Consider the following 54,016-nt stretch of genomic DNA (forward strand, 5'->3'; position numbering starts at 1 on the left):
AAGCGAGATCCGGAGGAACGAGCGGTAGAGGTTCCGGGGCTCGATGGGCCGACCGCTCCGCGTGGTGAACACGAGGTCGCCGCGCTGCCAGTCCTTCCCGGCAGCCGCGCGCTGGTCCGCCTGCCGCAGACGCTGCCAGCGGAGCGGCGCCACACACATCAGCGGAATCGGGATCACGCGCGCCCGTCGGTTCTTCGTCGTGTCGAGGTACAGCAGCTTGCCGCCACGGTGCAGCGTGGTGCGGACGGTCAGCGTGCGCCGGTCAAGGTCCACGTCCTTCCACTGCAATCCCAGGATCTCGCCACGCCTCAGACCGAGCGCGACGGCGAGAACGAAGGCTGCATAGAGCGGGTCGGTCCGTGCTGCTTCCAGGAACGTCAGCGTCTCGTCCAGTGACCACGGGCGTAGCTCGCGCGGCTCTACTCGGGGAGCAGGAACCAACTGGACCACGTTGCGGCTGATCAGTTCCTCGCGGCACGCGGCGGCCATGGCAGTCCGTAGCACGCGGTGCGCTTCCTTCGCGGTCGCCGCAGACGACTGTTTGGTGACCTCCGAGAGCATCCGCCGGACGTTCGCCGTTGTCAGCGACTCCAGCCGTCGACTGCCGAGGAGCGGCGCCAGGTAGAGCCGCACGTGCATCTCGTACTTGATGTACGTCGTGCGCTTCCGGTTGGGCTTGATGTGCTCGTCCAGCCAGTACGGCAGCCACTCGGAGAGCTTCGCGGACCGGGACGGCGTCGGGATGCCCTGACGGTCGCGGCGCACGAGTTCCTGGCGCTTCTCGTCGCACTCCTCCCACGTGTTGCCGTACACCGTCTTGCGCTTGCGCGTGCCGTCGGGCTGGGGGACGTAGACGCGGGCCTCGAAGCGTCCGTCCTTCCGCTGCCAGATGCTGCCGGCGCCGTTGGGGTTCCTCTTTCGCTGAGCCATCAGGCTGCGTTCTCCTCAAGTCGGTTGTGCATGTAGTGGCGTACGGCGTCGACCGGGATGCGGCGGGCCCGGCCGGACGTGTAGCTCGGGAGCTGCTTGGAGCGAATGAGGTCGTAGACCTTGCTGCGGCTGAGCCGCAGAGCGGTCATGACCTCCGGGACGGTGAGTGCTTGGGGGTCGATGGCGACGACGGTCAGCACGGTGAGACCTCCGAGAGAGGGCGGGGCCTACGAAGGGGACTCGTTCAGGGGCTCGTCGGGAGCCCGCGTTTGTCCGAGGTGCGGATTTCTGCGTCACGGCGTCACCAGCGTCACTTGAGCTTCTGACCTGCGACTTTGTGTGACGCGCTGTCGAGAGGGTGCGTCATCGGCGCGTCACGGGCTGCGTCATCGCGTGACGCAGGTGACGCAGGATGACGCAGAGGATGCCGTCTGCGTCACGCCTGTTGCCGCAGGTCAGATGCCGTTTTTCAGCTTGTGTGACGCACGTGACGCAGCGTCTTCCTCTTAGGACAAAAGAGGGGGTGTCTGTTGTAGTGCGGTGGCGCCTTAAAGCGTGAAGAAGGAGCCGCTTCGCGGCGCGACCTTTGGGCGGCGGCGGTGCCGCCGGAAGAGCAGTGACGGGCCGCTGCGCGGCGCGTCCTTCGCGCGGCGCGTGGCGCCGAACAGCAAGAGGAGCACGCGGCGCCTGGTGCTCTTCTTGCTTGTCCGGGCGCGGGGCGCGGGTCAGAACGCCTGCTGCTCGTGTGGCGGTGGTGCGGCCGGGCGGGTGATTTCGAGGTAACGGCCCGTCCTGGTGCGGCCGGAGTCGATGAGCACGCCGCGTGCGGCCAGGGTCGGCTGGAGGCGCTTGAGCCGGTCGGAGAGCACCTTGCCAGTGGTCGGCCAGCCCTTGGGCAGGGGACGCGGCTCGTCGTTGCTGTAGAGGCCGCTGAGGAGGTGCAGCCACTCGGTGGACGTCATCCGCTGCGCGCCGCCCGGCTCGATGGTCTCGGCATGCCTGAGGACGGTCTGCGCCAGGAGGTCGCCCTCGATGACGTCGTCGTTGAGGTCGTCCAGGCTGGCCCGGTACGCGGGGAGCGCCCCGAGACCGGTCGCGGCATCGAGCTGCGCGCACAGGTGCGCGAAGTCCGCCATCCGCAGGTCGGTGGGAGTCTCCGCCTCTGACGCCCGGACCTTGACGGTGAGGTCGAGCAGGGACCCGAGCACGACGGGCAGCGCCTCCGCGTACTCCGCCCACAGTTCGGCCTCGGTACGCCGGACCTTGGGCCGCTCCAGCCGCAGCGGCAGGAGCCGTTCCGCGAGGTCGCCGCGAATGACGCCCACGTCGATGCCGGTCAGCAGCAGCGGGCGGCGGTAGCCAACGCGGAAGACGTCCCCGTCGGTGAACAGGGCGCGTTTGACGCTCTCGGCGCCGGTGACGACGCAGCACACGGCGTCGGACAGTTCCGGGGTGAGGTGGGAGAGGTTGTCCAGTGCGGTAACCCAGCCCGCCGCCACGGCCGCGATCAGGTTCTCCTCATCCCTGGGAGCCCGGCGCAGGTCCCCGCCCATGCCCTCGATGATCCGCACGAGCATCCGCCCGCCGGTGGACTTGCCCGCACCCTGCGGCCCGGTCAGGAACGGTGCCGGCACCGGAACGGACGGCCCGAGGCAGCCGACCAGCCACGCGATGGCCAGGCATTCGGTCTCGGCGGTGGCGAAGTTGCACAGCCGGAGCAACAGGTCGATGCCCTTGCCGTCGGTGTCCTTGACGGGCAGGGGCAGTTCCCCGGTGAGCTGTGTACGTCGCCAGCACACCTCACGCGGGTCCGGGGTGAGGATGTCCCAGCCGGTGGGGTGGATGCGGACGGACTGCCCGTCGCTGCGGCCCAGGTCCAGCCACGTCGCCCCGTCGAATCCCGGGGCCACGCGGATGTGCACGGGCTGTACGTCCTCGGACAGGGCGAGTGCTTCGATCAGGTCCAACGCCTCCTTGAGGGCGGTGCCGTTGAAGACGCCGCGTCCGTCCCTGAACAGGCCGACCATGAGTTCCTGGCGGTGGCTGCCGGTGGTGCCCTGGGAACGGATCGGGCGGGCCACGGGGTGGCCGTTCTTCTGTGCGTAGACAGTGCCGTCAGCGGTGCGGAAGTAGCGGAAGTGTTCTTGGGCGTAGGCGGCGATGACCTCGCGGGCCGGGGTCTTGTCGTCCTCGGACATGGTCACAGTCCCAACTTCGTACGGGCGTTGGTCCACGCGTCGGTGCAGTGCCGAGCCGTCTCGCCCTTGGCCTGCGCGGCGGCGAACAGCCGCGCGATGTACGCCTCGGTGAGGCAGCCGCACCGGCCGTGCGTGGACAGCACCGCGAGGAACGTGCGGTAGACGGTGGCGTGCACCGCGCTGCGGGCCTCGGTGATGCGCTGCTCCGCCATGGCGATGCCCCGGGCCAGGTAGGCGGGCGTGCGGTGCGGGCACGCCCCGCCCCCGCCCAAGGCGGGCACAATGACGGCCGCCGGCCGGGCGGCGGCAGGCGCCTTCACGGCCAGTGCGCGCACGGCGTCGGGCAGGGCGGTGAGGGTGCCGGTGCCGGGCCCGAGCCAGCGGGCGTAGGCCATGGTGGATTTGATGTCGACGCCGGGGCGGACGGCGTTGGCGGAGGGCATGACGCCCTGGTAGAGCCAGTGTTCGCCCCGGGTGGTGGGCACGGTCCGGGTGGTCGGCAGGGTCGCGCGGGCCCACGCGATGGCGTCGGCGTTGTCCAGGTCCACGACCGTCAGCCCGGCCCCGCCGGGGTGGTAGGCGACGGCTTCGGCGTGCCGCCAGGCGCGGCGCCAGGGGCCGGAGGTGAGGACGTGCGGGTCGGTGGTCGCGGCGGCCCACGCGTGGCAGGGCGCCGGGCAGGTGCACGGCCCCGGACTCTTCATGTTCGGCCGGCCGCCGCAGGCGTTGTCGGCGCAGCGGCGGCAGTTGCCGAACGGGACCTTCCCCGCCCGCAGGGGCAGGGCCGGGAGGCCGGATGCGGCCAGTTCAAGGGCGGTGCGCAGGTGCTCGCTCATGCAGCCACCCCCAGCGCGCGCGAGGTCAGGAAGGCGCGGCCGATGTGCTCGCTGTAGGCGGGCGGGATGGCCTCGGTCAGTTCCTCGCGTACGTGCGTCCAGTCGATGCCGAGAGCGGCTTGCAGCTCGGGCACGGACGGTTTGCCGCCGCCGTTGCCGTAGGCGGCCACGTACGGGCCGTCGTAGAAGCGGCCGTGCCGGTAGCCGCGTACGCGGCCCCGGTGGCGCACGTGGGCAGGCTGCGGGGCGCTCCAGCCGCTCACCTCGAAGTTGCGGTGGCGGATGACGTCGAGGCCGAACATCTCCCCGCACAGGGTGAGGTCTTTGCGGATCTCCGCGCGTCCGTTGGGCTGCTCGATGACGTACGGCAGCCCCGTCCGGTCCAGCAACGCGCGGGTGGGCGCGACCAGGTCTTGGTGGGTGCCGCCCCAGCCTTGCGAGGCGTTGGTGCCCACGGTCAGCGTGCACTTGTCCTGGCAGGGCGGGGAGGCGTGCACGAACGCGTACCGGCGGATCTCGCCGGTGGCGATGAGGTGGGCGAGGTAGGCCAACGCGTCGCCCCGCTGGTAGGGGAAGGGGTAGTGGGGCCGGTCGGCGAGGTCGCAGCCCTGGACGCGGAATCCGGCGCGGGCGTAGCCGACGGCGGCGCCGCCGGCGCAGGAGAACAGATCCAGCAGTAAGGGCCGGTGGTCGTCTCGCCGGATGTCGGTGGGTTGGGTCATGCTGGGAGACCTCCACAGGTCTGTTGAGGGCAGGTGGATTGGCGGCGGCCCCGGTCATTGGCGTGAGGGGGCCGCCGTTGTCGTGCTGCGAGTGGTCAAGCGCGGGTACTCAGGCCGCTTCCTTGCCGGGCAGGAGCATTCCGTCGTCGCTCTTGCGGAGGTCTCCCGTAGTGGTGAGCGCCTTGATTTCGCGGGAGACGGTGCCCTTGTTGATGCCGGTCCGGTCTGTGACGTCCCGCAGGGTGCGGGCCCCGTCGTGCACGGCCCGCAGCACCCGGTCCCGGTTCGTCTCCGGCACCGGCGTCGTGCTCACGTCCGGGGCGGTGGCCTGCTCCTTGACCAGCCGGAGCGTGCTTCCGGTCGGCTTGGACGAACCGCGGTGCCAGACGGGCCGGTCGGGCAGGGCGATGACGTCGGCCGGGGAGAACGCGCGGGTGCTGATCGGGTTCGGCTTGGCCTTCGGCCCCGAGCGCAGCATCGCCACGCCGGGCATGGGCAGTTCGTGCGCGTGCCAGCCCTTCTCGGTGGCGTCCTCACCGAATACCACCCGGGACTCCCCGGACGTGCTCAGGGCGAGCGCGGCCCGGTAGGTGATCTGCGCGCTGACCTGCGGGTCAATGCCACCGTTGCGGTCCATGGTTGGCTTCTGAGTGGCCCAGATCAGGATGATCTCGGCCGCGCGCGCCATGCGGGCCAGGGTCCGCAGGTTCTCCATGATCCGGCCCCAGTCCGGGTCACCCGGGTCGTCCTTCGTGGCACGGGCCCGGGGGGTTGCGGCCATGGAGATGACCTCCGCGCCTTCGTCCACGAAGACCGTGATGCGGGGCCGTTCGGGGCTGATGGAGATGACGTCCTGGCCGCGCGGGATGAGCGCCAGGCGCTCGTGCATCTCGGCAACCAGGTCGTCGGTGACCTCCAGCACCTCGTTCGGGGTGATGGCGGTGCGGGCGCGGTGCTGCCAGTTCATCGCCTCAACCCGCTTGGGGTCGATGACGACCAGGCGGTGATCCTCCGCCTCGGAGCCCTCCGCCAGCAGCGCGCGGGTGGACCAGGACTTGCCCGACCCGGAGGTGCCCGCGACCAGCATCCGGCGCCCGAGCGGCACCATGACCGGTTCGCCGGTGACGGTGTCGACGCCCCACGGGGCGCCGGGAGTCCAGCCGGTCAGGTCGATGCCGTCGGCCGCGCTGCGGGTCCGCAGCGTGATCGTGGCGCGGTCGCCGTGACTGCCGGAGGCGATCTCCATGCGCAGGTCGGTGCGCGCCCCGAGCAGGGCCCGGATCTCATCCGCCTTCACTCGGAACGTCTTCGGCGTCCACCGGCCGTCCAGCCGGACGTGGGAGACGAGACCGGCCGGGGTGAGCTTGGCCGGGGTGGGCACGGTGCCCGACAGACCGCGCGCGTCGGCATTGGTCACCCAGAACGACGGATCCAACCGCGCGGCCAGGCGCCGCTCCTCAGCGGTCATCCCGTCATCGAGGTGCACCGACGGCTGACGACGCCCCAGCCACAACCCGGCGACATTCAGGCCGATGAGTCCGGCGGAGATGGACGCCGGCCACAGCGTGAGCGCGTGCGTGGCCTCCGTCATCAGCCACGTTGCCAGCCCGCCCGGGACCGCGTGCGCCGCGTGCGTCTGCACCGCGCGGGCCGCGAGGGTGGCCGGGTAGTTCTTCCGCGCCTCCTTCAACACCGACCGTGCCTGGCTGTGATGCTGCCGGGCGGCCTTGTGAGCGGTGCGCGCGGCCCGACGGGTCGCAGACAGCGGGTTGTTCGACGCCTTGCGCGCCGCGCTGCGCTGATTGCGCGCCATCGCGTGTGTGGAGCGCGCAGAGTTGTGCTCGCGCTGCGCCGCCATGAGCGCCTTCAGATTCTCCGAGGTGCGGAGCTGCGCGCGTCGCTCCGCCTCGCGGTCCCACCGTGCCGCGAACGGCGCGCACATCGGCGCGAGCGCATCCAACGCGCTGTTGGTCGTAGCGGCGGTGGTCGACCATGCTTGTTTCCAGTCCACGAAAGGGTCCTCCAAGACCGTGGATGAGGGCCGGTGCGCCGTTGCGTGGCGTCACCGGCCCGCCCGATTTGGGATGGTTGGCGCTGCCGGTTGCGTCGGCAACGCCGGTTGAACCTCCGCAACCGCCCCTGACCTGCGGAGTTGCGGAGTTGCGCCGTTCCGGGGAGAGGGCCTCTACGCGCACGCGCGCGTAGAGGCTCGGAAAATGCGGTCACGCAGCGTCTTCGTGGGGGCGTGGGCGGCCGTTCACGGCCCGGGGGTCTTGCCCCCTCACGCGAGGGGGCTCGGGCGCCTCACGGGCCGTCTACGACTTCCGCCCGCTCCGGGCGAATTTGAAGGTGATGCCACCGGCCCCGATCGGTCCGGCGGTCTGCGTGATGACGGTGAAGGTGTGCGCGGCAGCGTCGAGCAGGGCGCACAGGGCGGCGACCAGTCCCCAGCAGCCCATGGCGGCGGCGCCCGCGATGACGAGCGGAACCAGGTAGTGACGCATCGGGCGTCCGGCCGGGTCGGTCGTGTGGACGACGATGACGACGGGATGTCCGGTGGCTTCCGCACGCCGGTAGGCGTCGGCGGGAATGTGCGGGGCGATGATCCCCGGCGGGTCACGGTGGTCCATCAGGGCTCTCCCTCCCGATCAGATGGGGCTCGCGCAGGGCACGCAGGCACCGAGCGCGGCGGGGATGACGTATCCGGCATCGCGCCGGCACGCGGGGCAGATGCGCCGCGCCCGGTTGGCGCGGGCGAGCGCGGCCCACCGACCCGGCGTCATCGGCCGGACGGGCTTGGCTGCCTCGATGCGGTAGAGGTAGGCGACCAGCGGGCCCCGCCGTCGGCGGGGACGCCGGAGTTCGGCGACCACGTCCTGACCCCCCGGGCGCAGTCCCATCGCGCGGAGCTGGCGGCGGGTGGCCAGCCCGTCGGGGGCGAGCCGCCACCGGTACACCGGCAGTGCGCCACCGGCCGGGGCGGTGGCCATCAGCGGGCCGTGCCCGTCAGGTCGACGGGCACGCCGTTGACCGGACCGCGCAGTTCGGCGTAGCGGGTGGACACCCACCCGACCGACCAGCCGCACAGCTCCGCCGCCTGCCGCACCGGCAGGCCCTCGGCATGCGCGGCGGCCACGACGGCGCGCGCGTCGTCCTCGGGCAGCTTGTCCGGGGCCGGACCGGCGGACAGCAGCGCGGCGCGTTCACGGCGCTCCTGCTCGGCACGCTCGCGCCGCTCGTGTTCGGTGCGTTCGGCGGCCTCGCGTTCACGGCGTTCACGCTCCCGCTCACGCTGTTCACGCTCACGCTCCAGGCGTTCACGCTCGGCCTGCTCAGCCCGCTCCCGGGCCTGCTCCCGCTCGCGTTCCTCGCGCCGCACGCGCTCTTCCCGCTCGGCCTGTTCACGGGCCATGCGGGCTTCGTGCTCACGCTGTTCACGCGCCAGCGCCGCCGCATGCTCGCGTTCCTCACGGGCCCGCCGCGCGGCCTCCTCGCGCCGCTCGATGACGGCGCGTTCACGGGCGTCCCGCTCGGCCTGCTGCCTGGCCTCCAGCTCCACCACAGCGGCGGTGATCGCACGCCGGTAGGCAAGGCCGGTCTCGGCAGTGACGATCAGCAGCAGCGGGGCGACCGCGTGCACCGCCACGCCCACCAGGTCATTCTTCAGTGCCGAGTCGGCCACGTTGAGGGCGAGCGTCATGCAGCCGGTCATCCACCGCAGCACGATCGGCCAGCGCCCGCCGTGCCCCCCGAGCCGGGCGAGCACCGCATCGAGGCGGACCACGATGACCACGGCCGCATCCACCACCAGCGGCAGGATAGGAGCCGTCCAGGCCCACCGGTCGGGGGTGTGCGCGGCGGCCAGCGGGGTGACGGTCAGGATCGAATACAGCATGGCGCCCGCCACGATCAGCCACGTGCCGGCCGACAGCGCGCGCTCGGCTGAACGGATCTGAACGGCGTTCACGCGCTCACCCCCGACCGTGAACGCACCCGCATCGCCGCGATCAGCACGACCGCAGAGGCGGGATCGTCGGGGTCCTCGCGGTCCTCGGTCCACGACCACTCGGCACCCGCAACCGGCTCGAACCCGAGCAGGTTGAGCGCGTTCACACGGTCCGTGAACGTCGGCACCGCACGGCCGAACCGGTACTCCGGCCACCGCTCGGTCGTGTCCAGCAGCACCACATACAGGCGCCAGCGGCCCGCACGCACGGACATCTGCGCGGTGAACTCCCGCGCGCTCGTCTGCCCGCTCACGCGGCGTCGCCCCGGGGTGCAGTCGCGGCCTGGTGCGCCAGCGCGGCCAGCAGCCGACGCCGGGCCCGGCGGATACGCCGGACGTCCAGCTCGCTGGGGGTGCGGTCCAGGGTGATGATCTGCGCGTCCAGCAGGTCGACGTCTGCCAGGATGACGGGCATCTCCCGCTCGATCGCGTCCAGCTCGGCGTTCGTCGGCTCCATGAAGTCGGCGAACGCGGTAACAGCGTCCTGAACAGTGACGATGTCTTCCATTGGGTCGTGTTCTCCCTCGCAGGTGGAACGGCCCGAACAGCGGCCCCGGAGTTGCACCTCCGGGGCCGCGCGCCGTTGAAATGGGATGGGATGCCGCTGCGCTGAGCGCGGCGGCGAACGCGGCCAAGATCGATGGGCCGCAGCGCCCCGGACCGGGCTCGAACCGGTCAGGCTGCCGTACGGGGCACGCCGGTCTTCTCCGCCTTGTTTCCGACCCCTTCGGGCAGGCGGACCACGGGTTACCGGCAGTTCCCTGTGTGAAGTTCTCAAGCTGCTTGCGCTGCCTTCGTACTCACCCCTGCGGGCTTTCCTCCGTGCGCTATCAGTCCAGGCAGGCGCACTTGCAGGTGTTGCACCTCCTGTTCAGCTTGTTGGTACAAGCTGATGCAGTGATGCTGCACCGGCGGACGGTGAGTCGTCAAGGGGGTTGGCCTACATGTACCAACAAGTTGCGCGAGTGCGTCATGATGAGGGCATGAACAAGCAACCGAAGTACCGGCAAGTCGCCGATGCCCTGCGCCGCGAGATCGACAACGGCACGTTCCCGCCGGGGTCGCGGCTGCCCTCCGAGAACGACCTACAGCAGCGATTCGACGCGTCTCGGAACACCGTCCGCAACGGGCTGAGCCTGCTGGTCAGCGAGGGACTGCTGACGTCCAGCCAGGGGCTCGGCTACGAGGTCAAGTCTCACGAGGTGTTCGAACTCAATGCGTCCCGGTTCGAGAACCTGAACTTCCCTCAGAACGGAGACTCGTACAACACCGACGTCACCAACGCGGGGCGACGGCCACACCAGACGTTCCGGGTTGAGATGCTGCAGGCGCCGGAGGAGATCGCTCGGCGGCTGAACATCATGACGGGTACGAAGGCGGTATTGCGGTTCTGCCATCGCTATGTGGACGACGTCCCTTGGTCGACGCAAGCGACCTACTACCCATCGTGGCTGGTCGAGGCGTCGCCGCGACTTGCCGAGCCCGAGGACATCGACGAGGGAACCACGCGGTATCTAGCGGCTCAAGGCATTGAGCAGATCGGGTACTTCGACGAGATCGCCGCGCGCATGCCGACGCCGGAGGAGGCGCGACTGTTGGAGATCAGCGCTGGCGTCCCGGTCCTTCTTTGGACGCGTACCGGCTACTCCGGGGACCGGCCCATCCGGTGCACCATCACCACGTTCCGGGGCGACCTCAACCGGATGAACTACGAGATCGGCGACCTGTCCGCCCGAAGCGAGAACGAGCCCAAGTGAGAATCGTCCCAGCTCAACCGCAGGATGTGTCCAAGCTGCTGGCCTTCCGTGAGGAGGCCGCAGCTTGGCTTTCCCGGCTTGGCACCGACCAATGGCAGCGCCCCTACCCGGCGGACAAGCTGCTGAAGACCGTTGAGGCGGGGACAGTCTTCATGGTCAAAGATGGCGGCGCCACGGCGGGAACTATCACCCTCACTCCCGAGGCGGAAGCCGGGCTCTGGACAGACGAGGAGCTGACGGAACCCTCACTGTTCATCAACAAGTTGACGGTGGCTCGTACTCACGCCGGTCAGAACCTCGGTGGACGCCTGCTCGATTGGGCCGGAGACCGGGCCTACCGAGCGGGCGCGAAGTGGCTACGCCTGGACGCGTGGACGACCAACGCCGGCTTGCAGGAGTACTACCTCCGTCACGGTTTCGAGTACGTCCGGACGGTCGTAGGGGGAGAGGCCGTGAACGGTGGTCCACGCGTCTCGGGGTGGCTCGCTCAGCGGCCTGCGCGGCCGACGGAGCATGGATTCGTGGACGAAACCCCAGATCCGAGCCCGATGGCGTAATGGCCTCGCAGCCTTCAGGATGCGTTGCTCCGGTGACGTTGGGGGAAAGGGGCACCGACCGGCCAATGCTCGGGCAGGCTGAGGGCGGTGTGGATGGGGTAAGCCGCTGGTTGGTATTCGACTTGGGTGTCGACCAACTGTGCGGTTCCCCAGGTAGGGAGGACGGGAGCTGCAAGCGACTCCGGGGCGGGGCTTTGCCACAGGACGGGGGTGTTCTTCGTCCAGGTCGAGGGCGCTGGGTTGTCGACGATGAGCACGCCGCTGACCCGGCTGTGGTCATGGTCGTAGGTGGCAGTCCAGTAGCCGTCGCGCTTTCGGTCGAACGTCGGTGTGCCGGCGTGGGCGTACTCGACCGTGGTCCCGTACAGCGCGGTCTCGGTGTCCTCATTTTCGGGGAAGTAGGGGGCGTGGCCAACCGCAATGATGAACGGCAGAGCTAGGTCGCCGTACTTTCGGCCCTTCCGTTTGACGGCTTCGAGCACGAGACTCGTGTTGTCGTCGAGCCATACCGAGGGGTAGACGCCGATTGTCCTGCTCGTTGGGTTGCCTCGCTTGCCGGGGCTGCGAGGGATCGCTTCAAACGTAATGCCCCACCCAGCCTCGTGCCAGGTGTGTCTGGGCAGCGGCATGTCGTTCTCGTGCTCGGCGATGACTTGGTCGGGGTCCAAGCTCGCCAGCCATCGTGTCAGTTCGGCTTTCAGCCGCTTCTGCGGGGGCGTTACCGTCCCGACGCTGTCCAGTTCGCATGACACGAAGAAGTTTGGGCTCGTCACACGATTGATGGCATCGCTCAGCTGAGGTGGGAGCGAGTTAGACGCGGTGTGGCCTGGGCGCTGGGCCGTCCAGATCGCCTCGACGACAAACTGCCTGCCATCGCGAGTGACCAGGAAGTCGGGCTTCTTGCCACCTGTGCCTATCTGATGCTCGATCTCCACGGTGCAACCGGAACCTAGCAGCATCTCGTGTAGGTACAACTCCCACAGTGCTGAGAAGACGTTCGTGTCGAGGTTCCGGTCCCGCAGCCGACTGCGCAGGCCGGGTTGAGCCTGGTCAGGGATGTGTGACCACCACTCGTTGATCACACCCCGGACCTGGTCCCAGAACGGACCGGCGACCCTGTCGAAGAACTCGGCATGCGGCTCCGCTGCAAGCTTCGGTGACGCATCGACCCGGTGCCAATTCCTGTATACGACCACGACCAACGATCGTAGAGCGCCCTGCCAACCGTGCCCACGCGTTTTCCGCTGCGTCGCAGAGTCCCCGAGGCTCAAACGCATCGTGGCCGAGCGCTGCCGTCCTGCCACTCGGGCCACGGTGGGGCGCTCGCCGACAGAGTGAACGGGCGAAACCGCAGCTCTAAGTGGGTGAGGTCTGACGGCACCCTTTGACGGCAACACCGGTACACATTGCGGTACTCGGACACCCCACCGTGCATCCCGTACGGCAGGCGGGGAGGCGGCGTCCCTGACTATTGGGCCGCTGGGGTGAACTTGTAAAGCGAAGGTCGTCGGTTCGAATCCGACAGGGGGCTCGGCAGACGGCAGGCCCGCCCCCTCGTGGGAGCGGGCCTGCCGTGCGTCGCGGTCATCCCACGAGTTCCCTCGGCGCGAACTCGCCGGCCCGCTGCTCGCGGGCCACGGTGACGATGACGTCCCTCAGCCGCTCGACGTACAGCCGCATGTTCTTGTACGCGGCGTCGGTGTCGGGGTAGCGGCAGGTGAACCACAGGCCCTCGTGGAGCCGGTTCAGCCAGACGCACACCTGGTCGCCGTAGGAGACCCGGACCAGCCCGTAGGCCGTCAGCTCGGCCCAGCGCTCCGAGCCGGGGATGCCTCGTGCGTCGACGAACGAGACGATCGAGTACAGGTCGGGCGAGGTCGGCCGGAAGTCCGTGCCGAGCAGACGCAGCACCCGGGCCAGCGGCATGCGCGCCAGCGACCGGTTGGCCTGCAGCTCGGCGCGCACCGTCTTGAGGGCGGTGCGGAAGTCGGGTGCCTGGTCGACGGCGACCTCGATGGGCGCTCCGCCGACGTACCAGCCCACGGAGTTGCTCCACTTGGACTTCACCCGCGTGTGGAACGGCACGACGGCGCGGTAGACGGGCCGGCCGCCGATCTCGTGGACGATGAGGCTCGTGGCGGCCAGGATGCCGACGAGGCTGCCGCCGAAGGGCCGGCAGTACGCCTCGAAGGCCGCAGCGGCGTCCGCGTCGACGAGCATCTCCCGCATGAGCTTCTGCGTGGGCAGCGGGCCGCCGGGCTCAAGTCCCAGGTCCACGGGGAAGTTGGGGAGCTTTCCGTCGCACCGCTGGATGAACTCCCGCCAGCGGCCGACGATCGCGTGGCCGCCCTCGAGGCGGTCCGCGTCCGCGCGCTCGATCTCGCAGAAGTCGACGTAGCTGCCGACCGGCGCCGCCCCCACGACGGGGCGGCCCTCCAGGGCGGCCGTGTAGAGCTCGTGGATCTCGGCGGGGATGCGCTGGATGGAATAGGCGTCGACATTGCTGTGGTCGAAGCCGACGTACACGCTGGTGCCGTCGTCCCTGACCACCGCCGCGTAGAGGAAGTTGGGCCAGCTCAGCGCGTTGGCGCCGTCGTCGAACCGGTCCTGGAGGTGCTGGACGAGCCGGTCCGCGTCCGGGAAGTCGCCGACCTCCTCGCGGTGCAGCGAGACGGCTTCGGGGGCGAGGGTGAAGCGGTGCATCTCGTCGCCCTCCCAGCGGAAGCCGCTGCGCAGCGTCTCGTGCCGCAGCGTCCAGCCGTGCAACGCCTCCTCGAGCGCGTCGAGGTCGACCCGGCCCGGGATGTCGAAGGCGGTGCCGAGCCAGGTCGGCACGAACAGGCCGTCCTCCCGCACGGACCGCGCGGTCCTGATGTGTCCCTCCTGGACGTACGCCGGCGGCCGGGGGTCGGCCGGAAGGTCCGCCGCAGCCGCGACTGTCTCCGGACTGAGCGCCCACTCGACAAGCCGTCCGGGCCGGACCTCGCAACGCTGGATGTCGGTCATTCGCACGGGCGTCTCCGTTCGCAGTTGGAGCCCGAATGGGGTGGACCCGATCAAGGGAATGCCGCGACCGTGAAAGGAGATACCCGGAACATGATGTGTTCCCACTTTTGAGTGGATTGAGTGATCGGCGGTTGTGAGCCAATCGGTCTGCCGGGCATCCCGTAGCCCCAATCAAGGCGCATATCCCGGGCCCTCGTACGGACACGGGCATTTCGACGGTGCGGGAATACCCTTTTGTAACTGATAGTGTTCGTCCAGTCACAGTAGGCAATCAGCCTCGACTTACAGGCAATCAAGGACCGAGGGTTCCATGCGCAAGCTTCAGAAGGCCATGATCGCAGCGGCAGTGGCGGCCGGCGGCCTGTCCGCAATCGGTGCCGGCGCCGGTACGGCCTCCGCCCACGGCTACGGCTACGACGACACGCCGAAGGCGGCCGAGCACTACCGCCCCTACCAGGAGTGCAGCCCGCAGACGGCGGCCGAGGGCGACCTTCCGATCAGCGTGCTGGGTCTGTCCGAGACCTTCGACACCACCTGCGGTCAGTTCAACAACGCCTTCACCGGCTGACGGCGACCGCCAGGTCCTGCGCGACGCTTTCCGCGGGCCCCTCGGGGGCACCCCCCGAAGGGGCCCGTCCGTGTGTGGCGGCCCGGCGTGCGAGGCCGCTCAACCCCAGGTCAGCCCCTTCACTTCATCAGCGAATCGGCCCCGAACGGGCGTCCCTCACAAAGGAAACGGATCACATGTTCAGTAGGAAGAAGATCGCGGCCGTCTCAGGGCTCATCTGCGGCCTCGCTGTGACCGGTCTCGGCGTCACCCAGGCGCATGCCGCCACGGGGCCGGGTACCTGCAGCGTCGATCTCCAGGGCAACGTCACCTGCGTGCAGAAGATCACCGGCCGGATGGCCGAGGGCGAGCCGTTCGCGCTCCCCAGGTCGACGACGTGCCAGCCGATCCAGCCGATGAAGCTGCCGGTCATTCCCCTGGTGAACAACGGGTCCACGCGGATCGGGCCCGAGGTGACCTGTATTCCGGACGGTGCTTCGGTGCCCGTCACGAGCGACAAGAGTGACGACGGTTTCGAATTGCCCGGTGGCCTGCTGGGCTGATCCCCTTTTCGTGTGACGGACGGCCGGTATTCGGGGTGACTCGAACCGGCCGTTCTGCGTGGTGATAAATGAAAAAAATGTTTATCGCCATAAACCGACACGGCATGGCGAAGGCCCCGAAGATCCCCAATGGCTACGGTGTGTCTGTATATGCTCACATTAAGTAGTCGAGCCAGGGCTTCACGCCCAGTCAGGAAAGGGTCTTACTATGCGCACGTTTCAGCGGGCCGCGGCCGTAGTCGCAGCGGTCGCGGGACTGTCCGCTCTCGGTGCCGGCGTCAGCTTCGCCGACGGCTTCGGTGGGGTCACCGCGGTGGCCTCCTCGCAGGCCAACGCCGTGGCCACCAGCGGTGCCCCGTACGGCCCGCAGGCCGCTCCGCAGGCGGCCCCGTACTTCGCGCCGACGAACGGTTTCAACTACGCGCCGCAGAGGGGCTACTTCGCCGCTCCGCAGGCCGCTCCCCAGGCCGCCCCGCAGGCGGCTGCTCCCCAGGCCGCCCCGCAGATGGTCCCGCAGATGGCTCCGCAGGCGGCCCCGCAGATGGCCCCGCAGGCCGGCTACGGCTACGGCTACGCGGCCCCGTACGGCGGCCAGTAAGGCCGCATCGCACACCCTCACACAGCACCGGCAGCCCGGACGCGCGAAAACCCCTCGGGGCGCGCGGCCGGGCTGCGCCAATTGCAAAGGAAGACACCATGTTCACTCGAAGGACCGTCGCAACCGTCTCGGGACTCCTGGGAAGCCTCGCGGTGATCTACGTCGGCGGCGCGCAGGCGTACGCCGACCAGCCGCCCGGCGACTGCAGGACCAGCGCCGAGGGGGAGACGACCTGCGTGCACAAGAGCGAGGCCGTCCACAAGGGCAAGAACGGCACGTTCGTCGTCAAGCAGGACCAGAAGTGCTCCACGCTGGCCCGGCCGCGGCTGGTGCTGCCCGACGAGGAGGCGACGAGCACGGGGACCATGGAGGTCGGCCCCGTGGTCGACTGCTCCAACACCGCGCCCCTGCCCAAGGGCTTCAAGCGCCCCCACGTCGACCGCCCGCACATCCAGCGTCCGCACATCGAGTTCTGACGCACCGTCGGGAATGCCGGACCGGGACGCTTCCCGATCCGGCATTTCGGCTTTCCGGCGGCAGGACACAAAGCCTCGGTGCCCCGGCCGTCCGGCCGGGGCACCGAGGAAGAGGGTCGGCCTTACTTGCCGACGCTGTTGTTGCAGCCCATGCTCGAGCCCAGCGAGGTCTGCTGCGCTCCGGCGTTGCCCTCGCCGTTGAGCAGGTTGCCGCCCAGGCCGTTGAGGATGCCGACCTGGCCGAGGACGTCGACGTTGGCGTCGTGCGACCGGCAGGTGGTGCTCTGCAGGACGCTGAAGCTGGAAGAGCCACGGTGCCCGTCTTCGCCCGAACCCCAGCCGCCCTGATCGGCGTGGGCGGCGCCGGCACCCATGAACCCGACGCTGCTGATGGCAGCGACCAGAACGGCGGCCTTGCGAAGCTTGTGCATGTCTTCTCCGGTGGAGTGAAGTGGATGCGATCTGTGACAGATCGACTTCGTGCAGTTACGGAGGCTAATACGAAATATCTCGGTAAAACCGTGCGGCACGCCGAATTCGGGGAAGCCTCACCGCCTTGGTCGATGGCCGTGAATTACCGGTGCACACATAAGGGGGTCCCGGCTCCGAGTCGCCCTCGGTGCCGGGACCGGATTCCCGCTCACGGCCGCGTGTGGCCGCCCACGTGAATTAGAAGGCGCTGTTGTTGCAGCCCATGCTCGAACCGATGTGGGTGTCCTGCGCGCCCGGGTTGCCCTCGCCGTTGAGCGCGTTGCCCAGCAGGCCGTTGAGCAGGCCGACCTGGCCGAGGACGTCCAGGTTCAGGTCGTGCGACTTGCAGTTGGAGCTCTGCAGCACGCTGGTGTGCTGGTCGCCGCCCCGGCCCCCGTGGCCTCCCTCTCCCGCCTGGGCGGTGCCGGCGCCGACGAGCCCGACGGTGCTGATGGCGGCGACCAGGACGGCAGCCTTGCGAAGCTTGTGCATGTCATCTCCGGTGGAGTGAAGTGATGACGATCCGTAACGGATCGACTTCGTACAGTCACGGAGATTAATAGGAAATATGGGCACAGCGGGCAGCGACGCGCCGTGTTTTGTGATCTTGCCGTTGAAGCACCGCCGGAGCGCGGCGGATCCGGGGCCGGCTGGGGAAGCGGCAGGCCCTAGTGGGCCTTGGCGAGGGCGTTGGCCTGGCTGTTGCCCTGGCCGCAGTTGACGCCCTTGGTCTCGGCGGCGGCGAGCAGCGCGACGGGGACGTTCGCGTTGAGCAGGTTCTGCGGGCTGCACTCCTGGTACGGGCGGAAGAGGTTGTTCTGCTCCACCGGGCCGGAGTGTCCCTGGGGGGCCGGCTGCGGGGTGAGCTGGGGGCTGAGCTTCGGGTTCACCTGCGGGTTGAGCTGCGGGCTGACGTCGGCGCCACCCGTCGGGGCGGCCTGGCGCTGCGGCGCGGGCGAACCGGTGGTGTGCGCGGTGGCCTGCGAACTGGTCCACGACGCGGCCTGGCTGCCCTGCTGCGGGGCGGGCGGCGGAGCGGTGTACCCGGCGGGGGCGTCGGCAAAGCTGGGGGCGGCGCCGATGGCGGACAGGCCCCCGGCTGCTGCTGCGACGAGCGCGACGTGCTGGAACTTGCGCATGGAACCCTCGGCCCTTCATTGACCTGTGCATGGAACGTGCGGAAATGCTGGATGGACCATTGCTCTGGTCCTGTGGCAACGACATAACTCCGGCCCCCGTCACGGGAGTCGGGGAGGGGTCACCCATTTGCCGAGGACGGCGAATCGGTGGTCCGGTTATCCGATCAATGCCAAACGGGTGACGGGGTTTTCGCCCCCGTGACCGGGTCGGCGGAAGGGTCGTTGCCAGCGGGGAGAGGGCAGTTGGGCGTCTACCGGAGAGGGACATCGGGATCCGCTGTCGGCTCCGGCGCGACTGCACTTAATACAACGGATTTCCCTGCACTGGTATTGAAGGGCCGAGGGTTCCATGCGAAAGCTTCACAAGGCCGCACTCGTCGTAGCGGCGGCCGGCGGTCTGTCCGCCATCGGCGCCGGCGTCAGCCAGGCCGACTCTATGGGCGGGTACTACCCCGGTTACGCCCCTGCGCCGGCTCCCTACTATCCGGCACCCCAGGCCGCGCCGGCGCTCCCTCCCCAGTACTACGCGCCTCCGGCGCCCCAGTACCAGGCGCCGGCACCTCAGTACTACGCGCCGCAGGCGCCGGCTCCCCAGTACTACCCGGCTCCCCAGCAGGCCGCTCCGCACGCCATGGCCGCGACCTCCGCCGCCGGCAGTGCGCAGGCCGGTCCGCAGTACGCGCAGCCGGCGCCGATGCGGTACGCCCCGCCGGCCCCGCCCCAGGTGGGTCAGGCCTCCGCCTTCGCCTCGTCGGGCGGTGCCGCGCAGGCCGGTCAGCCGTCGTACGGCGCGCCGCAGCAGGCCGCTCCCCAGCAGCAGGCGCCGCAGGTCGTGCCGCAGGTCGCCCCGCAGACCTCGCCGCAGGTCGTGCCGAAGGTAGCCCCGCAGGTCGAGATGCCGCAGGTCTTCAACCCCGAGCCGGCGCCGCACGTCGCGCCTCAGGTGAACCCTCAGGTGAACCCCGAGGTGAACCCGCTCATCAACCCGCTGATCTCGCCGGCCGGCGCGCCGCAGGTGCCCGGTCTCGGACTCGGCCAGGTCGCCGCGCCGCCGGTCGGCCAGCTGGGTCTGCCGCGACTCGGCTGACCGCCCTCCCGCAGGTTCCACCGTTCCCCCGATCTGCTGCAGATCACGTCCGCTCGATCAATGGAGAAGAAATGCGCAAGCTTCAGAAGGCGGCTCTCGTGGGGGCCGCCGTCCTCGGCAGCCTCGGTTCCCTCGGTGCCGGTCCCGCCTTCGCACACGGTGAGGCGGGGGCGCACGACGGCGGCTTCGACATCTCGCAGGGCATCGAGTGCCGCTCGCACGACATGAACGTCGACGTCCTCGGCAGCGTCGGCGCCCTGAACGGCGTGCTGGGCAACGCGCTCAACGGCGAGGGCAACCCGGGTGCGCAGGACCACCACCTCGGCTCCGACATGGGCTGCAACAGCAAGGCCCTCTGAGCGGCCGCCTCACCCGCTTCTCCGCACGACCCTCCCCGGCTCCCCTCCGCAAGGGGGTGCACATGCCCAGGTCAGGAGCGATCCTGCCTGGGCTTTCGCACGCCCTCGCCGAGCGCCGCGAGCGCCTCGTCCGTCAGCCGGTACACCGTCCACCCGTCCTGCGGGCGGGCGCCGAGGGACTCGTAGAAGGCGATGCTCGGGGCGTTCCAGTCCAGGACGGACCATTCGAGGCGCTCGTAGCCGCGGGTGGCGCAGATGCGGGCCAGTTCGGCGAGGAGGGATTTGCCGTGGCCGGCGCCGCGGGCGGTGGGGCGGACGTAGAGGTCCTCCAGATGGATGCCGTGGACGCCGCGCCAGGTGGAGAAGTTCAGGAACCACAGCGCGAAGCCGACCGGGTCGCCGGTGGTGTCGTCCGCCGCGATGTGGGCGAAGGCGGCGGGGTGTGTGCCGAAGAGGGCCTCGTGGAGCTGGGCCTCGGTGGCCTTCGCCTCGTGCGGGAGCTTCTCGTACTCGGCCAGCTCGCGGATCAGGCCGTGGACGACGGGGACGTCGGCGGGGGTCGCGGTGCGGATCACGTCCGTGAGGCTACGCCGGACGGTCCGTCCTCCGCGGGCGGCGGGGTCGTGGCCGGTCGCGCAGGCGGCGGGCGATGTCGAGTGCGCGGGGGTCCGGGGTGCGGCCGTCCTCGACGTCCCAGAGGGTGGTCTGCAGGGCACGGCCGAGGGTCCAGGCACGCGCGCGGGCGCGGTCCAGGCCGAGGACGTCCGTCATGGCGTCGAAGCGCCAGCGGATCTCACCGGCCTCGAAGCGGTTGCGGAGCGCCGGCCACAGCTCGAAGCCCGGGTCGCCGGCCAGGGGTTTGGGGTCGATGGCGAGCCAGGGGGCGCGGTCCGAGGAGAGGACGTTCTCGTCGTGCAGGTCCCAGTGCAGCAGGCGGTCGCCGGGTTCGTCCGCGACCTCCCGTACGGCGGCGGCGCAGTCCGCGACCAGGCGCCGGGTCCCGGTGTGGGGGATGCGCTCCAGCGCCCTGGGGGTCCGCTCCAGCATGGCCTGTGCGAGGTCGCCGAGGCGGCGCAGGCCCGGCGGGGCCGGGGCGGCGGTGAGACGGGCGAGCAGACGGGCGATGACCAGCACCGCCTCGCGCGTGCCGGGCAGCTGCGAGAGCATGCGGGTGTGGTCGAGTCGTTCCAGGAGCATGGTGTGGGTGGTCCTGTCGTGGTCGAGGAGACGGACCGCGCAGTCGCCGTCCCACCGGCGCAGGGCGACGGGTTCGCCCGCGCTCTCCGCGTCCCGCAGCTGCAGCTTCAGCGCGGCCGGGGTGCCGTCGGCGCGGACCACCGGCAGGACGAGGGCGGCCATGCCGTGCAGGGAGTGCCCGTCCGGCCGCAGCTCCCAGCGCCGCAGGAACTCCGCCGCGAGGTCCGGCAGGCCGGCGACGAAGGCCCGCCCCGCCCCGCCGTTGTACCTCTCCTGGGCGGCCGCCAGCCCGCTCGGGATGTCGATCACACGGGCGACGATACCGGCGTGGGTGAATGGCCTCATGCGACGTGACCGGGGGCTCGGAGAGAAGGCGTGGGCGTACGTCCGCAGCGCCCCCGGCACCTACCTCTGGCTGGCCGTCCTGTTCGTCACCACGGTCGCGCTGCACCACATGTCGCCGGAGTTCGAGCAGGACTTCCTGCGGCAGCGCTCCACCAACATCCACGAGCTGTCGAACGATCCCACGCGGGTGCTGGTGCAGAGCGCGATGTGGATCGACGGCGGCGACTGGCTGCCCTACGCCGTCCTCTACACCGTCTTCCACGCGCAGGCCGAGCGCTGGCTGGGGACGCTGCGCTGGCTGATGGTGTGCGTGGCCGCGCACGTGCTCGCCACGCTGATCAGCGAGGGGGCGCTGCTGAAGGCCGTGCGGGACGGGATGGCGCCGTACTCGGCGGTCAACACCCTGGACATCGGGGTGAGTTACGCGCTCGCGGGGGTGGTGGCGGTGCTGACGTACCGGATCGCCTCGCCCTGGCGGTATCCGTATCTCGCGGTCGTGCTGGTCGTGTACGGCGGGCCGCTCGCCTCCTCGCCCACCTTCACCGACTTCGGGCACTTCCTCTCCGTGCTGATCGGGCTCGCCTGCTATCCGCTGGTCAGAGGGCGCGGAGAAGCATGGAATCCGAAGGAGACATGGGCTGCCCTGAGGAGTTAGCTTTCCGGCCATGAGCAGCTCGGCGAAGAGTGTCGTGAACGGTGGGATCTCCTTCTGGTACGCGGACGACGGGCTCCCCGCGGTGCGGCGGCCGCTCGCCGGTGACGCCGCCGCGGACGTCGTGATCGTGGGCGGCGGGTACACGGGCCTGTGGACCGCGTACTACCTGAAGAGGGCCGCGCCCTTCCTCAGGATCACCGTCCTGGAGCAGAAGTTCTGCGGATACGGTGCCTCGGGGCGCAACGGCGGCTGGCTGTACAACGGGATCGCGGGGCGCGACCGGTACGCCGGGCTGCACGGGCACGAGGCCGCCGTGCGGCTGCAGCAGGCCATGAACGACACCGTCGACGAGGTCGTGCGGGTCACCGCCGAGGAGGGCATCGAGGCGGACGTCCACCAGGGCGGGGTGCTGGAAGTCGCCACCACACCGGCGCAGTTGGCCCGGCTGAAGGCCTTCCACGAGCACGAGCTGTCGTACGGCGAGAAGGACCGCGAGCTCTACGGCGCCGCCGAGGCGGCCGAGCGGATCCGGGTCGCGGGCGCGGTCGGCGCGAGCTGGACCCCGCACGGGGCGCGGCTGCACCCGGTGAAGCTGGTGAAGGGGCTGGCGGCCGTCGTCGAGGCGCTCGGGGTGACGATCCACGAGTCGACGCCGGTGACGGAGATCCGGCCGAAGCACGCGGTGACGCCGTACGGGACGGTGCGCGCGCCCTACGTGCTGCGCTGCACCGAGGGGTTCACCGCCGGTCTCAAGGGGCTGCGGCGCACCTGGCTGCCGATGAACTCCTCGATGATCGCCACCGAACCGCTCACCGACGAGCAGTGGGAGTCGGTGGGCTGGGAGGGCCGCGAGACGCTGGGCGACATGGCGCACGCCTACATGTACGCGCAGCGCACCGCCGACGGGCGGATCGCGCTCGGCGGGCGCGGGGCGCCGTACCGCTTCGGGTCGCGGACCGACAACGACGGACGGACGCAGGAGGCGACCGCCCGGGAGCTGCGGGAGATCCTGGTGCGCTTCTTCCCGTCGCTGGCCGGTGTGCGGATCGCGCACGCCTGGTCCGGTGTGCTCGGGGTGCCCCGGGACTGGTGCGCGACGGTGACGCTGGACCGGACGACCGGGCTCGGCTGGGCCGGCGGCTATGTCGGCTCGGGCGTGGCCACGGCGCATCTCGCGGCGCGCACGCTCACCGACCTGGTGCGGCTCGACTCGGGCCAGGGCGGGCGCACCGACCTGACCGCGCTGCCGTGGGTCGGGCACAAGGTGCGCAAGTGGGAGCCGGAGCCGCTGCGCTGGCTCGGCGTGCACGGCATGTACGCCACCTACCGGGCCGCCGACCAGCGCGAGCGGCGCACGCACAGTGCCCGGTCCTCGAAGCTGGCGCGGTTCGCGGACCGGGTGGCGGGGCGGCACTGAGACCGGACGCCGAAGGGGAAGGAGAAGGGGCCCGCGGTCCGGCGGGCCCCCTCCCGGCGAGTGGTGCGGACCACGGCTAGAGCGCCGGCTCGGGTACCGGGTTCTCCGCGGAGCTGCCGTGCCTGGGGGCCTTCGCCGTCACCATCAGACCTGCCACCAGGCCGGCCAGGAGCATGATGCCGACGGCCCACCAGATGGCGACCGTGTACCCGTGGACGACGCCTTCCTTGAGGACCAGGGCCTTCTGCGCCGGGTTGTGGAGGTGGGCGGTGATGTAGGCCGCGCTGCTGCTGGTGGCGATCGTGTTGAGCAGCGCCGTACCGATCGAACCGCCCACCTGCTGCGAGGTGTTGACGGTCGCCGAGGTCACGCCGGAGTCCTGCGGGGCGACGCCCGCGGTGGCGGTGGCGAAGACCGGCATGAAGGTCAGGCCCATGCCCAGGCCCATCAGGAGCAGTGCGGGCAGGATCTCGCCGGCGTACGACGAGTGGACCGTGATCCGCGTGAAGAGGGCCATGCCGCCCGCCGCGAGGATCATGCCCGGGACCATCAGCGTCCGCGGCGGCACACGGTTCAGCAGCCGGGCGGAGATCTGGGTGGAGCCGATGATGATCGCGACGGTCAGCGGCAGGAAGGCCAGGCCCGTCTTCACCGGCGAGTAGGCGAGGACGACCTGCAGGTAGTAGGTCATGAACAGGAACAGGCCGAACAGGCCGATGGTGGCGAGGGCCATGGTCAGGAAGCAGCCGGCGCGGTCGCGGTCCTTGACGATGTGCAGCGGGAGCAGGGGCACGGGTGCCCGGGTCTGCCACCACACGAAGGCCACGAGGAGCACGACGCCCACCGCGAACAGCCCGAGCACGAGCCCGTCCGTCCAGCCCCGCGACACGGCCTCGCTGAAGCCGTAGACGATCGCGACCAGTCCGCCGCAGCCCAGCAGCGCGCCGGGGACGTCGAGGCGGGCGCCCGCGTGGCCGGGGCGGTCGTGGAGCAGGGCGAAGGCGCCGAAGACGGCGACGACCGCGATGGGGATGTTGACGTAGAGGCACCAGCGCCAGTTCAGGTACTCCGTCAGCAGGCCGCCGACGATGAAGCCGATCGCCGATCCGCTGCCGGCCAGGGCGCCGTAGATGCCGAACGCCTTGCCGCGCTCCTTGGGGTCGGTGAAGGTCGTCGTCAGCAGCGAGAGGGCGGAGGGGGCCAGTACGGCGGCGAAGGCGCCCTGGAGGGCGCGGGCGCCGAAGAGCATGCCCGAGGAGCTGGCGGCGCCGCCGAGCGCGGAGGCGGCGGCGAAGCCGACCAGGCCGATGACGAACGTCCGTTTGCGGCCCACCAGGTCGGCGACGCGCCCGCCCAGCAGGAGCAGTCCGCCGAAGGCCAGGGTGTACGCGGTGATGACCCACTGCCGGTTGCCGTCGGACATGCCCAGGTCGCGCTGTGCGGACGGGAGGGCGATGTTCACGATCGTCGCGTCGAGCACGACCATGAGCTGCGCGAGGGCGATGACCACCAGACCCCACCAGCGGCGGGGGTCGGCGTCCGGGGGAGCTTCACCTGTCCGGGTGTCACTCATCCGGTCAGAAGACCATGGATCGATGCGTATCGCATCCTCGGAGGCTTCGTGCCTGGTCATGGCTCCAGTACCACCTTTCCTGTCGTTGCGCGCGTTTCGAGTGCCCTGTGTGCGGCGGCCGCGTCGGCGAGCGGGAAGCGCTGCACGGCGGGGCGCAGGCGCCCCGCGGCGGCCTCGGCCAGCGCGCGCAGCTCCAGGGTCTGCAGGGGCTCGGGGCCGCCGGCCTCGCGCAGCATCACGGGGCCGAGGACCTGTTCGGAGACGCCGTCGACGAGGTAGGGCTCCCCGCCGCGGATGCCCTCGGCCGACCAGCCGAAGACGAGGTGTCTGCCGCCGGGGCCGAGGAGGCCGGTGGCGTGCCGGGCGACCTCGCCGCCGACGCCGTCGAGGACCACGGTGGCCGAGGGGGTCCCCCCGGCCGGGCGAAGCAGTCCGTCCAGGTCGGCGCGGACCTTGTCGGGCCAGGCCGGGTCGGTGTAGTCGGCGGCGACGTCGGAGCCGTTCGCCTGCACGCGCGCGACCTTCTCGGGGCCGCCCGCGAGGCCGACGACGACCGCGCCGGCGTTCTTGGCGTACTGCACCAGCAGGGTGCCGATGCCGCCCGCCGCCGCCGGGATCACGGCCACGGAGTCCGGGCCCAGCCCGGCGAACTGCCCGATGCCCATCACCGTACGGCCCGTGCCGATCATGGCGACCGCCTGGGCCGCGTCCAGGTTGGCGGGGATCTCGTGCGCCCGGTCGACGTCGACGACGGCCAGTTCGGCGTAGCCCCCGGGCGCGAATCCGAGATGGGCCACGACGCGCCTGCCGAGCCACAGTTCGGCGACGCCCTCACCGAGCGACTCGACCACGCCGGCGACCTCGCGGCCGGGGACGGTGGGCAGCCGGGGCGGTTCGGGCAGCGGCCCCCGCAGGCCCTCGCGGAGGGCGGTGTCGAGCAGGTGCACGCCCGCCGCCTCGACGGCGACGCGGATCTGGCCGGGGCCGGGCACGGGATCGGGGACCTCCTCGTGGCGCAGGTTGCCGGCCGGGCCGAAGGCGTGCAGACGGATGGCGTGCATGGTGAATCCCCCAGATGTTCCGCATGTTCGTGAGAGGCCCACGGTGGGTGAGAGCCTCACTGTTCAACCTCAAGCTCGCTTGAGGTCAAGGGAGTGCCGGCCGAGGGCCAGGGAGACCGCGGTGAGGGCGCTGTTGAAGGAGACCTCCGACAGGACGCCCGGGGCCGCGACCTGGTCGCCGACGAGGTAGACGCCGTCTCCGCGGTCGACGGCGGGCCGGTCGCGCCAGCTGGTGCCGGGCAGGTCGACGGCGCCGGTCCGGCCGTTCGCGACGGACTCGCGCCGCCAGGTGACGCGCTCGCGCCAGCCCTCGAAGGCGAGATCGAGGAGCTGCTCGGCGCGGGCCGTGCCGTCGCCCTTCGACTCGTGCGGGGCGATGGGGATCTGCCCCTGGATCAGCTGCTCGCCGGCCGGTGCGAGGGAACGGTCCTGCGCGGTGAACCGCTCCAGCCAGCCGGGGGCGTCCAGGTCGGACACCGCGAAGGCGTCTCCGCGCCGGGTCCGCACGGCGAGGTCGATGAGGGCCGTACGGCCGCCGGTCCAGGTCAGGGAGGTGTCGCCGAGCAGCCGCCGGGCCGCGTCGAGGGAGGTGGCGACGATCACGGGGCCGTCGGCCGGCAGGGTGTCGACGCGGGACAGGGTCTCCATCCGCACGCCCAGGTTCCAGGCCCGCGCGGCCATCCGGTCGATGACGCTCGCCCAGCCGCCGCGCGGGTGGTGTGCCGCGGGCGGCAGCCGGGTGGCCCGGCGCAGCCGCTCCTGCACGAAGGCGGCGGAGAGGGCGCCCGGGTCGTGGTGGAAGAGGGCGACGGCGGAGTAGTGGGCGGCGGCACGGGCGCCCTCCTCGCCCGCGATCCGGGTGGCCCAGCTCAGGAAGTCGGTGTCGGCGGGCGCCTGCTGGAGCCCCTGGCGCAGCAGCTTGAGCATCGCGAAGGGCGGGGTGCGGCGCAGCACGCCGTGGTGGCGCAGCCGCAGCCGGGCCGCCTCCAGGGGCGGGATCGGGGCGAGCGGGCCGAGCAGGTCGCGCTGTCTGAGCCAGGACCAGTGCGGGCCGCCGCTGTAGAGGGTGTGCGGTCCGTCGTTCGTCCGGTACGGCTCCTCGGCCGTGCGGGCCCTGCCGCCGAGCGTGTGATGGGCCTCGTGCACGGTTACTCCGGCGCCCGCCTCGGCAGCGGTGATGGCCGCGGTCAGTCCGGCGAAACCGCCGCCGATGACGGTGATGCGGTGCATGGGTGGGGCTCTCCCTCGGTGTCGGACCTCTCGCGCGGCCGCCGTTCGTGGTCGCTCTTCGTGGATACGACGGTTTGCGGCACCCGGAATGTGACAGCGGCCGCGTTCTGCCTGGTCAGAGGGATTGTCAGGAGCGGGGTGCAGGATGGGGCCATGGTGCGGAGAGCGGCGGGTGGTCCGGGTGCGGCGAGCGGCGGGGGAGGCTCGCGCGGGCCGGTGAAGGCGGCGCGGCGGCCGGAGGTGCGGCTGCCTCCGCTGGAGCCGTTCGCGGGCGGGGAGCTGGAGACGGACGGGGACTACGACGGGCTGGAGTTCCGCGAGGCGGATCTCGGCGGGCAGGACGGCGGGGGCGCCCGGTTCATGGACTGCGCGCTGACGGGGTGCGCGCTGGACGGGACGCGGCTGCGGAAGGCCCGCGTCCTCGACTCGGCGCTGACGGGGCTCAGAGGTGTCGGCACGGATCTCGCGGAGGCCACCCTGCGCGACGTCGAGCTGATCGACGCCCGTCTCGGCGGTGTGCAGCTGCACGGCGCCGTCCTGGAGCGCGTCGTCGTCCGCGGCGGCAAGATCGACTATCTCAATCTGCGCAGGGCCCGGCTGAAGGACGTCGTCTTCGACGGCTGCGTCCTGGTCGAGCCCGACCTCGGCGGCGCCGTGCTGGAGCGCGTGGAGTTCGTGGACTGTGTGCTGAAGGAGGCGGACCTGACCGCGGCGGTGCTCAGGGACGTGGATCTGCGGGGCGTCGTGGAGCTGGGGATCGCACGCGGCGTGGACCGGCTGGCGGGGGCGGTGATCAGCCCGGCGCAGCTGATGGATCTGGCGTTGGTGCTGGCGGCGGAGCTGGGGATCCGGGTGGAGGGCTGACGGGGTTCATCGGCGGGCCGCGCCGACGCCGGCGGGCGTCACGGGACGCGGGGGAAGCGGGCCTGCAGCGTCCAGATCGCCGGGTTCTCGCCCAGGTCGTCGTGCAGGTCCACCAGGTCGGCGATCAGGTCGTGCAGGAAGTCCCGTGCCTCACGGCGGAGTTCGGCATGGGAGAAGGTGAGCGGCGGTTCGTCGCCGGGCATCCAGTCCGCCTCCACGTCCACCCAGCCGAAGCGCCGCTCGAAGAGCATCCGGTCGGTCGACTCGGTGAAGTCGAGCTCGGCGTGCTGGGGACGCGCGGCCCGCGATCCCGCCGGGTCCCGGTCGAGCCGTTCCACGATGTCGCACAGCGCCCACGCGAAGTCGAGCACCGGCACCCATCCCCAGGCTGTGGACAGTTCCCGGTCCGCCTTGGTGTCGGCGAGATAGACGTCGCCGCAGAACAGGTCGTGCCGCAGGGCGTGGACGTCCGCGCGGCGGTAGTCGGTCTGCGGGGGGTCCGGGAAGCGGTTGGAGAGGGCGTAGCCGATGTCGAGCACGTACGAGATGGTGTCACGCCGCCCGGACCGGCCGAGACGGCGTGCGGGGCGTCCTAGGATCGCAGCCGTGTCCCGATCCGTACCGCTTGTCCCGGCCGCCGTCCTGCTCGCCCTCGCCCTCACCGCGTGCGACGGCGGTGTCCACGGCACTCCGGGCGGCTCCGGCGTGCACGACCCGTACTTCCCGAGGGCGGGCGACGGCGGGTACGACGTCGGCCACTACGACCTGAGACTCGCCTACGACCCCGCCGGGCACCGTCTCACCGGCACCACGACCCTCACCGCCCGCGCCACGAAGGACCTCTCCGCCTTCGACCTCGACCTCGAGGGGCTGCACGTCGACGACGTCACCGTGGAGGGCCGGCCCGCCCGCTGGAACCGTGCCGGACAGGAGCTCACCGTCCGCCCGCACGACGACCTCGCCGACCACGAGACCTTCCGCGTCACCGTGCGCTACTCCGGCACCCCGCGCACCCTGACCGACGCCGACGGCTCCCACGAGGGCTGGCTGCGCACGGCCGACGGCGCGCTCGCGCTCGGCGAGCCGGTCGGCTCCATGACCTGGTTCCCCGGCAACCACCACCCCTCGGACAAGGCGACGTACGACATCGCGGTCACCGTGCCGAAGGGCCTGCAGGCCGTGTCCAACGGGGAGTTGACGGGCGAGACGAGCGGCAGGGGCGGCACCACCTTCAGGTGGCACACCGCCGAGCCGATGGCCGGCTACGTCGCCACGGTCGCCGTGGGCCACTACGACATCAGCCGGTACACCATCGGCGAGGACCGGCTGCCGGTCTACGTCGCCGTCGACCCGACCCAGGCGAAGGCGAGCCGGAAGGTGCTCGCGAAGATCCCCGAGATCATGCAGTGGGAGGAGGACAACTTCGGGCCGTACCCCTTCTCCTCCACCGGCGCGATCGTCGACCGCCCGCAGGATGCCGAGTACGCCCTGGAGACCCAGACCCGGCCCGTCTTCCCCGGCGCCCCGGACACCGGGACGCTCGTCCACGAACTCGCCCACCAGTGGTACGGCGACTCCGTCACGCCGAAGACCTGGCGGGACATGTGGCTCAACGAGGGCTTCGCGACCTACGCGGAGTGGCTGTGGGACGAGGACCACGGCGGCGACAGCGCGCAGAAGACCTTCGACGAGCTCTACGCCCACGGCGAGGACGACTACCCGGACATCTGGGCCTTCCCGCCCGGCAGGCCGAGCGGTGCCGGCCACATCTCCGACGACCCGGTCTACGCCCGTGGCGCGATGGTCCTGCACAAGATCCGGCAGACGGTCGGCGACGACACCTTCTACGACATCATCCAGGGCTGGGCCGCCGCCCGCCGCCACGGCAACGCCGACACCGCGGATTTCACGGCGTACGTCGAGAGGACGGCACCGGACAAGGACTTCGGCCCGATCTGGAAGACCTGGCTGTACGGGGAGGGGAAGCCGGACCGTCCGTGAGGAGGCCGTCACGACGGACGGTCCGGCCGTATCACCCCGCGTGTCGGGTCAGTTGACGTTGACCGCCGTCCAGGCCGCGGCCACCGCGTTGTACTCCGCGCTGCCCGCGCCGTACAGGTCGCTCGCGGCCTGGAGCGTGCCGGTGCGGGCGCCCGCGTAGTTCGTCGACGAGGTGAAGTACGTGGTCAGCGCCCGGTACCAGATCTGGTCGGCCTTGTCGCGGCCGATGCCGGTGACCGTCGAGCCGTCGTAGGTCGGGGAGTCGTACGAGACGCCGTTGATCGTCTTCGCGCCGCTGCCCTCGCTCAGCAGGTAGAAGAAGTGGTTGGCGACGCCGGAGGAGTAGTGGACGTCGAGATGGCCGACCCGGCGCGACCAGTAGTCGGCCGAGCCGCCGTCCTTGCTGGGCTTGTCCATGTAGCGCAGCGGGGTGCCGTCGCCGTTGATGTCGATCTTCTCGCCGATCAGGTAGTCGCCGGGGTCGGAGGCGTTGTCGGCGAAGAACTCCACGGAGGTGCCGAAGATGTCGGAGGTGGCCTCGTTCAGGCCGCCCGACTCCCGGTTGTACTTCAGGCCGGCCGTCGCGGCGGTCAGGCCGTGGCTCATCTCGTGGCCGGCCACGTCCAGCGAGGTGAGCGGGTGGCTGTTGCCGGAGCCGTCGCCGTAGGTCATGCAGAAGCAGCTGTCGTCCCAGAAGGCGTTGACGTACGCGTTGCCGTAGTGGACGCGGGAGTAGGCGGCTCTGCCGTCGCCCGCGATGCCGTTGCGGTTGAAGGCGGACTGGTAGAAGTCCCAGGTGACGGCGGCGCCGTAGGCGGCGTCGACGGCGGCGGTCTGGCGGTCGGCGGGGGTGCCGTTGCCCCACTTGTCGTCGGCGTCGTGGAAGAGGGTGCCGGTGCCGCTCGTGCCGCCGCCCAGGTCGTACGTCTTGTGGCCGCCGCGCCCCGCGTCGATCAGGTCGTAGCCGCCGGAGGCGGAGGCGGTGGTGCCGATGGTCACCGTGCCGCTGTACTCGCTGGTGCCCGTACCGGTGTCGACGGCCTCGTAGGAGTAGATCTTCTTGCCGGTGCGGGCGTCCGTGACGACGTGCAGCTCGCTCGGGGTGCCGTCGTCCTGAAGGCCCTTGACGACGGACTCGTAGGCGAGGACGGGCTTGGCGCCGGCGGCCCAGACGACCTTCCGGGTGGTGGCGGACGTCGCTTCGCCCGCAGCGGCGGCGGCCTTCAGCGCGGCCTTCCTGGCGGTCGCGGTGGAGACGGTGGCCTCCGTGGAGGCCACGGATATCCGGGCCTTCGTCGCCTTGCTGACGCCCTTGAGGGCGCCGCTCCCGGTCACGTGGGTGACCAGGTCGCCGCCGAGGACGGGCAGGCCGGCGTAGGTGCGCTCGTAGCGGGTGTGGACGGTGCCGTCGGCGTCCTTGACGACGTCCTGGGCGATGAGCTTCTCCTGGGCGCCGAGGCCGAGTTCACGCGCCGTCGAACCGGCGGCGTCCTGGGCCGACGCGAGGGCGGCGGCGCGTGCCTGGGCGCCGAGCGGGACGGCGGTGGCGCCGCTCGTGCGGGTGGGGGCTGCGGTGGCGGCGCCGTTCTGCAGGGCGAGCACGACCATGGCCGCCGAGCCGATCAGGGCGGCGGTGCGCAGGGCGTGGCGATGCTGACTCACTCGGTCTCCTTAGGGCTGGCCTCATGGTGGGGGCACAGGTGGGGCACAGAGTTGCGGCGAGCGAGGAGAGCGTGACACCCGGACCGGCCTGTTTGGCAGGTCACCGTCAAGAAACTTTACGTGATCGTGTCCGAAAGCCGTGGTGCGAAATCCGTTATACGGACGGGTCGGGCCGGGTCAACTCCACGTCCAGTAAGCGGAGTCGGGGCGCGGAACGTCACACCCGGCGGGTCAGTTCCTTGCGCAGCACCGAGCAGGGGCGGCCCAGTCGGAGATCGGTGCGGCGGTCGATCACCTCGTAGCCGAGGGCCGTCCAGAAGGCGAGGGCCGCGGGGTTGTTGTCGAGTACGGCGAGACGGACGGCCCCGCGGCCCGCCGCCCGGAAGCGGTCCTCGACGAGCGTGGCCAGGCGTCGGCCGTGGCCCTGGCCGTGCAGGCCCGCGTCCACCATCAGCAGGCCGATCCACGGGTCCGGATCGGACGGGTCGGGGTGGCGGCCGAGAGTGACGGCGATCCCGACGAGCCGGCCCTCGCTGCGCGCGAGCAGCACCTCGACGTCCGGGTTCACGAACTCGTCGGCCAGCGCGGTCGCGACCTGCTCGGGCCGGATGTCGTTCGGGTCGGGGAAATCACCGCTGAGGGCGTGGAAGTCGCGGTTGGAGGCGTAGAGGGCGGTCAGCTCGGTGAGGATCGGGGCCGGGAAGCCGTGGTCGGGGGTGAGGCGGAGCTGCTCCAGGATCATGGTGCGCAACCTATCCGCCCGCACGGGCGGCCGGGTCCGAGGCGCGGTCAGAGGCCGGCCCGGTCCAGTGCGCTCTGCAGCGACTGCCGGTAGCCGGCGCTGGTGTACGAGGCTCCCGACACCGTGTCGATGCTCGCGCTCTGCGCCTGGAGCGTCTCCTGGTTGAGCTTGGGGACGGCGGTGGAGTTGATGTCCTTGCTGCGTGCCGTCTCGTCCGGGTACTGAACGGCGCTCGCCCCGGTGATCCTGCTGCCGCTGAGAGTGATCCGTACCTGGACGGGACCGTACCTCGTCTGCGCCGTGGTCCCGGTGACGGTGCGGGGCGCGGGTGCGGCGGCGGTGGTCTTCGGGGCGGAGGGGGCGCTGCTCGTCCTGGTGGGGGTGGCGGGCGCCGGGCGCGATGAGCTCGGTGTGGCAGCGGTGTGCTTCTTCGCGGGCGTCCTCGACCGCGGGGCCGACGCGGACGGGGAGGGCGAGGCCGCGGACGGGGAAGGCGGCGCGGAGGACCGGGCCGTGACCGTGGCCGCGGCAGTGGGGGCGTCGGCCTGTGCCGGACCCGGGTCCGTGCTCGGCTTCAGAGCGAGCAGCAGCACGATGCCGGAGACGGTGCCCACCGTGGCCAGCAGTGCGTGGCGGAACGGATGTTTCTTCCTCACGGGAGTCCCAGCGCACCAACGGATCCAGATGTCACAGGCTCACCGACAACCCCCCCGCGAGGTCAGAACCCGGGACCTGCGGCGAGGTCAGAACTCGAACGACTCGTGGTGGATACGGCGGTGCGGGACGCCCGCCTCGCGCAGGGCGGCGTACGACTCCTCGGCCAGCCCCGGCGGACCGCACAGGTACACGTCGTGGCGGGCGATGTCCGGCAGGATCCGGCGCAGCATTTTCGCGGTGATCGCGGGCCGTCGCCCGTCGGGGCTGTTGACCGCGTAGAGCAGTTGGGCCCCGCGTTCGTCCGCGATCGCCTCCAGCTCGTCCCGCAGCGCCAGTTCCTCGGCCGTGCGGGCCCGGTAGAGCAAGGTCAGATCACCGGACGCGGCGGGCAGTGTCTCGAACAGGGCCCGGAGCGGGGTGATGCCCGCGCCGCCCGCGAGCAGCAGTACCTTGCCGCGGCTGCGGCGGGCCGCCGTCATCGCTCCGTACGGGCCCTCCGCCCACACACGCGTGCCGGGCCGCAGCCGGGCCAGCGCCGCGCTGTGCCCGCCGACCGCCTTCACGGTGATCCGCAGCAGGTCGGGGCGGGGCGGCGCCGACAGGGAGTAGGGATGCGCGGTCCACCGCAGGCCCTTGGTGAGGAACCGCCAGCGGAAGAACTGCCCGGCCTCGGCGCCCAGGCGGTGCAGCCGCCGGCCCCGGATCAGCACGGAGACCACACCCGGCGTCTCCTGCACCACCGCCTCGACCCGCATCCGGTGCCGGAGGTTGAGCCGCAGCGGAGTGAGCACGCGGAACCACAGCAGCAGTGCGCCGACCAGGAGATACAGGGCGTACCAGGCCGCACGGGCGGCCGCGTCGCCGACGAACTCGTCGCCCGTCGTCAGCTGGTGCCAGAAGGTGAGGTAGACCGCGGCGTAGGTGAGCAGGTGCAGGTAGTACCAGGTCTCGTAGCGCATACGGCGTCGTACGGCGCCGGCGGAGACGAAGCCGACGAGGAGCAGCAGCAGGGTGCCGGCCGTCGCCGCGACCATGTCCGGGTAGCCGGTGACGACGGACACCGTCTGCGCCACGACGCCGGTGTCCGACTGCAGGGCGTATCCGTAGAGGATCAGCACCACGTGGGCGAAGGCCAGCGAGAGCGCGTAGCGGCCGCTGCGGGCGTGCCGGCGCACCACGCGGTCGGAGCCGACCCGGCGTTCCAGCGCGGGGACGCGCGCCATCTGGGCGATCACCAGGGCGATCGCGTAGCCGGCGAGCAGTCCGGTGATGCGGCCCGCGTTCACCAGCCGGTCGGCCGTGGTCGCGGCGACGGCGGGCGTGCCCCGCCACCACAGCCACACGACGGCGGCGGCGCCGGCCCAGGAGAGCGCGAGCAGGGGTGTGGCGGGGGAGCGCCGGGGACGGATCCGGCGCATGGCCTGCCGCCGGCCCGCGCGGCCGTGCTGGATGGTCGTCAAGGCGTGTCTTTTCTGTCGGGGACGGTCTGTGAGGGCCCCCTCCCTGCATCCACCTGGTCCAGCGCACCGGGAGGGCCGACCGTCACATCCTCCGCGGCGCGGCGGGCGACCGGGTGGTGTCCGGCCGGCGCGGCAGGACGGCCGTGTCGCCCGGCGCGACGCCCCACTTGTCTGCGCGCGCGTCCACGAGCACGGGGCCGCGGCCCGACGCGGCGTCCGCCGCGGCGGGACGGCGGTGCGGCAGACGGTCACCCCGTGTGTCGGTGACCTCGGTGCGGAGGGTGCCCGCGACGACGTGGAGCGTCAGGCGGACATCGCGCCCCGGTACGCGGCCGCGCGGCGCCGCGTCCGTGGCCGGCTCGGCCACGATGCGCTCCGCCGGCTCCACCGGCATCCCCCGGGTGCGGAGTTGCTCCGTCGCCGGCAGCCCGGCCGGCCGGGCTCCGCGTGGCGTGGGGGAGAGCTGGACCGTGAAGTCCCGGACGGCGGCGGTTTCCTGATCCCACGTCCGGCGACCCCGACCCGGCGCGGTTCAGGAGCGGGCGGCCCTCGTGCCGCGCCTCGGGGATCGAACACCGGAGCCCCCGGCCGTACGGCCGGGGGCTCCCGCTCGATGCGGCGTGCGTCAGACGCTCACGCCGAAGTCCTGGGCGATGCCCACCAGGCCCGAGGCGTAGCCCTGGCCGACCGCGCGGAACTTCCACTCCGCGCCGTTGCGGTAGAGCTCGCCGAAGACCATGGCCGTCTCCGTCGCCGCGTCCTCGGAGAGGTCGTAGCGCGCGATCTCGGTGCCGCCGGCCTGGTTGACGATGCGGATGTAGGCGTTGCGGACCTGGCCGAAGTTCTGCGAGCGGTTCTCCGCGTCGTAGATCGAGACCGGGAAGACGATCTTGTCGATGTCGGCCGGGAGACCCGCCAGGTTGACGTTGATCGCCTCGTCGTCGCCCTCGCCCTCACCGGTGCGGTTGTCGCCGGTGTGGACGATGGTGTTGTCCGGGGTCTGCTTGTTGTTGAAGAACACGAAGTGGGCGTCCGAGAAGACCTTGCCCTGCGTGTTGACCGCGATGGCGGAGGCGTCGAGGTCGAAGTCCGTCCCGGTGGTGGTACGGACGTCCCAGCCCAGGCCCACGGTGACGGCGGTCAGGCCCGGAGCCTCCTTGGTGAGCGAGACGTTGCCACCCTTGGACAGGCTTACAGCCATGGTTGGGAGTCCTTTCCCTTGTGTGTCGTACGGCAGGTGCGTGCCGGACGGGCAGTACGGCACGAAGCTACAGCTACCTGTATGAACGCCAGCAGGGGTACGGAAGGTTCCGCGTCTCTTTACTTTCTTTACCGAACTCGCGGTGAACGATATTCGCGTGACGTGTGCCAGTCAGCCGCGCGACGATGGGGGCATGTCCGGTCCCTATGTCGTCCGCGGCTCGGTCTCGCTGCCCGAGGCCGAGCTCATGTGGCGTTTCTCGCGGTCGTCGGGGCCCGGCGGGCAGCACGTCAACACCAGCGACTCGCAGGTGGAGCTGCGCTTCGACCTGGCGGGCACGCGGGCGCTGCCCGAGGCGTGGAAGCGGCGGGCGCTGGAGCGGCTGTCCGGGCGGCTCGTCGACGGCGTCGTCTCCGTCCGCGCCTCCGAGCACCGTTCGCAGTGGCGCAACCGCGAGACCGCCGCGGTCCGCCTCGCGGCACTCCTCGCCGAGGCGACCGCACCGCCGCCCAGGCCGCGCCGGGCGACCCGGATCCCGCGGGGGATCAACGAGCGGCGGCTGCGGGAGAAGAAGCAGCGTTCGGACACGAAGCGGGGGCGCTCCGGCCGGGACTGGCAGTGAGCACGGCCGGGCGTTCTTCTCGGTCGTAGTCCGTCCTCATGTCACATCCGCGGCCTCCGGTTCGTCACGTCGTCGGCAGGGAAACGGCGGGCGAGGAGCTGTGACGATGGACGAGAACGGAATTCCCGGCGCGGACGGCGCGCGCAACGCGGCGGAGAACGAATTCCTCGCCCGGCGCTTCGAATCGCACCGAAGCCATCTGCGTGCCGTCGCCTACCGCATGCTCGGCTCGGGCGTGGAGGCCGACGACGCGGTGCAGGAGGCGTGGTTCCGGCTGAGCCGTTCCGATACCCGGCAGGTGGAGAACCTCGGGGGCTGGCTGACCATGGTGGTCGGCCGGGTCTGCCTGGACATGCTTCGCACCCGCAAGTCCCGGGCGGAGGAGCCGCTGGAGACCACCGCGCCCGTGGTGGACGCCTCCGTCGCCGGACCCGAGCAGGACGCGCTGCTCGCCGACTCCGTGGGCGTCGCGCTGCTCGTCGTGCTGGAGACGCTCTCGCCCGCCGAGCGGCTGGCGTTCGTCTTGCACGACCTGTTCGCCGTGCCCTACGAGGAGGTCGGGGACATCGTCGGGCGCAGCCCGGTGGCGGCGCGGCAGCTGGCCAGCCGGGCGCGGCGCCGGGTGCAGGGCGCGGATCTGCCCGGGCGGGACCTGGTGCGGCAGCGGGAGGTCGTGAACGCGTTCCTGGCGGCGGCGCGGGAGGGCGACTTCGAGGCGCTGGTCGAGCTGCTCGACCCGGACGTCGTCGCGCGCACCGACGCCGGGGTCACCTCGGGGGCGCGGAGCGTGGCCAAGGGCGCGGCGAGCTTCGCCCACGTCGCGTACGTGGCGCGTCCCGCGCTGGTGGGCGGCGCCACCGGACTCGCGGTCTTCCTGGAGGACCGCCTCGACCGGGCCCTCGCCTTCACCTTCGTACGGGACCGGATCGCCGTGATCGAGATCGTGACGGCCCCGGAGCGCGTCGCCACGCTGGACGTGCGCCTGGTCTAGAGCCTGTGGTGCAGGTCCCGTCGTCCGCCCGGAGGGCGGGCGCGCCGGGCCCCGTCGGGCAGACGGGACGTCATGGGCGCACCCTGCTGCTGTCCCGTGCGGGTGACGGGGAACGGGCAGGTCAGCCCAACTGCCGGTAGCGGCCGCGGAAGTAGGCCAGGGGCGCGCCGCCGGCGCTCGGTACCGACGCCGTCAGCACCCGGCCGATCACCAGGGTGTGGTCGCCGGCCACGACCCGCTGCTCGGTGCGGCACTCCAGGGTGGCCAGCGCACCGCGCACCAGGGGCGCGCCGGTCGCCTCGCCGCGGGCGTAGGGGATGTCGTCGAAGAGCAGGCGGTCGCTGATGCGCCCCTTCATGGCGAAGCGGCCGGCGATGTGGCGCTGGCTCTCGGAGAGCACCGAGACCGCCCACAGGGGCTGTTCGTCGAGCAGGTCGTCCATGCGGGCGCCCGTGCGCAGGCTGACCATCACCAGGGGCGGGTCCAGGGAGACCGACATGAAGGACGTCGCCGTCATGCCGACGTCCTCGCCGCCCGGCGCCGACGGGTCGTCGGGGTCCAGCGGCGGCTCCTGTGCGGTCACCAGGACCACGCCCGCGGCCAGCCGGGACATCGCCGCGCGGAACTCGTCGTCGCTCACCCCCTCAGCATGCCCGGAGGCGGGCTGAGCAGTGATCGGGAATGCGGCAAGGGGAGTGTTCAGCACGCCGAAAACGCTAATCTCCGCTCTGCGCGGGCCGCATCGGGCCCCGGTCCCAGAATGGACCTAGGTCTGCGGACCGAGTCCGGGAAGGAGTGTGAAGGAGCACGTACCCTTGTGCATCATCCCCACATAGTCACAAAGTTTGCGTTCGGTAAACGCACAGGGAAAACGCAGAATCACCACTCAATTGTTCATCTTTAGCTGTGACTTGAGTCACAAGGGCCACTAATTGTTGACCCTGTGTACCGAGTGGGCAGCGCGCTGTGATTCAGTGGCTGGGAAGCTGCCAGGAACGATACGCCGATGAGAACCCTTGATTCACTGCGAGGTCTCGGGGGGAGGGCGAGCATGGAGACCGAGTCGGAGCCCTACGTCCGTCTTGCGACCCTGCGGCAACTGCACCAGGTCATGGCTGACATGAACACGGCCCGCAGCCTGGCGGACACCCTGCAGACGGTCGCGGACGGCGTGGTCAAAGGCCTCGGCTACGAGCTGGCGTGCGTCAACCTCGTCCGCCCCGACAGCGACCTCGTGGTCGCCGCCTTCGCGGGCAACGCGGCGGCGGAGGCGCTCATCACGGGCCGGGTCGGCTCCCGCGAGTCCTGGGAGCGCCGGCTGAGCATGGGCGAGCACTGGGGCGACCTGGTCTTCATATCCCACACCGAGGGCTGGGTCCTCGACGACGACGACGTCCCGCAGTGGTACACCGACGGGCCCGCGCCCCGCTTCGAGGACGAGTGGCACCCCTCCGACCGGCTGTTCGCCCCCATGTACATGCCCGGCGGTCCGGGCGGCTCCTGCGGTGAGCTGATCGGCGTCCTGTCCGTGGACCGGCCGCGCAACGGCCGCCGGCCGGGCGCGTGGGGCCGGGAAGCGCTCCAGATGTACGCGTTCCAGGCGGCCATAGCGATCAGCAATGCACGGCTTCGCGCCAACATGCAGCGCGCACTGGTCAGACTGGAGCGCGAGCAGCAGGCGCTGCGCGCCAGCGAGGAGAGCTTCCGTCAGGCCTTCGAGTACGCCCCCTCCGGCATGGCCATCGCCGAGATGGGCGGCGACCAGCACGGCCGGATCCTGCGCACCAACGACGCGCTGTGCCGGCTGCTCGGCCGCCCCGCCTCCGCGATGCGCCGCTACTCCTTCTCCGACCTGGTCCACCCCGAGGACATCGGCACGCTGCTGCGGACGTCCGCCGAGGGAGGGCGGGCGGAACTCAGACTCGGGCGCCGCGACGGCAGCTACGTCTGGGTGTCGCTGCGCAACAGCGTCGTCGCCGACGCCGCGGACGGCCCCCGCTTCCTCCTCACGCACGTCGAGGACATCGAGGAGCGCAAGCGCCGCGAGCTCCAGCTCGCCCACCGCGCCTCGCACGACTCGCTCACCGGCCTGCCGAACTCGGCCGAACTGCGTTCGCGGCTGTCCTCGCGCCTGTGCCACCGCCCCACCCACCCGGGCGCGCTGGAGTCCCTGGACGCGGCCTACGGCCACCCGGCCTTCGACGCGAACGGCCACGGTTTCGACTTCCGGCCGGGCGGCGGCGTCGAGGTGTTCGACGGCTTCGACCACCATGTGCACACCGCCGCGCCGGCCAACGACCACGACGACGGCACCAAGGGGCTCGCGGTCCTCTTCTGCGACCTCGACGGCTTCAAGTCGATCAACGACCGGTTCGGGCACAACGCGGGCGACGCGGTGCTCATCGAGGTCGCCCGGCGGCTGTCGCGCGGTGTGCGCGACGGCGACACGGTGGCGCGGCTCGGCGGGGACGAGTTCGTGGTGCTGGCCGACGGGCTCGGACGGGCCGACGCGCAGGACCTCGCGGTCCGGCTGCGCAGCGAGATCATCCAGCCGATCCGGGTCGACGGCCGGGCCATGCGCGTGGGTGCGAGTTTCGGCATCGGCTGGGCGCACTGCGGCATGACCGCGGACGAAGTGTTGAAGTCCGCCGACGAGCGGATGTACGTAGAGAAACGATCTCGTCCCAAACAGCACAGACGCGCGGGTTGATCACCAGGTCAGCGAGCCGATGCGACCCGAGTCACCCGTTTGGGGCACCGGGAGCGGGTAGGCTCGCCATTCTGACCCCACCGATCGCACCAGACCCGCACCTGCTGAGGAGTACCAAGGGATGACGTCCGGCAACAACGGCGCCAGCACGCCCGAGGACGACGACCCGTTCGGCTACCTCTATGCCGACGGGCAGGCCAACGGAGCCCAGCCGCCCTCCGGCGGCTACGGCTACCCGAACTCCGTCAACCGGGTGCGCGCGGTCGGCCAGCGGCAGTACGGCCAGCCGGCGCAGCAGACGGCCGCCCCCGGGCAGGTCCCGCAGCAGCAGGGCGCCTACGGCGCGTCCCCGCAGCAGGGCGCCTACGGCTCGCCGAACGCCCACTACGCCGCGCCGGAGACCCTGCCGGGCGGCGGCGCCCCCACGGCCCCCGTGCAGCAGCCCTCCTACACCGGCGGCGGCCGCGGCGGCGGCCCCAACACCAAGGGGCTGCTGATCGGCGCGATCGCGGTGGTCGCGGCGGTCGTCATAGGCATCGGCGTGGCGATGATGGGCGGCGACGACCAGAAGGACAAGGCGAGCGGCGACAGCTCCAGCGCGCCGTCCACCTCGCAGAGCTCGCAGCCGAGCCCCTCCAACAGCAACAGCGCCGCCGCGGAGGAGGACCTCCCGACCATCGACGCCAAGGCCCTGCGCCTGGACGGCGGCACCACGACCGCGTCGGACGTGAAGGGCGCGCAGGCGGACGGCGGGGTGTACGTCACCGGGTTCAACGCGGCCGGCGCGTCGGTCACCTGGACGGTCAACGGCATCCCCAAGTCCGGCAAGTACTCCGTCTACGTCGGCTACAGCGTGCCCGGCAAGGACGCCAGCGCCTCCCTGACGGTGAACGGCACGGCCTCCAACACGCCCGTCGACCTGAAGAACTGGGCGAACGCCGCCGAGGGCGACTACGCGAAGGGCTGGACGAAGACCTACAACTACATCCAGCTGAACAAGGGCACGAACACCATCAAGCTGTCCTGCGAGCAGGGCAACCAGTGCGACGCCCTGCTCGACCAGATGTGGCTCGTCAAGGGCTGGGTCAAGTCCGGCGGCTGAGCCGTCGGGGCGTCAGGCCGCGCTGACCTCCTGTGTCACCGCCACCCGCCCCAGCAGCTCCTCGTAGGCCCCCCGGTCGAATTCGCCGGCCGTCGCCGACAGGACCGTCGCCGCCGACAGGGCCACCGCGCGGGTGAGGCGCAAGGGCCAGGGGAGCCGTTCGACCAGGCCCGACAGGAGGCCCGCCGTCGCCGAGTCGCCGGCCCCCGTGGGATTGCCGTCCAGGCGGGCCGGGGGCGTGGCGCGCCAGCGGCCCTCGGGGGTCGCCGCCAGCAGTCCCTGCGTGCCGAGGGAGGCCACCACCGCGCGGGCGCCCCGGCGGCGGGCGTCCTGCGTGGCGCGCAACGGGTCGTGGGAGCCGGTGAGTTCGGCCAATTCGTCGGCGTTGGGCTTGATCAGGTCGGGACGGGCCGCGACGCCCCGCCGCAGCGGCTCGCCACTGGTGTCCAGGAGGACGGGGACGGCGGCCGCCTTGGCGGCCCGCACCAGGCCCGCGTACGCCCCCACCGGCACCCCCGGCGGCAGGCTGCCGCACAGCGCCACCGCGGACGCCGTCGCGAGCAGGTCCTCGTAGGCCTCCTGGAAGGCGGCCCACTCGGCGGGGGTGACGGTGGGACCGGGTTCGTTGAGCTGGGTGGTGTCGCCGGTCCGCTCGTCCACGAGCGCGACCGTGCGCCGCGTGCGGCCCTCGACCGGGACGAGCGCGTCCACCAGACCCGCGACCGCGGCCAGGCCGTCCTGGACCATGCGGCCCGTGGCGCCGCCCGTGAAGCCGGTGACCGTCACCTCGTGTCCCAGCTCCGCGAGCACCCGCGCGACGTTCACGCCCTTGCCGCCGGGCCGTTCGGTCACCTCGGTGACCCGGTGGGTGGAGTGCGGCTTGAGTGCCGGCAGGCGGTACGTGATGTCGAGAGCGGTGTTCAGCGTGACCGTGAGGATCACCTGTGCGACCTCCCCCGAAGATGGATCTGTCCGTCCGGAAGGGTGATCATGCCAAACGGACGGCGGCCGTCCCAGTCTTCCAGGACAACCGCCGCCCTCAACAGCTGGACAGATCACCCCAGTTGGGGATCGACCACCCATTCGCCCCGGCGCATCACGCCCTTGAGATCGAAGTGCGCGTCGAGGACCACCAGGTCGGCGTCCTTGCCGGGCTCCAGCGAACCGACCGTGTCGTACATGCCCAGCAGCCTCGCCGGGTTGGCCGAGGCCGCCGCGACCACGTCCTCGACCGGCAGGCCGTCCACGGTCACCGCCCGTTTGAACGCCCGGTCCATGGTGAGCGTGGAGCCCGCGATCGAACCGCCCTCCACCAGCCGTGCCACCCCCTCGCTGACCTCGACCTCCAGCGGCCCGAGCAGATAGCGCCCGTCGCCCGCCCCGGCCGCGTCCATCGCGTCGGTGATGAACGCCACCCGCCGCGCGCCCGCGTGATGGAACGCCAGCTGCAGGGAGGCGGGGTGCAGATGCGTGCCGTCGTTGATCAGCTCGACCGTGACGCGCTCGTCCTCCAGCAGGGCCGTGATCGGGCCGGGCGCCCGGTGGCCGATCTGCGGCATCGCGTTGAACAGATGCGTCGCGACCGTGGCACCGGCCTCGATCGCCGCCACCGTCTGCTCGTACGTCGCGTCCGTGTGCCCGACGGCCGCGATCACGCCGTGCTCGGCCAGCAGCCGTACCGCGTCGATGCCGCCCGGCAGTTCGGTGGCGAGCGTGACCATCCTGGCCCTGCCGCGGGCCGCGTCGATCAGCCTGCGCACCTCCGCCGGGTCCGGGTCGCGCAGCAGCGCCTCGGAGTGCGCGCCCTTGCGGCACGGCGAGATGAACGGGCCCTCGAAGTGGATCCCGGCGATCTCCCCCTGCTCGGCCAGCTCCGACAGCAGACCGGCCTGCTTGACCAGGAGGTCCATGTCGTCGGTGACGGTCGAGGTGACGAGGGTGGTGGTGCCGTGGGCGCGGTGCGCGTGGACGGCCCTCAGCACGTCGTCCGCCGGTCCGGAGAAGGCGGCTCCGCCGCCGCCGTGGTTGTGGATGTCGACGAAGCCGGGCACGATCCAGTGGCCGCGGAGATCGACGATCTCGGCGCTTTCGGAAGCCGTGCCGGCGATGCGGGTGCCGTCGACGATCACGCTGCCGTCGGCCACTGTGCCGGTGGGCAGTACGACCTGTGCGCCCGTGAGTACCTGCGGGTGCGTCGTGGTTGGTCGCGCAGTTCCCCGCGCCCCTGGGGGGGTTGCCATCAGGGCGTTACCTCCGTGCGGTCAGTGGTGGCTAGGAGATCCCAGGCCAGTAGTCCGGCGCCCAGGCAGCCCGCCGTGTCCCCCAGCGCCGCGGGGACGATCGACGGCAGTTTTTGGAAGGTGACCCGCCGTCGGACGGCGTCCCGCAGGGGTGTGAACAGGGTTTCCCCCGCCTCCGCGAGGCCGCCGCCGACGATGAGGGTGCGCGGGTCCAGCAGGGTGAGGGCGGTGACCAGCCCGTCGGCCAGGGCGTCGATCGCGTCCTGCCAGACCCGGACGGCGTCCGGGTCGCCGGACGCGACGGCCTTCGCGCAGTCCGCGGCGTCCGCGTCGGGGTCCCCGCAGGCCGCCGCCCACGCCTCGCTGACGGCCGCCGCGGAGGCGTACCGCTCCAGGCAGCCGGTCTGCCCGCACGGGCAGGGGCTGCCTCCCGGCCGCACGACGATGTGGCCGATCTCGCCGGCGAAGCCGTGCGCGCCCGCCTCCACCCGGCCGGCGATCCCGATGGCGCCCGCGATGCCGGTGCCGAGGGGGATGAACAGGAAGCGGTCGGCGCCCTTGCCCGCCCCGATCCGGCCCTCCGCGAGGCCGCCGGTCCGTACGTCGTGGCCGAGGGCGACCGGGACGCCGAGCCGGGCGGACAGCCTCGCGCGCAGGGGGACGTCGCGCCAGCCGAGGTTGGCCGAGTAGGAGGCGACACCCCGGTCGGCGTCGACGATGCCGGGGACGGCGACGCCGGCCGCGGCCGCGGGTTCGCCGAACCGCCCGGCGCCGTACGCGCTGAGCTCGGCGGCGAAGTCGAGGATGCCCTCGACGACCGCGTCCGGCCCGCGCTCGCGCCCGGTGGCTCGGCGGTCCTGGTGCAGCAGCTCGCCGTCGGCCGCCACCAGCGCGGCTTTCATCCCGGTGCCGCCCACGTCGAGGGCGATGACATGTCTCACGGGGGACAGTGTGGCCCCAGGACCCGCGAGAGGTCTAGTCCACTCACGTGGTGTAGACCTGTTGCGTCCATATGGTGAACAGCGAGACAGCAGGGTTGGGGTCACAAGCAGTGCAGCGGCGTAGGACAGGAACGATCGCGGCGGTGTCCGCTCTGGGCATGACGGCGGTCCTCGGTGGCTGCGGCCTCGGCGGCGGATCGGGGGACGTCACCCTGAGACTGGTGGCCGCGGACTACGGCGACTCCGCCGCCAACAGCTCCCGGAAGTACTGGGACGGCCTGGTCGAGGAGTACGAGAGCAAGCACCCCGACGTGAAGGTCGAGGTCAGCGTCTACTCCTGGAACGACGTCGACCGCAAGGTCAGGGAGCTGGTCGACGCCGGCGAGGAGCCCGACATGGCGCAGATCGGGGCGTACGCCGACTACGCCGACAAGGACCTGCTCTACACGGCCGACGACCTGCTCTCCATCACCGCGCAGGCCGACCTCGCCTCCCAGCTCGCCACCGCGGGCCAGGTCAAGGGCGTGCAGTACGGGATGCCGTTCGCGGCCTCCACCCGGCTGCTCTTCTACAACAAGACCCTCTTCAAGCGCGCCGGCCTCACCCCGCCGCGGACCTGGAGCGAACTCGCCTCCGACGCCGGGGCGCTCAAGCAGCGGGGCGTGAAGTACCCCTACGCGCTGCCGCTCGGACCCGAGGAGGCGCAGGCCGAGACGATGCAGTGGCTGCTGAGCGGCGGCGGTGGCTACACCGACGACCTCGGCACCTACGGCATCGACTCCGCGCAGAACGTCGACACCTTCGACTGGCTCAAGGACGACCTGGTCGACAAGGGCCTGACCGGGCCGGTCGCGCCCGGCAAGCTCAACCGCGCCGCCGCCTTCGCGGCCTTCGCCGACGGCGACGTCGGCATGCTCGACGGCCACCCCTCGCTGATGAAGATCGCCGCGAAGAAGGGCGTGAAGTTCGGCATGGTGCCGATGCCCGGCCCCGACGGGCGGAGCAGGAACGCGATGGGCGTCGCGGACTGGATGATGGCCTTCAGGAAGAACGGCCACGCCCAGCAGGTCGGCGACTTCCTCGACTTCGTCTACAGCACCAAGAACGTGCTCGCCTTCTCCCGCGAGTACGACCTGCTGCCGGTCACCACCTCCGCCTCCGAGATCATGAGCTCGGACCGGCGGGACGCCGATCTCAAGCCGTTCCTCGACCAGCTTCCGCTGTCCGAGCTGTACCCGGTCGGCAACACCTCCTGGGCGCAGGTCGCCGCGGCCGTCAAGAAGAACATAGGCAAGGCGGTCGCCCCCGACGGCAGCCCCGAGTCCACCCTCGCGCAGCTGCAGTCCACGGCCTCCCGCGCGGAGAACGCGCGGTAGGCGCTGTCGGTGCCGGGGGCTACGGTGCAGCCATGGACCAGGACCAGCTCGACGACCGGGAACGGGCCGTCCTCGCCCTGGAGCGCAGGGGCTTTCCGGGGCCGGGCGCGAAGGAGCGCGCCATCCGCGAGGAGCTGGGCCTGGCCCCCGTGCGCTACTACCAGCTGCTGAACGCCCTCCTGGACGACAGGAGGGCGCTCGCCCACGACCCGGTGACGGTGAACAGGCTGCGGCGGGTGCGGGAACAGCGGCGGGCGGAACGCTGAGGGGGCACCCCGGCTAAGGTCGCCCCATGGGCATCCCCGCGGACACGGACTCGACGCACTCCATGGACCCCCTGCCGACGCCTGCCACCCGGGCCGGCCGCGACGGACTCGCGGCGATCCTCGCCGGCCCCGGCAAGACGGTGGTCGGACTCGACTTCGACGGCACCCTCGCCCCGATCGTGGCGGACCCCGAGCAGGCCCGGGCACACCCGGAGGCGGTGCCGGCGCTCGCCGCCCTCGCCCCGAAGGTCGCCTCCGTGGCGGTCGTCACCGGCCGCCCGGCCGGCGTCGCCGTCCGCCACGGCGGCTTCGCGGGCGTCCCCGGACTGGAGCACCTGATCGTCCTCGGCCACTACGGCGTCGAGCGCTGGGACGCCGTCAGCGGCGAGGTCAGCGCCCCCGCCCCGCACCCCGGCGTCGCCGCCGTCCGCGCCGAGCTGCCCGGGGTCCTCGACCGCGAGGGCGCCTGGCAGGGCACCTGGGTCGAGGAGAAGGGCCGCGCCGTCGCGGTCCACACCCGCCGCGCCGCCGACCCGCAGGCCGCCTTCGAGGCGCTGCGCGCACCCCTGACCGACCTCGCCACGCGCCACGGCCTGATCGTCGAGCCCGGCCGCCTGGTCCTGGAACTGCGCCCGCCGGGCATGGACAAGGGCGTGGCCCTGCTGGAGTACGTCCGCGAGACGGGCGCCTCGGCGGTCCTCTACGCCGGCGACGACCTCGGCGACCTGCCCGCCTTCGCCGCCGTCGAGCGGCTGCGCGCCGACGGCGTGCCGGGTCTGCTGGTGTGCAGCGGCAGCGACGAGGTCACCGAGCTGCGGGAGCGCGCGGACCTGGTGGTGGACGGCCCCGCGGGAGTCGTCCGGCTGCTACGCGGACTGGCGGCTCAACTCTCCTGACCCCTCAGCGCGTTCAGCTGGTCCAGGAACCACTGCGCGGGCGGCAGCGCGGTCGCCGCCGCCACCAGCCGCTTCGTGCGCTCGGCCCGCTCCCCGGCGGACATGGTCAGCGCCTCGTGCAGCGCGTTCGCCGTCTCGACGACGTCGTACGGGTTCACGGTGATCGCGTCCTCGCCCAGCTCCGCGTGGGCGCCCGCCTCCCGGGAGAGCACCAGCGCGCACCCCTCGTCGGAGACCACCGGCATCTCCTTGGCGACGAGGTTCATGCCGTCCCGGATCGGGTTGACGAGGGCGACGTCGGCCAGCCGGTAGGCGGCCAGCGAGCGCGCGAAGTCGTCCTTGACGTGCAGCACCACCGGGGTCCAGCCGGGCGTGCCGTAGCGGGAGTTGATCTCCTCGGCCAGCCGCTGCACCTCGGCCGTGTAGTCCCGGTACACCGCGAGGTCCTGGCGCGAGGGGTAGGCGAACGCCACGTGCACGACGCGCTCGCGCCACTCGGGCCGGTCGTCGAGCAGCTGCCGGAACGCCAGCAGCCCGCGCACGATGTTCTTCGACAACTCGGTGCGGTCGACCCGTACGACCGTCCTGCGGCCCTCCCCGATCTCGGCCCTGAGCGCGGTCATCCGCTCGGCCACGTCGGCCTCGTGCGCGCGCCGGCGCAGGAAGTCCGCGTCCGCGCCGAGCCCGTGCACACCGACCTCGGTGCCGCCGAGGCCGCCCACCAGCTCCGTGCAGCACGCCGTGAACGCGTCCGCCCAGCGCCGGGTGAGGAAGCCGAGCCGGTCGGCGCCCAGCATGCCGCGCAGCACCTGCCCGGCGATGTCGTCCGGCAGCAGCCGGAAGTACTCCGCCGGCGCCCACGGGGTGTGCGAGAAGTGCCCGATCCTGAGGTCCGGGCGCAGCTCGCGCAGCATCCCGGGCACCAGGCACAGGTGGTAGTCCTGCACCAGTACGGCCGCGCCCTCGGCGGCCTCCTCGGCGAGCGCCTCGGCGAAGGCGCGGTTGTAGGTCTCGTACGACGCCCACCGGCGCCGGAACTCCGCGTCGAAGACCGGCTCCAGCGGGGTCTGGTACAGCAGGTGGTGGACGAACCAGAGCACCGAGTTCGCGATGCCGTTGTACGCGTCCGCGTGCACGGCGGCCGGGATGTCCAGCATCCGTACGCCGTCCTCGCCGACCCCGCGCCGCACCGCCTCGCGGTCGCCGTCGGACAGGGCCGAGCACACCCAGAGGGCACCCGCGTCGGGCCCGATCGCGGACAGGCCGGAGACCAGCCCGCCGCCGCCCCGCCTGGGGGACAGCGAGCCGTCGTCCTGCATCTTGTACGAGACCGGTCCGCGGTTGGACGCGACCAGCACCTGATGAGCAGCGCCGTGCGTGGAAGCCATAAGCCACAACCTAGCCAGGGCCGTAAACGCTCAAACGTTTGGTTGCCCCTCGCGGGTGGACCGTATACGGCGTGTGACCGGCGGTCTCAGGCCACCCGGCGCTCGGCGTACTCGGCGATCTCCGCCATCGGCGGGCGTTCCTCGGTGTCCACGGAGTAGGTCCGTGGCTCGAAGCCGTCCTCACCGCGCTCGAACTGGGTCAGCGACGGCCGCACGAGATGCCCGCGGGCCAGCCTCAGCTGCGCCGTGCGGTAGATCGCGGCGGCCATACGGCCCAGCGCCTGACCGTCCTGGTGCCGGTGCTTGCGCACCCCGACGTCGACCTGGGCGAGCGCGTCGAGACCCACCAGGTGCAGGGCGTCGACCAGCATGCCCAGCTCCACGCCGTAGCCGACCGGGAAGGGCAGCTGCTCCAGGAGGCTGCGGCGGGCCGCGTACTCGCCGCCGAGCGGCTGCACGAAACCGGCCAGCTGCGGCCAGTGCATGTTCAGCAGGGGGCGCGCCATGAGCTCGGTGACCCGGCCGCCCTGGCCCGCCGCCCCCGCGAGCGGGCGGTCGTACATGCCCTTGACCAGATCGACCTCCGGATCGGTGAGCAGCGGGCCCACGATCCCGGAGACGAAGTCGGAGGAGAACTCCCTCAGATCGGCGTCGATGAAGCAGACGACGTCCCCCTCCGTGACGAGCAGGGAGCGCCACAGGACCTCGCCCTTGCCGGGCGCGGCCGGGATGCGCGGCAGGATCTCGTCCCGGTGCACCACCCGCGCGCCCGCCGCGGCGGCCACCGCGGAGGTGCGGTCGGTGGACCCCGAGTCGACGACGACGATCTCGTCGACCAGCGGGACCTGCTGCATGAGGTCGTGACGGATGACGGCGACGATCTCGCCGACCGTCTCCTCCTCGTTGAGCGCGGGCAGGACGACGGAGACCGACTGACCCGTGCGCTGTTTGGCGGCCAGTATCCCGTGGAGCGGGCGGTCGGCCACGGACCAGGAGCGGGTGCGCAGCCAGCGCTCGACTTCTTCCAGCACGGTCGGCGGCTCCTCACTGTTGTCTCGCGTTACGGACGGCTCTCTCAACTGTCCTGGTCGTCGGTTACAGTCTTGAACAACGCCGATGACCATCGCATGTCCGGGGTCACCGCCGTTCACAACCGCATACAGCTCATCCAGAGGGGCAGAGGGAAACGGCCCGATGAAGCCCCGGCAACCCTCCAGCCGGTACTCGTAGATCACTGCTGATCGTTCCGCGAGGCTCTCCGGCTAGGGAAGGTGCCAAATCCGTCTCACGGCGAGATGCGTCGTGAGGAAGATGAGGAGAAAGGGCCTCGCCTCCATGGCTGCGCAGACTGCTGCAAGCACCACCGACTCCACCACCGTCGACCTCGGCCCCGCCGCCGCCCTGAGCTGCCGCGAGTGCGGGCACCGGGTGCCTCTCGGACCGGTCTTCGCGTGCGAGGAGTGTTTCGGCCCGCTCGAGATCGCGTACGACTTCTCGGCCTACGGCACCGAGGAGCTGCGCAAGCGGATCGAGGCGGGCCCCGCGAACATCTGGCGCTACGCGCCCCTGCTGCCGGTCCCGGCGGACGTGGCGGACAAGCCGAACATCAACCCCGGCTGGACCAAGCTCGTCAAGGCCGACAACCTCGCCCGCGAGCTGGGCGTGAGCGGCGGCCTGTACGTCAAGGACGACTCCGGCAACCCGACGCACTCCTTCAAGGACCGCGTGGTCGCGCAGGCCCTGGAGGCGGCGCGCGTCTTCGGCTTCACCACGCTGTCCTGCTCCTCCACCGGCAACCTGGCCGGTGCCGTGGGCGCGGCGGCGGCCCGCGCCGGCTTCCGCTCGTGCGTCTTCATCCCGCACGACCTGGAGCAGGGCAAGGTCGTCATGGCGGCGGTCTACGGCGGCGAGCTCGTGGGCATCGAGGGCAACTACGACGACGTGAACCGTTTCTGCTCCGAGCTGATCGGTGACCCGGCCGGCGAGGGCTGGGGCTTCGTGAACGTCAACCTGCGGCCGTACTACGCGGAGGGGTCCAAGACGCTGGCGTACGAGATCTGCGAGCAGCTCGGCTGGCGGCTGCCGGACCAGCTGGTGATCCCGATCGCCTCCGGCTCGCAGCTCACGAAGATCGACAAGGGCCTGCAGGAGCTGATCCGGCTCGGGCTCGTCGAGGACAGGCCGTACAAGATCTTCGGCGCCCAGGCCGAAGGCTGCTCGCCGGTGTCGGCGGCGTACAAGGCCGGGCACGACGTGGTCCGCCCGCAGAAGCCGAACACCATCGCCAAGTCGCTGGCGATCGGCAACCCCGCCGACGGCCCGTACGTGCTGGACATCGCGCGGCGCACCGGTGGTGCGGTGGAGGACGTGAACGACGAGCAGGTCGTCGACGCGATCAAGCTGCTGGCCCGGACCGAGGGGATCTTCGCGGAGACCGCCGGGGGCGTGACCGTCGGCGTGACGAAGAAGCTCATCGAGAACGGTGTGCTGGACCCGGGCCTGACCACGGTGGTCCTCAACACCGGTGACGGGCTCAAGACGCTGGACGCGGTGGCCGGGACGGGGCTGACGGCGACCATCCGTCCCCGGCTGGACTCGTTCCGCGAGGCCGGACTCGCGTAAGAGGTAGTTGTTCGTCTGCGGGCCGGTAGGGGCTGGTCGCGCAGTTCCCCGCGCCCCTGACCGGGCGTCGTAGCTGACCGGAGGTTCCACGTGAGCGTCAACGTTCGTATCCCCACCATCCTGCGCACCTACACCGGCGGGCAGGCCGAGGTCGCCGCCGAAGGCGCGACCCTCGCCGAGGTCATCGCCGACCTGGAGAAGAACCACACGGGCATCGCCGCCCGTGTCCTCGACGACCAGGGCAAGCTGCGCCGCTTCGTCAACGTGTACGTGAACGACGACGACGTGCGTTTCGAGCAGGGGCTGGAGACGGCGACTCCGGACGGCGCCGGCGTCTCGATCATTCCGGCCGTCGCCGGCGGCTGACGAACAGGTCGGGCGCCCCGATTATTACCGTCGGTAAGGTCGGTGACGAAGAGTTCATCGAATTGCCCCCTCCGTGAGAGAAGCGGAGGGGGCAATTCTGCATGGTTGAGCACGGTACAGTTGGGGAACCGGCCCGGATCTGCATGCCGGACGCATATGGCTTCCGACTTCTCGGGCAGCGAGAAGTCGCCAAAGTGTGCAGGTTTTTTGCACCTTATGCTCCTTTTGTGGGGCCCGACTTGCCCTGGATTCTGGTGAATTCTCGGTACATTCCCGACCGGTCGCGCCCGGATTTCTCGTCCGATTGACCTGTTGCAGACGGCAGTTGGACAGATACATTCAGCCGCGGTCGACGCGTTCCGGCGCACGCCCCCAACCGTGGGGGGTGAGGTCTGACCCGGATTCGCGAAGTGCGGATCCGTGCAAGGGCCAGTAATAGGGGAGTTAGGCATGGCTCAGGGCACCGTCAAGTGGTTCAACGCGGAGAAGGGGTACGGCTTCATCGCGGTCGACGGTGGTGCGGATGTTTTCGTCCACTACAGCGCGATTCAGATGGACGGCTACCGCACCCTGGAAGAGGGTCAGCGGGTCGATTTCGAGATCTCGCAGGGCCAGAAGGGGCCGCAGGCGGACATGGTCCGACTGGCGACCAGCTGAAGCACGCGCCGGATCAACTGCAGCGACGTTCTTCCGTTCTTGATCGAAGGGTCCGCGCCCTGGGTGCGGACCCTTCGGCATGTCCGGGGGGTGCCGGCCCGGACCCTGGGTAGGCGCTTGCACTCTCATGGGTCGAGTGCTAATCATTGGCGTTAGCACTCTGAAGGTGAGAGTGACAACGAAGGACCGGGTCGGTGAGGCCCGCAGGCCGGGTGGGGCAAGGAACCACACGGCAGGCGTGCCGTCCGTCGCGGGCGCGGGCGCGGTCCGAAGGAATCACCCCCAGTCCTGGAGGGACCACTTCACATGGCCAAGATCATCGCGTTCGACGAGGAGGCGCGGCGCGGCCTCGAGCGCGGCATGAACCAGCTCGCGGACGCCGTGAAGGTGACGCTCGGCCCCAAGGGCCGCAACGTCGTCCTCGAGAAGAAGTGGGGCGCCCCCACGATCACCAACGATGGTGTCTCCATCGCCAAGGAGATCGAGCTCGAGGACCCGTACGAGAAGATCGGCGCCGAGCTGGTCAAGGAAGTCGCCAAGAAGACGGACGACGTCGCCGGCGACGGTACGACCACCGCGACCGTTCTCGCCCAGGCCCTGGTCAAGGAGGGCCTGCGCAACGTAGCCGCCGGTGCCAACCCGATGGCCCTCAAGCGCGGTATCGAGAAGGCCGTCGAGGCCGTCTCCGGTGCCCTGCTGGAGCAGGCCAAGGATGTCGAGACCAAGGAGCAGATCGCTTCGACGGCCTCCATCTCCGCCGCCGACACCCAGATCGGCGAGCTCATCGCCGAGGCCATGGACAAGGTCGGCAAGGAAGGCGTCATCACCGTCGAGGAGTCCCAGACCTTCGGTCTGGAGCTGGAGCTCACCGAGGGTATGCGCTTCGACAAGGGCTACATCTCGGCGTACTTCGCCACCGACATGGAGCGGATGGAGGCGTCGCTCGACGACCCGTACATCCTGATCGCCAACTCCAAGATCGGCTCCGTCAAGGACCTGCTCCCGCTCCTGGAGAAGGTCATGCAGTCGGGCAAGCCGCTGCTGATCATCGCCGAGGACGTCGAGGGCGAGGCCCTGTCGACCCTGGTCGTCAACAAGATCCGCGGCACCTTCAAGTCCGTCGCCGTCAAGGCCCCGGGCTTCGGCGACCGCCGCAAGGCGATGCTGAACGACATCGCCATCCTCACCGGCGGCGAGGTCATCTCCGAGGAGGTCGGCCTCAAGCTCGAGAACACCTCCCTCGACCTGCTGGGCCGCGCCCGCAAGGTGGTCATCACCAAGGACGAGACCACCATCGTCGACGGCGCCGGCTCCACGGAGCAGGTGCAGGGCCGCGTGAACCAGATCCGCGCCGAGATCGAGAACAGCGACTCGGACTACGACCGCGAGAAGCTGCAGGAGCGCCTGGCGAAGCTCGCCGGCGGTGTCGCGGTCATCAAGGCCGGTGCCGCCACCGAGGTGGAGCTCAAGGAGCGCAAGCACCGCATCGAGGACGCCGTCCGCAACGCGAAGGCCGCCGTCGAGGAGGGCATCGTCGCCGGTGGTGGCGTCGCGCTCATCCAGGCGACCACCGTCTTCGAGAAGCTGGACCTGGAGGGTGACGAGGCGACCGGCGCCCAGGCCGTGAAGCTCGCGCTCGAGGCCCCGCTGAAGCAGATCGCCGTCAACGCCGGCCTCGAGGGCGGCGTCGTGGTGGAGAAGGTGCGCAACCTGACCCCGGGCCACGGCCTGAACGCCGCGACCGGCGAGTACGTCGACCTGGTCAAGGAAGGCATCATCGACCCGGCGAAGGTCACGCGTTCCGCCCTGCAGAACGCCGCCTCCATCGCCGCGCTGTTCCTGACCACCGAGGCCGTCATCGCCGACAAGCCGGAGAAGGCCGCCGCGCCCGCCGGTGGCGGCATGCCGGGCGGTGACATGGACTTCTGATCGGCCCCGGGGCTCCGGCTCCGGCTGATCAACGTCCTGACGCAAGGGCGGCACTTCCTGCTCCGGCAGGGGGTGCCGCCCTTTCGTGTGTCCGGCGTCACACGGGTGCTTGGGGCCGTCCGGGAATGGGAACCGGCGCGCAGGTGATTGCTTAAGGTGGTGCAACAATGCGTGCGCACATACCGACCGGTTAACTCAGCCCCCGAGGAGTACCCCACGTGACCGCCCCCGCCACCTCCCGCGCCGCCGAGATCCTCTCCCGGCCCACCACGATCAACGGCCTCACCGTCCCCAACCGCATCGTCATGGCCCCGATGACGCGCATGTTCTCCCCGGGCGGCATCCCCGGCGAGGACGTCGTGTCGTACTACGCCCGCCGGGCCGCCGCGGGTGTCGGGCTGATCGTCACCGAGGGCACCTACGTCGGCCACGAGTCGGCCGGCCAGAGCGACCGCGTCCCCCGCTTCCACGGCGAGGAGCAGCTCGCGGGATGGCGGAGGGTCGCGGACGCCGTGCACGCGGCGGGCGGCACGATCGTCCCGCAGCTGTGGCACATCGGCACGGTCCGCAACCAGGGCGACGCCCCCTACCCG

The 54,016-nt window shown here is 71.1% G+C and carries 58 protein-coding genes and 1 riboswitch (2 of these 59 running past the window's edge); of the genes, 24 read left to right on the forward strand and 34 right to left on the reverse strand.

Annotated elements, in window-relative coordinates; genetic code table 11:
* From xerC to ACIRPX_RS30860, 11 genes are all read right to left on the reverse strand, one after another.
* Positions 1-930, reverse strand: the 5' portion of a protein-coding gene (gene xerC / locus ACIRPX_RS30810) for a tyrosine recombinase XerC (RefSeq protein WP_404201315.1). Its footprint begins 219 nt before the window's first position; only the first 930 of its 1,149 coding nucleotides appear in the window; the start codon lies at positions 928-930; its stop codon lies beyond the left edge, outside the window.
* On the reverse strand, positions 930-1,130 hold the full coding sequence (locus tag ACIRPX_RS30815; protein ID WP_404201317.1) for a helix-turn-helix domain-containing protein: 201 nt from the start codon (positions 1,128-1,130) through the stop codon (positions 930-932). Before ACIRPX_RS30815 ends, xerC begins: the two co-directional genes overlap by 1 nt.
* A 525-nt stretch (positions 1,131-1,655) precedes the next feature.
* Positions 1,656-3,128: an ATP-binding protein gene (locus tag ACIRPX_RS30820; RefSeq protein WP_404201319.1), complete on the reverse strand. Its 1,473-nt coding sequence runs from the start codon at positions 3,126-3,128 to the stop codon at positions 1,656-1,658.
* A gap of 2 nt (positions 3,129-3,130) precedes the next feature.
* Entirely contained in the window at positions 3,131-3,964 is an 834-nt protein-coding gene (locus tag ACIRPX_RS30825) for a DNA primase (RefSeq protein WP_404201321.1), read from the reverse strand.
* A complete protein-coding gene (locus ACIRPX_RS30830; RefSeq protein ID WP_404201323.1) occupies positions 3,961-4,686 on the reverse strand; it encodes a DNA methylase in 726 nt (241 codons plus the stop codon). The genes ACIRPX_RS30825 and ACIRPX_RS30830 overlap by 4 nt, the downstream gene beginning before the upstream one ends.
* A 109-nt stretch (positions 4,687-4,795) precedes the next feature.
* On the reverse strand, positions 4,796-6,697 hold the full coding sequence (locus ACIRPX_RS30835) for an FtsK/SpoIIIE domain-containing protein (protein WP_404201325.1): 1,902 nt from the start codon (positions 6,695-6,697) through the stop codon (positions 4,796-4,798).
* Positions 6,698-7,001: 304 nt separating this feature from the next.
* Positions 7,002-7,316 carry a hypothetical protein gene (locus ACIRPX_RS30840; protein WP_404201327.1) on the reverse strand — a complete coding sequence of 105 codons (315 nt, stop codon included), beginning with the start codon at positions 7,314-7,316 and terminating at the stop codon, positions 7,002-7,004.
* Between the two features lie 18 nt (positions 7,317-7,334).
* Entirely contained in the window at positions 7,335-7,676 is a 342-nt protein-coding gene (locus ACIRPX_RS30845) for an RRQRL motif-containing zinc-binding protein (RefSeq protein WP_404201329.1), read from the reverse strand.
* Positions 7,676-8,653 (reverse strand): DUF2637 domain-containing protein, encoded by a 978-nt coding sequence (locus ACIRPX_RS30850; protein ID WP_404201331.1) that lies wholly within the window; start codon positions 8,651-8,653, stop codon positions 7,676-7,678. Before ACIRPX_RS30850 ends, ACIRPX_RS30845 begins: the two co-directional genes overlap by 1 nt.
* Entirely contained in the window at positions 8,650-8,946 is a 297-nt protein-coding gene (locus ACIRPX_RS30855) for a DUF6303 family protein (protein WP_404201333.1), read from the reverse strand. The genes ACIRPX_RS30850 and ACIRPX_RS30855 overlap by 4 nt, the downstream gene beginning before the upstream one ends.
* Positions 8,943-9,200: a DUF6284 family protein gene (locus ACIRPX_RS30860; protein WP_404201335.1), complete on the reverse strand. Its 258-nt coding sequence runs from the start codon at positions 9,198-9,200 to the stop codon at positions 8,943-8,945. Before ACIRPX_RS30860 ends, ACIRPX_RS30855 begins: the two co-directional genes overlap by 4 nt.
* Before the next feature lie 475 nt (positions 9,201-9,675).
* On the opposite strand from ACIRPX_RS30860, the gene ACIRPX_RS30865 reads away from it, so the two are divergent.
* Positions 9,676-10,449, forward strand: coding sequence for a GntR family transcriptional regulator (locus tag ACIRPX_RS30865; RefSeq protein ID WP_404201337.1), 774 nt, complete (start codon positions 9,676-9,678; stop codon positions 10,447-10,449).
* Positions 10,446-11,006: a GNAT family N-acetyltransferase gene (locus tag ACIRPX_RS30870; RefSeq protein ID WP_404201339.1), complete on the forward strand. Its 561-nt coding sequence runs from the start codon at positions 10,446-10,448 to the stop codon at positions 11,004-11,006. The genes ACIRPX_RS30865 and ACIRPX_RS30870 overlap by 4 nt, the downstream gene beginning before the upstream one ends.
* A gap of 14 nt (positions 11,007-11,020) precedes the next feature.
* Here the strand turns inward: ACIRPX_RS30870 and ACIRPX_RS30875 are convergent, their stop codons facing one another.
* Both ACIRPX_RS30875 and ACIRPX_RS30880 read right to left on the reverse strand, forming a co-directional pair.
* The gene (locus ACIRPX_RS30875) at positions 11,021-12,202 is read right to left on the reverse strand and encodes a hypothetical protein (protein WP_404201341.1); all 1,182 of its coding nucleotides are present in this window, start codon (positions 12,200-12,202) and stop codon (positions 11,021-11,023) included.
* 388 nt (positions 12,203-12,590) lie between these two features.
* Positions 12,591-14,018, reverse strand: a complete 1,428-nt coding sequence (locus ACIRPX_RS30880; RefSeq protein WP_404201343.1) for a condensation domain-containing protein — start codon at positions 14,016-14,018, stop codon at positions 12,591-12,593.
* Positions 14,019-14,322: 304 nt separating this feature from the next.
* Here ACIRPX_RS30880 and ACIRPX_RS30885 point away from each other — a divergent pair, with 304 nt between their 5' ends.
* The 4 genes from ACIRPX_RS30885 (at position 14,323) to ACIRPX_RS30900 (ending at position 16,196) form a co-directional block, all read left to right on the forward strand.
* On the forward strand, positions 14,323-14,580 hold the full coding sequence (locus tag ACIRPX_RS30885) for a hypothetical protein (protein ID WP_404201345.1): 258 nt from the start codon (positions 14,323-14,325) through the stop codon (positions 14,578-14,580).
* 176 nt (positions 14,581-14,756) lie between these two features.
* Entirely contained in the window at positions 14,757-15,122 is a 366-nt protein-coding gene (locus tag ACIRPX_RS30890) for a hypothetical protein (protein WP_404201347.1), read from the forward strand.
* A 208-nt stretch (positions 15,123-15,330) separates the two neighbouring features.
* Complete coding sequence (locus ACIRPX_RS30895; protein ID WP_404201349.1) at positions 15,331-15,720, forward strand: hypothetical protein; 390 nt, start codon at positions 15,331-15,333, stop codon at positions 15,718-15,720.
* Between the two features lie 98 nt (positions 15,721-15,818).
* Entirely contained in the window at positions 15,819-16,196 is a 378-nt protein-coding gene (locus ACIRPX_RS30900; protein ID WP_404201351.1) for a hypothetical protein, read from the forward strand.
* Positions 16,197-16,318: 122 nt separating this feature from the next.
* Here the strand turns inward: ACIRPX_RS30900 and ACIRPX_RS30905 are convergent, their stop codons facing one another.
* The 3 genes from ACIRPX_RS30905 to ACIRPX_RS30915 all read right to left on the reverse strand — a co-directional run bounded on the left by ACIRPX_RS30905 (position 16,319) and on the right by ACIRPX_RS30915 (position 17,806).
* Positions 16,319-16,627 carry a hypothetical protein gene (locus tag ACIRPX_RS30905; RefSeq protein WP_404201353.1) on the reverse strand — a complete coding sequence of 103 codons (309 nt, stop codon included), beginning with the start codon at positions 16,625-16,627 and terminating at the stop codon, positions 16,319-16,321.
* Between the two features lie 238 nt (positions 16,628-16,865).
* Positions 16,866-17,159 carry a hypothetical protein gene (locus tag ACIRPX_RS30910; RefSeq protein WP_404201355.1) on the reverse strand — a complete coding sequence of 98 codons (294 nt, stop codon included), beginning with the start codon at positions 17,157-17,159 and terminating at the stop codon, positions 16,866-16,868.
* Positions 17,160-17,335: 176 nt separating this feature from the next.
* On the reverse strand, positions 17,336-17,806 hold the full coding sequence (locus ACIRPX_RS30915; protein WP_404201357.1) for a hypothetical protein: 471 nt from the start codon (positions 17,804-17,806) through the stop codon (positions 17,336-17,338).
* Between the two features lie 349 nt (positions 17,807-18,155).
* On the opposite strand from ACIRPX_RS30915, the gene ACIRPX_RS30920 reads away from it, so the two are divergent.
* Both ACIRPX_RS30920 and ACIRPX_RS30925 read left to right on the forward strand, forming a co-directional pair.
* Positions 18,156-18,893, forward strand: a complete 738-nt coding sequence (locus ACIRPX_RS30920) for a hypothetical protein (protein ID WP_404201359.1) — start codon at positions 18,156-18,158, stop codon at positions 18,891-18,893.
* 71 nt (positions 18,894-18,964) lie between these two features.
* A complete protein-coding gene (locus tag ACIRPX_RS30925; protein WP_404201361.1) occupies positions 18,965-19,252 on the forward strand; it encodes a hypothetical protein in 288 nt (95 codons plus the stop codon).
* Positions 19,253-19,323: 71 nt separating this feature from the next.
* Here ACIRPX_RS30925 and ACIRPX_RS30930 read toward each other — a convergent pair whose 3' ends face one another.
* Both ACIRPX_RS30930 and ACIRPX_RS30935 read right to left on the reverse strand, forming a co-directional pair.
* Positions 19,324-19,827: a GNAT family N-acetyltransferase gene (locus ACIRPX_RS30930; RefSeq protein WP_404201363.1), complete on the reverse strand. Its 504-nt coding sequence runs from the start codon at positions 19,825-19,827 to the stop codon at positions 19,324-19,326.
* Positions 19,828-19,837: 10 nt separating this feature from the next.
* Positions 19,838-20,794: an aminoglycoside phosphotransferase family protein gene (locus ACIRPX_RS30935; protein ID WP_404201365.1), complete on the reverse strand. Its 957-nt coding sequence runs from the start codon at positions 20,792-20,794 to the stop codon at positions 19,838-19,840.
* On the opposite strand from ACIRPX_RS30935, the gene ACIRPX_RS30940 reads away from it, so the two are divergent.
* Complete coding sequence (locus tag ACIRPX_RS30940; RefSeq protein ID WP_404201367.1) at positions 20,793-21,449, forward strand: rhomboid-like protein; 657 nt, start codon at positions 20,793-20,795, stop codon at positions 21,447-21,449. The two genes, ACIRPX_RS30935 and ACIRPX_RS30940, sit on opposite strands and share 2 nt — an antisense overlap.
* A gap of 10 nt (positions 21,450-21,459) precedes the next feature.
* Positions 21,460-22,866 (forward strand): NAD(P)/FAD-dependent oxidoreductase, encoded by a 1,407-nt coding sequence (locus ACIRPX_RS30945; protein WP_404201369.1) that lies wholly within the window; start codon positions 21,460-21,462, stop codon positions 22,864-22,866.
* A gap of 76 nt (positions 22,867-22,942) precedes the next feature.
* Here the strand turns inward: ACIRPX_RS30945 and ACIRPX_RS30950 are convergent, their stop codons facing one another.
* From ACIRPX_RS30950 to ACIRPX_RS30960, 3 genes are all read right to left on the reverse strand, one after another.
* Positions 22,943-24,439 carry an MFS transporter gene (locus tag ACIRPX_RS30950; protein ID WP_404201371.1) on the reverse strand — a complete coding sequence of 499 codons (1,497 nt, stop codon included), beginning with the start codon at positions 24,437-24,439 and terminating at the stop codon, positions 22,943-22,945.
* 56 nt (positions 24,440-24,495) lie between these two features.
* Positions 24,496-25,500: an alcohol dehydrogenase catalytic domain-containing protein gene (locus ACIRPX_RS30955; protein ID WP_404201373.1), complete on the reverse strand. Its 1,005-nt coding sequence runs from the start codon at positions 25,498-25,500 to the stop codon at positions 24,496-24,498.
* 69 nt (positions 25,501-25,569) lie between these two features.
* Positions 25,570-26,730 carry an NAD(P)-binding protein gene (locus ACIRPX_RS30960; protein ID WP_404201375.1) on the reverse strand — a complete coding sequence of 387 codons (1,161 nt, stop codon included), beginning with the start codon at positions 26,728-26,730 and terminating at the stop codon, positions 25,570-25,572.
* A 153-nt stretch (positions 26,731-26,883) separates the two neighbouring features.
* On the opposite strand from ACIRPX_RS30960, the gene ACIRPX_RS30965 reads away from it, so the two are divergent.
* Complete coding sequence (locus ACIRPX_RS30965) at positions 26,884-27,594, forward strand: pentapeptide repeat-containing protein (RefSeq protein WP_404201377.1); 711 nt, start codon at positions 26,884-26,886, stop codon at positions 27,592-27,594.
* A 38-nt stretch (positions 27,595-27,632) separates the two neighbouring features.
* Here the strand turns inward: ACIRPX_RS30965 and ACIRPX_RS30970 are convergent, their stop codons facing one another.
* Positions 27,633-28,133, reverse strand: a complete 501-nt coding sequence (locus ACIRPX_RS30970; RefSeq protein WP_404201379.1) for a hypothetical protein — start codon at positions 28,131-28,133, stop codon at positions 27,633-27,635.
* A 67-nt stretch (positions 28,134-28,200) separates the two neighbouring features.
* On the opposite strand from ACIRPX_RS30970, the gene ACIRPX_RS30975 reads away from it, so the two are divergent.
* The gene (locus ACIRPX_RS30975) at positions 28,201-29,595 is read left to right on the forward strand and encodes a M1 family metallopeptidase (RefSeq protein ID WP_404201381.1); all 1,395 of its coding nucleotides are present in this window, start codon (positions 28,201-28,203) and stop codon (positions 29,593-29,595) included.
* A 48-nt stretch (positions 29,596-29,643) separates the two neighbouring features.
* Here ACIRPX_RS30975 and ACIRPX_RS30980 read toward each other — a convergent pair whose 3' ends face one another.
* From ACIRPX_RS30980 to ACIRPX_RS31005, 6 genes are all read right to left on the reverse strand, one after another.
* Complete coding sequence (locus ACIRPX_RS30980) at positions 29,644-31,203, reverse strand: M4 family metallopeptidase (RefSeq protein WP_404201456.1); 1,560 nt, start codon at positions 31,201-31,203, stop codon at positions 29,644-29,646.
* Between the two features lie 271 nt (positions 31,204-31,474).
* Complete coding sequence (locus ACIRPX_RS30985) at positions 31,475-31,999, reverse strand: GNAT family N-acetyltransferase (protein WP_404201383.1); 525 nt, start codon at positions 31,997-31,999, stop codon at positions 31,475-31,477.
* A gap of 47 nt (positions 32,000-32,046) precedes the next feature.
* Positions 32,047-32,655, reverse strand: coding sequence for an FMN-binding protein (locus ACIRPX_RS30990; protein WP_404201385.1), 609 nt, complete (start codon positions 32,653-32,655; stop codon positions 32,047-32,049).
* A gap of 87 nt (positions 32,656-32,742) precedes the next feature.
* Positions 32,743-34,074 carry a ferric reductase-like transmembrane domain-containing protein gene (locus tag ACIRPX_RS30995; RefSeq protein ID WP_404201458.1) on the reverse strand — a complete coding sequence of 444 codons (1,332 nt, stop codon included), beginning with the start codon at positions 34,072-34,074 and terminating at the stop codon, positions 32,743-32,745.
* A 124-nt stretch (positions 34,075-34,198) separates the two neighbouring features.
* The gene (locus ACIRPX_RS31000; RefSeq protein WP_404201387.1) at positions 34,199-34,483 is read right to left on the reverse strand and encodes an ATP-binding protein; all 285 of its coding nucleotides are present in this window, start codon (positions 34,481-34,483) and stop codon (positions 34,199-34,201) included.
* Between the two features lie 258 nt (positions 34,484-34,741).
* The gene (locus ACIRPX_RS31005; RefSeq protein WP_404201389.1) at positions 34,742-35,317 is read right to left on the reverse strand and encodes a TerD family protein; all 576 of its coding nucleotides are present in this window, start codon (positions 35,315-35,317) and stop codon (positions 34,742-34,744) included.
* 193 nt (positions 35,318-35,510) lie between these two features.
* Between ACIRPX_RS31005 and arfB the strand changes: the two genes are divergently transcribed.
* Positions 35,511-35,939, forward strand: coding sequence for an alternative ribosome rescue aminoacyl-tRNA hydrolase ArfB (arfB, locus tag ACIRPX_RS31010; RefSeq protein WP_404201391.1), 429 nt, complete (start codon positions 35,511-35,513; stop codon positions 35,937-35,939).
* A 106-nt stretch (positions 35,940-36,045) separates the two neighbouring features.
* A complete protein-coding gene (locus tag ACIRPX_RS31015) occupies positions 36,046-36,930 on the forward strand; it encodes a sigma-70 family RNA polymerase sigma factor (RefSeq protein WP_404201393.1) in 885 nt (294 codons plus the stop codon).
* Between the two features lie 121 nt (positions 36,931-37,051).
* Here ACIRPX_RS31015 and ACIRPX_RS31020 read toward each other — a convergent pair whose 3' ends face one another.
* Complete coding sequence (locus ACIRPX_RS31020; RefSeq protein WP_404201395.1) at positions 37,052-37,636, reverse strand: flavin reductase family protein; 585 nt, start codon at positions 37,634-37,636, stop codon at positions 37,052-37,054.
* Between the two features lie 345 nt (positions 37,637-37,981).
* Here ACIRPX_RS31020 and cdgB point away from each other — a divergent pair, with 345 nt between their 5' ends.
* Positions 37,982-39,640 (forward strand): diguanylate cyclase CdgB, encoded by a 1,659-nt coding sequence (cdgB, locus tag ACIRPX_RS31025; RefSeq protein ID WP_404201397.1) that lies wholly within the window; start codon positions 37,982-37,984, stop codon positions 39,638-39,640.
* A 121-nt stretch (positions 39,641-39,761) separates the two neighbouring features.
* Entirely contained in the window at positions 39,762-40,742 is a 981-nt protein-coding gene (locus ACIRPX_RS31030) for a CBM35 domain-containing protein (protein ID WP_404201399.1), read from the forward strand.
* 12 nt (positions 40,743-40,754) lie between these two features.
* Here the strand turns inward: ACIRPX_RS31030 and ACIRPX_RS31035 are convergent, their stop codons facing one another.
* The 3 genes from ACIRPX_RS31035 to ACIRPX_RS31045 form a co-directional block, all read right to left on the reverse strand.
* Complete coding sequence (locus ACIRPX_RS31035) at positions 40,755-41,684, reverse strand: 1-phosphofructokinase family hexose kinase (RefSeq protein ID WP_404201401.1); 930 nt, start codon at positions 41,682-41,684, stop codon at positions 40,755-40,757.
* Positions 41,685-41,797: 113 nt separating this feature from the next.
* On the reverse strand, positions 41,798-42,982 hold the full coding sequence (gene nagA / locus ACIRPX_RS31040) for an N-acetylglucosamine-6-phosphate deacetylase (protein ID WP_404201403.1): 1,185 nt from the start codon (positions 42,980-42,982) through the stop codon (positions 41,798-41,800).
* Positions 42,982-43,923 (reverse strand): ROK family protein, encoded by a 942-nt coding sequence (locus tag ACIRPX_RS31045; RefSeq protein WP_404201405.1) that lies wholly within the window; start codon positions 43,921-43,923, stop codon positions 42,982-42,984. Before ACIRPX_RS31045 ends, nagA begins: the two co-directional genes overlap by 1 nt.
* 158 nt (positions 43,924-44,081) lie before the next feature.
* Here ACIRPX_RS31045 and ACIRPX_RS31050 point away from each other — a divergent pair, with 158 nt between their 5' ends.
* Genes ACIRPX_RS31050 through otsB form a run of 3 tightly spaced genes read left to right on the forward strand, consistent with a single transcriptional unit; the run spans position 44,082 to position 46,461 of the window.
* On the forward strand, positions 44,082-45,299 hold the full coding sequence (locus tag ACIRPX_RS31050; RefSeq protein WP_404201460.1) for an extracellular solute-binding protein: 1,218 nt from the start codon (positions 44,082-44,084) through the stop codon (positions 45,297-45,299).
* A gap of 32 nt (positions 45,300-45,331) precedes the next feature.
* Positions 45,332-45,565: a DUF3263 domain-containing protein gene (locus ACIRPX_RS31055; RefSeq protein ID WP_404201407.1), complete on the forward strand. Its 234-nt coding sequence runs from the start codon at positions 45,332-45,334 to the stop codon at positions 45,563-45,565.
* Positions 45,566-45,591: 26 nt separating this feature from the next.
* Positions 45,592-46,461 carry a trehalose-phosphatase gene (gene otsB / locus ACIRPX_RS31060; protein WP_404201409.1) on the forward strand — a complete coding sequence of 290 codons (870 nt, stop codon included), beginning with the start codon at positions 45,592-45,594 and terminating at the stop codon, positions 46,459-46,461.
* Here otsB and ACIRPX_RS31065 read toward each other — a convergent pair.
* Positions 46,449-47,849 (reverse strand): trehalose-6-phosphate synthase, encoded by a 1,401-nt coding sequence (locus ACIRPX_RS31065; protein WP_404201411.1) that lies wholly within the window; start codon positions 47,847-47,849, stop codon positions 46,449-46,451. The two genes, otsB and ACIRPX_RS31065, sit on opposite strands and share 13 nt — an antisense overlap.
* Before the next feature lie 86 nt (positions 47,850-47,935).
* Positions 47,936-48,880 carry a glucosyl-3-phosphoglycerate synthase gene (locus ACIRPX_RS31070; RefSeq protein ID WP_404201413.1) on the reverse strand — a complete coding sequence of 315 codons (945 nt, stop codon included), beginning with the start codon at positions 48,878-48,880 and terminating at the stop codon, positions 47,936-47,938.
* A 130-nt stretch (positions 48,881-49,010) separates the two neighbouring features.
* Positions 49,011-49,167, forward strand: a riboswitch (SAM riboswitch).
* Positions 49,168-49,184: 17 nt separating this feature from the next.
* Here ACIRPX_RS31070 and thrC point away from each other — a divergent pair.
* The 5 genes from thrC to ACIRPX_RS31095 all read left to right on the forward strand — a co-directional run.
* A complete protein-coding gene (thrC, locus tag ACIRPX_RS31075) occupies positions 49,185-50,471 on the forward strand; it encodes a threonine synthase (RefSeq protein ID WP_404201415.1) in 1,287 nt (428 codons plus the stop codon).
* 90 nt (positions 50,472-50,561) lie between these two features.
* Entirely contained in the window at positions 50,562-50,837 is a 276-nt protein-coding gene (locus tag ACIRPX_RS31080; RefSeq protein WP_119103018.1) for a MoaD/ThiS family protein, read from the forward strand.
* Between the two features lie 450 nt (positions 50,838-51,287).
* Positions 51,288-51,494: a cold-shock protein gene (locus tag ACIRPX_RS31085; protein ID WP_019057200.1), complete on the forward strand. Its 207-nt coding sequence runs from the start codon at positions 51,288-51,290 to the stop codon at positions 51,492-51,494.
* Positions 51,495-51,800: 306 nt separating this feature from the next.
* On the forward strand, positions 51,801-53,423 hold the full coding sequence (gene groL / locus ACIRPX_RS31090; protein ID WP_404201418.1) for a chaperonin GroEL: 1,623 nt from the start codon (positions 51,801-51,803) through the stop codon (positions 53,421-53,423).
* 218 nt (positions 53,424-53,641) lie between these two features.
* Positions 53,642-54,016, forward strand: the beginning of a protein-coding gene (locus tag ACIRPX_RS31095; RefSeq protein WP_404201420.1) for an NADH:flavin oxidoreductase. It continues 744 nt past the right edge of the window; 375 of the gene's 1,119 nt are visible here — the first part of the coding sequence; its start codon is at positions 53,642-53,644; its stop codon lies beyond the right edge, outside the window.

It is taken from the genome of Streptomyces sp. NPDC101225 (assembly GCF_044767585.1).
In the GTDB taxonomy this organism is placed as follows: Bacteria; Actinomycetota; Actinomycetes; order Streptomycetales; family Streptomycetaceae; genus Streptomyces.

Bases quoted from the DNA above. Each gene is read 5' to 3' on its own strand.
- ACIRPX_RS30820 (WP_404201319.1), bottom strand. From the start codon at position 3,128: ATGTCCGAGGACGACAAGACCCCGGCCCGCGAGGTCATCGCCGCCTAC.
- ACIRPX_RS30825 (WP_404201321.1), bottom strand. From the start codon at position 3,964: ATGAGCGAGCACCTGCGCACCGCCCTTGAACTGGCCGCATCCGGCCTC.
- ACIRPX_RS30830 (WP_404201323.1), bottom strand. From the start codon at position 4,686: ATGACCCAACCCACCGACATCCGGCGAGACGACCACCGGCCCTTACTG.
- ACIRPX_RS30840 (WP_404201327.1), bottom strand. From the start codon at position 7,316: ATGGACCACCGTGACCCGCCGGGGATCATCGCCCCGCACATTCCCGCC.
- ACIRPX_RS30845 (WP_404201329.1), bottom strand. From the start codon at position 7,676: ATGGCCACCGCCCCGGCCGGTGGCGCACTGCCGGTGTACCGGTGGCGG.
- ACIRPX_RS30860 (WP_404201335.1), bottom strand. From the start codon at position 9,200: ATGGAAGACATCGTCACTGTTCAGGACGCTGTTACCGCGTTCGCCGAC.
- ACIRPX_RS30865 (WP_404201337.1), top strand. From the start codon at position 9,676: ATGAACAAGCAACCGAAGTACCGGCAAGTCGCCGATGCCCTGCGCCGC.
- ACIRPX_RS30885 (WP_404201345.1), top strand. From the start codon at position 14,323: ATGCGCAAGCTTCAGAAGGCCATGATCGCAGCGGCAGTGGCGGCCGGC.
- ACIRPX_RS30890 (WP_404201347.1), top strand. From the start codon at position 14,757: ATGTTCAGTAGGAAGAAGATCGCGGCCGTCTCAGGGCTCATCTGCGGC.
- ACIRPX_RS30895 (WP_404201349.1), top strand. From the start codon at position 15,331: ATGCGCACGTTTCAGCGGGCCGCGGCCGTAGTCGCAGCGGTCGCGGGA.
- ACIRPX_RS30900 (WP_404201351.1), top strand. From the start codon at position 15,819: ATGTTCACTCGAAGGACCGTCGCAACCGTCTCGGGACTCCTGGGAAGC.
- ACIRPX_RS30905 (WP_404201353.1), bottom strand. From the start codon at position 16,627: ATGCACAAGCTTCGCAAGGCCGCCGTTCTGGTCGCTGCCATCAGCAGC.
- ACIRPX_RS30910 (WP_404201355.1), bottom strand. From the start codon at position 17,159: ATGCACAAGCTTCGCAAGGCTGCCGTCCTGGTCGCCGCCATCAGCACC.
- ACIRPX_RS30915 (WP_404201357.1), bottom strand. From the start codon at position 17,806: ATGCGCAAGTTCCAGCACGTCGCGCTCGTCGCAGCAGCAGCCGGGGGC.
- ACIRPX_RS30920 (WP_404201359.1), top strand. From the start codon at position 18,156: ATGCGAAAGCTTCACAAGGCCGCACTCGTCGTAGCGGCGGCCGGCGGT.
- ACIRPX_RS30925 (WP_404201361.1), top strand. From the start codon at position 18,965: ATGCGCAAGCTTCAGAAGGCGGCTCTCGTGGGGGCCGCCGTCCTCGGC.
- ACIRPX_RS30940 (WP_404201367.1), top strand. From the start codon at position 20,793: ATGCGACGTGACCGGGGGCTCGGAGAGAAGGCGTGGGCGTACGTCCGC.
- ACIRPX_RS30935 (WP_404201365.1), bottom strand. From the start codon at position 20,794: ATGAGGCCATTCACCCACGCCGGTATCGTCGCCCGTGTGATCGACATC.
- ACIRPX_RS30945 (WP_404201369.1), top strand. From the start codon at position 21,460: ATGAGCAGCTCGGCGAAGAGTGTCGTGAACGGTGGGATCTCCTTCTGG.
- ACIRPX_RS30950 (WP_404201371.1), bottom strand. From the start codon at position 24,439: ATGAGTGACACCCGGACAGGTGAAGCTCCCCCGGACGCCGACCCCCGC.
- ACIRPX_RS30955 (WP_404201373.1), bottom strand. From the start codon at position 25,500: ATGCACGCCATCCGTCTGCACGCCTTCGGCCCGGCCGGCAACCTGCGC.
- ACIRPX_RS30960 (WP_404201375.1), bottom strand. From the start codon at position 26,730: ATGCACCGCATCACCGTCATCGGCGGCGGTTTCGCCGGACTGACCGCG.
- ACIRPX_RS30965 (WP_404201377.1), top strand. From the start codon at position 26,884: ATGGTGCGGAGAGCGGCGGGTGGTCCGGGTGCGGCGAGCGGCGGGGGA.
- ACIRPX_RS30980 (WP_404201456.1), bottom strand. From the start codon at position 31,203: ATGGTCGTGCTCGCCCTGCAGAACGGCGCCGCCACCGCAGCCCCCACC.
- ACIRPX_RS30985 (WP_404201383.1), bottom strand. From the start codon at position 31,999: ATGATCCTGGAGCAGCTCCGCCTCACCCCCGACCACGGCTTCCCGGCC.
- ACIRPX_RS30995 (WP_404201458.1), bottom strand. From the start codon at position 34,074: ATGCGCCGGATCCGTCCCCGGCGCTCCCCCGCCACACCCCTGCTCGCG.
- ACIRPX_RS31005 (WP_404201389.1), bottom strand. From the start codon at position 35,317: ATGGCTGTAAGCCTGTCCAAGGGTGGCAACGTCTCGCTCACCAAGGAG.
- arfB (WP_404201391.1), top strand. From the start codon at position 35,511: ATGTCCGGTCCCTATGTCGTCCGCGGCTCGGTCTCGCTGCCCGAGGCC.
- ACIRPX_RS31015 (WP_404201393.1), top strand. From the start codon at position 36,046: ATGGACGAGAACGGAATTCCCGGCGCGGACGGCGCGCGCAACGCGGCG.
- cdgB (WP_404201397.1), top strand. From the start codon at position 37,982: ATGGAGACCGAGTCGGAGCCCTACGTCCGTCTTGCGACCCTGCGGCAA.
- ACIRPX_RS31030 (WP_404201399.1), top strand. From the start codon at position 39,762: ATGACGTCCGGCAACAACGGCGCCAGCACGCCCGAGGACGACGACCCG.
- nagA (WP_404201403.1), bottom strand. From the start codon at position 42,982: ATGGCAACCCCCCCAGGGGCGCGGGGAACTGCGCGACCAACCACGACG.
- ACIRPX_RS31050 (WP_404201460.1), top strand. From the start codon at position 44,082: ATGACGGCGGTCCTCGGTGGCTGCGGCCTCGGCGGCGGATCGGGGGAC.
- ACIRPX_RS31055 (WP_404201407.1), top strand. From the start codon at position 45,332: ATGGACCAGGACCAGCTCGACGACCGGGAACGGGCCGTCCTCGCCCTG.
- otsB (WP_404201409.1), top strand. From the start codon at position 45,592: ATGGGCATCCCCGCGGACACGGACTCGACGCACTCCATGGACCCCCTG.
- ACIRPX_RS31065 (WP_404201411.1), bottom strand. From the start codon at position 47,849: ATGGCTTCCACGCACGGCGCTGCTCATCAGGTGCTGGTCGCGTCCAAC.
- thrC (WP_404201415.1), top strand. From the start codon at position 49,185: ATGGCTGCGCAGACTGCTGCAAGCACCACCGACTCCACCACCGTCGAC.
- ACIRPX_RS31085 (WP_019057200.1), top strand. From the start codon at position 51,288: ATGGCTCAGGGCACCGTCAAGTGGTTCAACGCGGAGAAGGGGTACGGC.
- groL (WP_404201418.1), top strand. From the start codon at position 51,801: ATGGCCAAGATCATCGCGTTCGACGAGGAGGCGCGGCGCGGCCTCGAG.